Annotated in this window: 59 protein-coding genes and 1 pseudogene (1 of these 60 running past the window's edge); 38 read left to right on the forward strand and 22 right to left on the reverse strand. The window is 37.4% G+C overall.

Translation table 11 applies throughout. From position 1 onward, the window contains the following. The first annotated feature begins 188 nt into the window (after nt 1-188). The 4 genes from BLS02_RS16705 to BLS02_RS16720 are packed head-to-tail and all read left to right on the forward strand — an operon-like array spanning nt 189 to nt 3,581. A complete protein-coding gene (locus BLS02_RS16705; protein ID WP_092494171.1) occupies nt 189-1,349 on the forward strand; it encodes a M20 family metallopeptidase in 1,161 nt (386 codons plus the stop codon). 52 nt (nt 1,350-1,401) lie between these two features. Continuing rightward, nucleotides 1,402-2,178 carry a transporter substrate-binding domain-containing protein gene (locus tag BLS02_RS16710; protein ID WP_092494172.1) on the forward strand — a complete coding sequence of 259 codons (777 nt, stop codon included), beginning with the start codon at nt 1,402-1,404 and terminating at the stop codon, nt 2,176-2,178. Between the two features lie 31 nt (nt 2,179-2,209). After that, nucleotides 2,210-2,869, forward strand: a complete 660-nt coding sequence (locus tag BLS02_RS16715) for an amino acid ABC transporter permease (RefSeq protein ID WP_092494173.1) — start codon at nt 2,210-2,212, stop codon at nt 2,867-2,869. Continuing rightward, nucleotides 2,862-3,581, forward strand: coding sequence for an amino acid ABC transporter ATP-binding protein (locus BLS02_RS16720; protein WP_092494174.1), 720 nt, complete (start codon nt 2,862-2,864; stop codon nt 3,579-3,581). The genes BLS02_RS16715 and BLS02_RS16720 overlap by 8 nt, the downstream gene beginning before the upstream one ends. A 40-nt stretch (nt 3,582-3,621) precedes the next feature. Here the strand turns inward: BLS02_RS16720 and BLS02_RS16725 are convergent, their stop codons facing one another. Then, nucleotides 3,622-4,101: a glutathione peroxidase gene (locus tag BLS02_RS16725; RefSeq protein WP_092494250.1), complete on the reverse strand. Its 480-nt coding sequence runs from the start codon at nt 4,099-4,101 to the stop codon at nt 3,622-3,624. Between the two features lie 331 nt (nt 4,102-4,432). Between BLS02_RS16725 and BLS02_RS16730 the strand changes: the two genes are divergently transcribed. Next, nucleotides 4,433-5,431: a TAXI family TRAP transporter solute-binding subunit gene (locus BLS02_RS16730; RefSeq protein ID WP_092494175.1), complete on the forward strand. Its 999-nt coding sequence runs from the start codon at nt 4,433-4,435 to the stop codon at nt 5,429-5,431. A 73-nt stretch (nt 5,432-5,504) separates the two neighbouring features. After that, nucleotides 5,505-7,454 (forward strand): TRAP transporter permease, encoded by a 1,950-nt coding sequence (locus BLS02_RS16735; protein WP_092494176.1) that lies wholly within the window; start codon nt 5,505-5,507, stop codon nt 7,452-7,454. Between the two features lie 81 nt (nt 7,455-7,535). Here the strand turns inward: BLS02_RS16735 and trhO are convergent, their stop codons facing one another. Beyond that, nucleotides 7,536-8,507 (reverse strand): oxygen-dependent tRNA uridine(34) hydroxylase TrhO, encoded by a 972-nt coding sequence (trhO, locus tag BLS02_RS16740; RefSeq protein WP_092494177.1) that lies wholly within the window; start codon nt 8,505-8,507, stop codon nt 7,536-7,538. A 306-nt stretch (nt 8,508-8,813) separates the two neighbouring features. Between trhO and BLS02_RS16745 the strand changes: the two genes are divergently transcribed. The 6 genes from BLS02_RS16745 (at nt 8,814) to BLS02_RS18835 (ending at nt 11,530) form a co-directional block, all read left to right on the forward strand. After that, complete coding sequence (locus tag BLS02_RS16745; protein WP_090867773.1) at nt 8,814-9,011, forward strand: cold shock domain-containing protein; 198 nt, start codon at nt 8,814-8,816, stop codon at nt 9,009-9,011. An 84-nt stretch (nt 9,012-9,095) separates the two neighbouring features. Continuing rightward, nucleotides 9,096-9,785 (forward strand): class I SAM-dependent methyltransferase, encoded by a 690-nt coding sequence (locus BLS02_RS16750; protein WP_092494178.1) that lies wholly within the window; start codon nt 9,096-9,098, stop codon nt 9,783-9,785. Between the two features lies 1 nt (nt 9,786). After that, nucleotides 9,787-10,089 carry a hypothetical protein gene (locus BLS02_RS16755; protein ID WP_092494179.1) on the forward strand — a complete coding sequence of 101 codons (303 nt, stop codon included), beginning with the start codon at nt 9,787-9,789 and terminating at the stop codon, nt 10,087-10,089. After that, nucleotides 10,089-10,535 (forward strand): GNAT family N-acetyltransferase, encoded by a 447-nt coding sequence (locus BLS02_RS16760; RefSeq protein WP_092494180.1) that lies wholly within the window; start codon nt 10,089-10,091, stop codon nt 10,533-10,535. The genes BLS02_RS16755 and BLS02_RS16760 overlap by 1 nt, the downstream gene beginning before the upstream one ends. A 77-nt stretch (nt 10,536-10,612) precedes the next feature. Beyond that, the gene (locus BLS02_RS16765; protein WP_092494181.1) at nt 10,613-11,275 is read left to right on the forward strand and encodes a TraR/DksA C4-type zinc finger protein; all 663 of its coding nucleotides are present in this window, start codon (nt 10,613-10,615) and stop codon (nt 11,273-11,275) included. Between the two features lie 129 nt (nt 11,276-11,404). Continuing rightward, entirely contained in the window at nt 11,405-11,530 is a 126-nt protein-coding gene (locus BLS02_RS18835; RefSeq protein ID WP_139180812.1) for a zinc ribbon domain-containing protein, read from the forward strand. On the opposite strand, the gene BLS02_RS16770 is transcribed toward BLS02_RS18835, so the two are convergent. Both BLS02_RS16770 and BLS02_RS16775 read right to left on the reverse strand, forming a co-directional pair. Further along, entirely contained in the window at nt 11,527-12,288 is a 762-nt protein-coding gene (locus BLS02_RS16770; protein WP_092494182.1) for a zinc ribbon domain-containing protein, read from the reverse strand. The genes BLS02_RS18835 and BLS02_RS16770 overlap by 4 nt on opposite strands. A gap of 245 nt (nt 12,289-12,533) precedes the next feature. Beyond that, on the reverse strand, nt 12,534-13,826 hold the full coding sequence (locus BLS02_RS16775; RefSeq protein WP_092494183.1) for a S1C family serine protease: 1,293 nt from the start codon (nt 13,824-13,826) through the stop codon (nt 12,534-12,536). Nucleotides 13,827-13,996: 170 nt separating this feature from the next. On the opposite strand from BLS02_RS16775, the gene BLS02_RS16780 reads away from it, so the two are divergent. The 7 genes from BLS02_RS16780 to treR all read left to right on the forward strand — a co-directional run bounded on the left by BLS02_RS16780 (nt 13,997) and on the right by treR (nt 23,671). Then, complete coding sequence (locus tag BLS02_RS16780; RefSeq protein WP_092494184.1) at nt 13,997-14,689, forward strand: response regulator transcription factor; 693 nt, start codon at nt 13,997-13,999, stop codon at nt 14,687-14,689. After that, nucleotides 14,686-16,002: a sensor histidine kinase gene (locus BLS02_RS16785; protein WP_092494185.1), complete on the forward strand. Its 1,317-nt coding sequence runs from the start codon at nt 14,686-14,688 to the stop codon at nt 16,000-16,002. Before BLS02_RS16780 ends, BLS02_RS16785 begins: the two co-directional genes overlap by 4 nt. Before the next feature lie 60 nt (nt 16,003-16,062). Beyond that, the gene (gene typA, locus BLS02_RS16790) at nt 16,063-17,889 is read left to right on the forward strand and encodes a translational GTPase TypA (protein ID WP_092494186.1); all 1,827 of its coding nucleotides are present in this window, start codon (nt 16,063-16,065) and stop codon (nt 17,887-17,889) included. Between the two features lie 183 nt (nt 17,890-18,072). Next, on the forward strand, nt 18,073-19,152 hold the full coding sequence (locus BLS02_RS16795) for a PQQ-dependent sugar dehydrogenase (RefSeq protein WP_254788801.1): 1,080 nt from the start codon (nt 18,073-18,075) through the stop codon (nt 19,150-19,152). A gap of 191 nt (nt 19,153-19,343) precedes the next feature. After that, nucleotides 19,344-21,251, forward strand: a complete 1,908-nt coding sequence (gene treP, locus BLS02_RS16800) for a PTS system trehalose-specific EIIBC component (protein ID WP_254788802.1) — start codon at nt 19,344-19,346, stop codon at nt 21,249-21,251. A 27-nt stretch (nt 21,252-21,278) separates the two neighbouring features. Then, entirely contained in the window at nt 21,279-22,937 is a 1,659-nt protein-coding gene (treC, locus tag BLS02_RS16805; protein ID WP_092494187.1) for an alpha,alpha-phosphotrehalase, read from the forward strand. A 14-nt stretch (nt 22,938-22,951) separates the two neighbouring features. Further along, complete coding sequence (gene treR / locus BLS02_RS16810; RefSeq protein WP_092494188.1) at nt 22,952-23,671, forward strand: trehalose operon repressor; 720 nt, start codon at nt 22,952-22,954, stop codon at nt 23,669-23,671. Between the two features lie 16 nt (nt 23,672-23,687). Here treR and BLS02_RS16815 read toward each other — a convergent pair. Continuing rightward, a pseudogene (locus tag BLS02_RS16815) lies at nt 23,688-24,625 on the reverse strand (manganese catalase family protein). Between the two features lie 83 nt (nt 24,626-24,708). Between BLS02_RS16815 and BLS02_RS16820 the strand changes: the two are divergent. Continuing rightward, nucleotides 24,709-24,987, forward strand: a complete 279-nt coding sequence (locus BLS02_RS16820) for a YkvA family protein (protein ID WP_092494189.1) — start codon at nt 24,709-24,711, stop codon at nt 24,985-24,987. Between the two features lie 213 nt (nt 24,988-25,200). Here BLS02_RS16820 and BLS02_RS16825 read toward each other — a convergent pair whose 3' ends face one another. From BLS02_RS16825 to BLS02_RS16840, 4 genes are all read right to left on the reverse strand, one after another. After that, on the reverse strand, nt 25,201-25,383 hold the full coding sequence (locus BLS02_RS16825) for a hypothetical protein (RefSeq protein WP_092494190.1): 183 nt from the start codon (nt 25,381-25,383) through the stop codon (nt 25,201-25,203). 123 nt (nt 25,384-25,506) lie between these two features. After that, nucleotides 25,507-26,472 carry an ABC transporter permease gene (locus BLS02_RS16830; protein WP_092494191.1) on the reverse strand — a complete coding sequence of 322 codons (966 nt, stop codon included), beginning with the start codon at nt 26,470-26,472 and terminating at the stop codon, nt 25,507-25,509. Further along, a complete protein-coding gene (locus BLS02_RS16835) occupies nt 26,465-27,385 on the reverse strand; it encodes an ABC transporter ATP-binding protein (protein WP_092494192.1) in 921 nt (306 codons plus the stop codon). Before BLS02_RS16835 ends, BLS02_RS16830 begins: the two co-directional genes overlap by 8 nt. Nucleotides 27,386-27,666: 281 nt before the next feature. After that, entirely contained in the window at nt 27,667-27,825 is a 159-nt protein-coding gene (locus tag BLS02_RS16840) for a YfhE family protein (RefSeq protein ID WP_092494193.1), read from the reverse strand. A gap of 257 nt (nt 27,826-28,082) precedes the next feature. On the opposite strand from BLS02_RS16840, the gene BLS02_RS16845 reads away from it, so the two are divergent. Both BLS02_RS16845 and BLS02_RS16850 read left to right on the forward strand, forming a co-directional pair. Continuing rightward, nucleotides 28,083-29,231: a thiolase family protein gene (locus tag BLS02_RS16845; RefSeq protein WP_092494194.1), complete on the forward strand. Its 1,149-nt coding sequence runs from the start codon at nt 28,083-28,085 to the stop codon at nt 29,229-29,231. 125 nt (nt 29,232-29,356) lie between these two features. Further along, on the forward strand, nt 29,357-30,535 hold the full coding sequence (locus tag BLS02_RS16850) for a CapA family protein (RefSeq protein ID WP_092494195.1): 1,179 nt from the start codon (nt 29,357-29,359) through the stop codon (nt 30,533-30,535). A gap of 21 nt (nt 30,536-30,556) precedes the next feature. Here BLS02_RS16850 and BLS02_RS16855 read toward each other — a convergent pair whose 3' ends face one another. Together BLS02_RS16855 and BLS02_RS16860 are read right to left on the reverse strand one after the other, a co-directional pair. Next, nucleotides 30,557-31,258 (reverse strand): DUF1129 family protein, encoded by a 702-nt coding sequence (locus BLS02_RS16855; RefSeq protein WP_092494196.1) that lies wholly within the window; start codon nt 31,256-31,258, stop codon nt 30,557-30,559. 1 nt (nt 31,259) lies between these two features. Beyond that, a complete protein-coding gene (locus tag BLS02_RS16860) occupies nt 31,260-31,589 on the reverse strand; it encodes a PadR family transcriptional regulator (RefSeq protein WP_092494197.1) in 330 nt (109 codons plus the stop codon). Nucleotides 31,590-31,759: 170 nt separating this feature from the next. Here BLS02_RS16860 and BLS02_RS16865 point away from each other — a divergent pair, with 170 nt between their 5' ends. From BLS02_RS16865 to BLS02_RS16875, 3 genes are all read left to right on the forward strand, one after another. Next, nucleotides 31,760-32,575: a DUF368 domain-containing protein gene (locus tag BLS02_RS16865; protein WP_092494198.1), complete on the forward strand. Its 816-nt coding sequence runs from the start codon at nt 31,760-31,762 to the stop codon at nt 32,573-32,575. A gap of 72 nt (nt 32,576-32,647) precedes the next feature. After that, on the forward strand, nt 32,648-32,968 hold the full coding sequence (locus tag BLS02_RS16870; RefSeq protein ID WP_092494199.1) for a thioredoxin family protein: 321 nt from the start codon (nt 32,648-32,650) through the stop codon (nt 32,966-32,968). A 356-nt stretch (nt 32,969-33,324) separates the two neighbouring features. Next, a complete protein-coding gene (locus BLS02_RS16875) occupies nt 33,325-33,921 on the forward strand; it encodes a class I SAM-dependent methyltransferase (RefSeq protein ID WP_092494200.1) in 597 nt (198 codons plus the stop codon). 23 nt (nt 33,922-33,944) lie between these two features. Here BLS02_RS16875 and BLS02_RS16880 read toward each other — a convergent pair whose 3' ends face one another. The 3 genes from BLS02_RS16880 to BLS02_RS16890 form a co-directional block, all read right to left on the reverse strand. Continuing rightward, nucleotides 33,945-36,026, reverse strand: coding sequence for a heavy metal translocating P-type ATPase (locus BLS02_RS16880; RefSeq protein ID WP_092494201.1), 2,082 nt, complete (start codon nt 36,024-36,026; stop codon nt 33,945-33,947). Next, nucleotides 36,016-36,384, reverse strand: a complete 369-nt coding sequence (locus BLS02_RS16885; RefSeq protein WP_092494202.1) for an ArsR/SmtB family transcription factor — start codon at nt 36,382-36,384, stop codon at nt 36,016-36,018. The genes BLS02_RS16880 and BLS02_RS16885 overlap by 11 nt, the downstream gene beginning before the upstream one ends. Before the next feature lie 76 nt (nt 36,385-36,460). Continuing rightward, the gene (locus BLS02_RS16890; protein WP_092494203.1) at nt 36,461-37,072 is read right to left on the reverse strand and encodes a VOC family protein; all 612 of its coding nucleotides are present in this window, start codon (nt 37,070-37,072) and stop codon (nt 36,461-36,463) included. Nucleotides 37,073-37,163: 91 nt separating this feature from the next. Here BLS02_RS16890 and BLS02_RS16895 point away from each other — a divergent pair, with 91 nt between their 5' ends. The 4 genes from BLS02_RS16895 (at nt 37,164) to BLS02_RS16910 (ending at nt 40,795) form a co-directional block, all read left to right on the forward strand. Continuing rightward, nucleotides 37,164-37,727 carry a GNAT family N-acetyltransferase gene (locus BLS02_RS16895; RefSeq protein WP_092494204.1) on the forward strand — a complete coding sequence of 188 codons (564 nt, stop codon included), beginning with the start codon at nt 37,164-37,166 and terminating at the stop codon, nt 37,725-37,727. 125 nt (nt 37,728-37,852) lie between these two features. Further along, nucleotides 37,853-38,545: a response regulator transcription factor gene (locus BLS02_RS16900; RefSeq protein WP_092494205.1), complete on the forward strand. Its 693-nt coding sequence runs from the start codon at nt 37,853-37,855 to the stop codon at nt 38,543-38,545. Further along, complete coding sequence (locus BLS02_RS16905) at nt 38,542-39,894, forward strand: HAMP domain-containing sensor histidine kinase (RefSeq protein ID WP_092494206.1); 1,353 nt, start codon at nt 38,542-38,544, stop codon at nt 39,892-39,894. The genes BLS02_RS16900 and BLS02_RS16905 overlap by 4 nt, the downstream gene beginning before the upstream one ends. Before the next feature lie 91 nt (nt 39,895-39,985). Beyond that, complete coding sequence (locus BLS02_RS16910; protein ID WP_092494207.1) at nt 39,986-40,795, forward strand: PepSY domain-containing protein; 810 nt, start codon at nt 39,986-39,988, stop codon at nt 40,793-40,795. A 48-nt stretch (nt 40,796-40,843) separates the two neighbouring features. Here BLS02_RS16910 and BLS02_RS16915 read toward each other — a convergent pair whose 3' ends face one another. The 5 genes from BLS02_RS16915 to BLS02_RS16935 form a co-directional block, all read right to left on the reverse strand. Continuing rightward, complete coding sequence (locus BLS02_RS16915; protein ID WP_092494208.1) at nt 40,844-42,415, reverse strand: bifunctional metallophosphatase/5'-nucleotidase; 1,572 nt, start codon at nt 42,413-42,415, stop codon at nt 40,844-40,846. A gap of 302 nt (nt 42,416-42,717) precedes the next feature. Continuing rightward, nucleotides 42,718-43,518 carry a phosphonate ABC transporter, permease protein PhnE gene (phnE, locus tag BLS02_RS16920; RefSeq protein WP_092494209.1) on the reverse strand — a complete coding sequence of 267 codons (801 nt, stop codon included), beginning with the start codon at nt 43,516-43,518 and terminating at the stop codon, nt 42,718-42,720. Next, on the reverse strand, nt 43,518-44,300 hold the full coding sequence (phnE, locus tag BLS02_RS16925) for a phosphonate ABC transporter, permease protein PhnE (protein ID WP_092494252.1): 783 nt from the start codon (nt 44,298-44,300) through the stop codon (nt 43,518-43,520). The genes phnE (BLS02_RS16920) and phnE (BLS02_RS16925) overlap by 1 nt, the downstream gene beginning before the upstream one ends. Before the next feature lie 29 nt (nt 44,301-44,329). Continuing rightward, complete coding sequence (gene phnC / locus BLS02_RS16930; protein ID WP_092494210.1) at nt 44,330-45,106, reverse strand: phosphonate ABC transporter ATP-binding protein; 777 nt, start codon at nt 45,104-45,106, stop codon at nt 44,330-44,332. A gap of 96 nt (nt 45,107-45,202) precedes the next feature. Further along, nucleotides 45,203-46,129, reverse strand: a complete 927-nt coding sequence (locus BLS02_RS16935; RefSeq protein WP_092494211.1) for a phosphate/phosphite/phosphonate ABC transporter substrate-binding protein — start codon at nt 46,127-46,129, stop codon at nt 45,203-45,205. Between the two features lie 225 nt (nt 46,130-46,354). Here BLS02_RS16935 and BLS02_RS16940 point away from each other — a divergent pair, with 225 nt between their 5' ends. From BLS02_RS16940 to BLS02_RS16965, 6 genes are all read left to right on the forward strand, one after another. Beyond that, nucleotides 46,355-47,245 carry a YegS/Rv2252/BmrU family lipid kinase gene (locus BLS02_RS16940; RefSeq protein ID WP_092494212.1) on the forward strand — a complete coding sequence of 297 codons (891 nt, stop codon included), beginning with the start codon at nt 46,355-46,357 and terminating at the stop codon, nt 47,243-47,245. An 83-nt stretch (nt 47,246-47,328) separates the two neighbouring features. Then, nucleotides 47,329-47,919, forward strand: coding sequence for a DedA family protein (locus BLS02_RS16945; protein ID WP_092494213.1), 591 nt, complete (start codon nt 47,329-47,331; stop codon nt 47,917-47,919). A 339-nt stretch (nt 47,920-48,258) separates the two neighbouring features. Beyond that, nucleotides 48,259-48,888 (forward strand): SDR family oxidoreductase, encoded by a 630-nt coding sequence (locus BLS02_RS16950; RefSeq protein ID WP_092494214.1) that lies wholly within the window; start codon nt 48,259-48,261, stop codon nt 48,886-48,888. 182 nt (nt 48,889-49,070) lie between these two features. After that, complete coding sequence (locus BLS02_RS16955) at nt 49,071-49,376, forward strand: glutaredoxin family protein (RefSeq protein ID WP_092494215.1); 306 nt, start codon at nt 49,071-49,073, stop codon at nt 49,374-49,376. A gap of 82 nt (nt 49,377-49,458) precedes the next feature. After that, a complete protein-coding gene (locus tag BLS02_RS16960; RefSeq protein WP_092494216.1) occupies nt 49,459-49,821 on the forward strand; it encodes a YppG family protein in 363 nt (120 codons plus the stop codon). 168 nt (nt 49,822-49,989) lie between these two features. Continuing rightward, nucleotides 49,990-50,706: an alpha/beta hydrolase gene (locus BLS02_RS16965; protein WP_092494217.1), complete on the forward strand. Its 717-nt coding sequence runs from the start codon at nt 49,990-49,992 to the stop codon at nt 50,704-50,706. A 60-nt stretch (nt 50,707-50,766) separates the two neighbouring features. Here the strand turns inward: BLS02_RS16965 and BLS02_RS16970 are convergent, their stop codons facing one another. Both BLS02_RS16970 and BLS02_RS16975 read right to left on the reverse strand, forming a co-directional pair. Then, nucleotides 50,767-51,630, reverse strand: a complete 864-nt coding sequence (locus BLS02_RS16970; RefSeq protein WP_092494218.1) for a DegV family protein — start codon at nt 51,628-51,630, stop codon at nt 50,767-50,769. 70 nt (nt 51,631-51,700) lie between these two features. Beyond that, complete coding sequence (locus tag BLS02_RS16975; RefSeq protein ID WP_092494219.1) at nt 51,701-52,606, reverse strand: DMT family transporter; 906 nt, start codon at nt 52,604-52,606, stop codon at nt 51,701-51,703. Between the two features lie 400 nt (nt 52,607-53,006). On the opposite strand from BLS02_RS16975, the gene BLS02_RS16980 reads away from it, so the two are divergent. From BLS02_RS16980 to BLS02_RS16990, 3 genes are all read left to right on the forward strand, one after another. Beyond that, nucleotides 53,007-54,473 carry a degradosome RNA helicase CshA gene (locus BLS02_RS16980; protein ID WP_092494220.1) on the forward strand — a complete coding sequence of 489 codons (1,467 nt, stop codon included), beginning with the start codon at nt 53,007-53,009 and terminating at the stop codon, nt 54,471-54,473. A gap of 90 nt (nt 54,474-54,563) precedes the next feature. Then, nucleotides 54,564-55,043, forward strand: a complete 480-nt coding sequence (locus BLS02_RS16985) for a PH domain-containing protein (protein ID WP_092494221.1) — start codon at nt 54,564-54,566, stop codon at nt 55,041-55,043. Further along, complete coding sequence (locus BLS02_RS16990; protein WP_254788803.1) at nt 55,033-56,460, forward strand: PH domain-containing protein; 1,428 nt, start codon at nt 55,033-55,035, stop codon at nt 56,458-56,460. The genes BLS02_RS16985 and BLS02_RS16990 overlap by 11 nt, the downstream gene beginning before the upstream one ends. Before the next feature lie 575 nt (nt 56,461-57,035). On the opposite strand, the gene BLS02_RS16995 is transcribed toward BLS02_RS16990, so the two are convergent. Beyond that, on the reverse strand, nt 57,036-57,671 hold the 3' portion of the coding sequence (locus tag BLS02_RS16995; protein ID WP_092494222.1) for a rhomboid family intramembrane serine protease. It continues 126 nt past the right edge of the window; only the last 636 of its 762 coding nucleotides appear in the window; the start codon falls outside the window, past its right edge; it ends in the stop codon at nt 57,036-57,038.

Here is a 57,671-nt window from a genome sequence, read left to right on the forward strand (position 1 = left end):
AGAACTTCAACCAGATATCGAGAACTTCAACCAGATATCGAGAACTTCAACCAGATATCGAGAACTTCAACCAGATATCGAGAACTTCAACCAGACAAGAAAACTTTTAAAAAGTAGTTGCATTTTTTGTGTGAACTATGTTATAAATATACATAATAACTAATAAATATACAAAAAGGTGAATAAATATGAAGCATTTACTTAGTGAGGAAATAAACAAGGTTGAAGAGCAATTATGGAGTATGAGTGACCATCTTTATTCTAATCCAGAGTTGGGTAACGAGGAATTTAAATCTATGAAGCTGCTTACAGATTTTCTTGAAGAGAATGGATTTGAATTGGAGACTGGCATTGTGAATCGGCCGACAGCTTTTAAAGCTGTATTTAAGAGCCAGAAACCGGGTCCAACTATTGCATATTTAGCCGAATATGATGCACTGCCTGGTATTGGTCATGGGTGTGGACACAATATGATTGGAACAATGGGAGTCGGTGCTGGTGTAATACTTAGTAAACTGGTAAATCAAATCGGGGGATCTATAGTAGTTTTAGGCACACCGGCAGAGGAAACAAACGGAGCGAAAGTACCAATGAGTGAGGAAGGTACATTTGCCGACATAGATGCAGCAATGATTTTACACCCTGCTGATCAGTCATATGAGAGTGGTGAGTCACTTGCAATGGACGCTATCCAATTTGACTATTCAGGCAAGTCTTCACATGCTGCAGCTTCACCGGAAAAGGGAATTAATGCGTTGGATGCTGTGATTCAGCTATTTAATGGTATCAATGCACTTCGTGAACACCTTCTTTCTGATATACGGATTCATGGCATCATATCTGAGGGCGGTCAAGCGGCAAATGTAGTACCTGATAAGGCTGTAGCGCAGTTTTATATTCGTGCAAAAGAGCGATCAACGTTAAATGGTGTGGTGGATAAAGTTAAGAATATAGCACGTGGTGCAGAACTTATGACTGGAGCGACGCTAACTATTTCAAATTATGAATTAAGTTATGATGAAATGATTACGAATAATGCACTTTCCAAAGCTTTTAATAAAAATCTCCAACTAGTAGACTCTCAGAATTTGAACCCAGCGAAACAAGGATACGGTTCAATTGATATGGGAAATGTGAGTCAGGTTGTTCCAGCAATTCACCCATACATTGGTTTACATGAACCTGAACTAATAGCACATACGAAGGAATTCGCGGACAAAACCATTACCAAAACAGGTCACCAAATTATTTCGAACGGGGCATTATCATTAGCGCAGACTGGCTACGATGTTTTAACAGATAAAGAATTATTAAAAGAAATTCAAACTGACTTTTTGCAAAGTAAGTAGTGTTTATGCACGAAATATATAAGGATTAAATTATAAATTAAGGGGAGATATCATGAAATATTCATTCGGTAAATTTATTGCTCTATTATTAATTATTAGTATGCTCGCGGCTTGTGGAACTAGTGAAGGGAACGCAGATGCTTCATCAGGTAATTCAGAAGGTAAGGAAGTATTAAAAATGGCTACATCAGCTGATTTTCCACCATTTGAATCTCGTGATAAAGAGGGGAACTTTGAAGGCTTTGACATTGATTTAGCACACTTGATTGCAGACAAACTAGGATATGAACTGGAAATAGAAGATATGAAATTTGATGGATTGATTGGTGCTTTACAGTCTAGTCGTGTCGATATGGTTATGGCAGGGATGAGTACGACTGAGAAGCGTAAAAAAAATGTCGATTTTTCCACGGAGTACAACCATTCAGGTGAGATGTTTATCAGTCAAAAAGATTCAGAGATTAAAGGATTAGAAGACTTGGAAGGAAAAACAGTCGGTGTTCAGCTTGGAACCATCCAGGAAGAGGGTGCAGAAAAGCTTAGTAAGGAATACGGATTTGCTGTTAAAAAAGTGGATAATTCAAGCATCCTAATTCAGGAATTAAAATCAAATCGGGTTGATGTTGCCTATATGGATAAGACAGTCGCAGTGGGTTATATAGAGGAACAAGGATTTTCAGGATTTGATGACCCTACAACAAGCTCACCAGGCATGGGAATTGCTTTTCCAAAAGATAGTGATTTAGTTGATGATGTAAATAAGGTGCTTAAAGAAATTGAAAAGAACGGAAAACTACAGGGATTAAAGGATAAATGGCTATCAGAGTAAAAATAACAGCTAGAAAGATGAGGTGGCAGGCATGAATTTGGACTTCTCCCAAATTGTGCCTTATATTCCTTTTATACTTGAAGGAATATGGGTTACATTAAAATTTGTAAGTATGTCTATTATTGTTGGCTTTATTTTAGGTATACTTTTAGCATTATGTAAAATTACAAAAGTACCTTTCCTAAAAAAATTTGCTGATGTGTATACATCAATTTTCCGTGGTACACCACTTATCTTGCAATTGATGATTATTTATTTTGCAGTACCGCAGTTAACTGGTTACGATATACCAGAATTCTTGACGGCGGTATTGGCATTTGGGCTAAATTCAGCTGCCTATGTATCTGAAATTATTCGTGCAGGTATTATGGCGGTAGACAAGGGACAAACTGAAGCGGCAGAAGCACTTGGTGTCCCATATAAACCGATGATGTTAAACATCATATTACCGCAAGCAATTAAAAATATATTACCAGCTCTAATGAATGAATTTATAACTCTTACGAAGGAATCTGCTATTGTGTCTACAATTGGTTATTTGGATTTGATGCGGCGAGCACAGATTGTTGGTGCAGATATATATCGTAACTTTGAGCCATTATTACTGGCAGGTTTTATATACTGGGTAATGGTGTACTTAATGACACAAATAGGAAAAGTAGTAGAAAGGAAGCTGAGATACAGTGATTAGGGTTGAAGGAGTGACGAAAACGTTTGACAGTAATACAGTACTGGAAGATATATCAACTACGATTAATCAGGGAGAAGTAGTTGCTGTAATTGGTCCATCCGGATCTGGAAAATCAACCTTTCTTCGGTGTTTAAACTTATTGGAAAAACCATCATCGGGCTCAATTTGGCTTAATAATAGTGAGATAACCAACCTTACTAATAAACTGGAAGTCCGTGAGCAGGTCGGTATGGTTTTCCAGCACTTTCACTTGTTTCCTCATAAGACAGTATTGGATAATGTTTCTTATGCACCACAGAAAGTAAAAAAGTTGAAGACTAATGAAGCGGAAGAAACAGCAACCCAGTTAATTAACAAGGTAGGACTGGGTGACAAACTTGATGCCTATCCGAACAGGTTATCTGGTGGCCAAAAACAGCGCGTAGCAATTGCTAGAGCTTTAGCGATGGAACCTGCTGTCATGTTGTTTGATGAGCCGACCTCTGCACTTGATCCTGAAATGGTCAAAGAAGTGCTTGATGTAATGAAAGATTTAGCGCAAACGGGGATGACAATGGTTGTGGTCACACATGAAATGAATTTTGCACGGGAAGTAGCTGATCTTGTTTTATTTTTAGATGAAGGAAAATTAATGGAAGAAGGTCCACCAACTACTTTTTTCAATTCACCAACAACTGATAGGGCAAAAGGGTTCCTGGATAAAATATTATAAAATATTACCCGATGAGACTGCCACTCATCGGGTAATATTTTTAAGCGTGAATTGCATTTTCTATATCTTTCTTAAAGCTTCCAGGCTTTGTCTGGGGAGCAAATCGATCAATTACTTCTCCTTGTTTATTGACTAGGAACTTAGTGAAGTTCCACTTTATCTGTTTGGTTAGCATACCTTTTACTTGTCGTGTTAAATAAACAAATAAAGGATGGCAATTTTCGCCCTTAACGTCTACTTTACTAAACATTTGAAAGGTTACACCGTAATTGCGCTCGCAGAAATTGGCAATCTCTTCATTTGAACCTGGATCCTGATTATTAAATTGGTTACATGGAAATCCGAGCACTTCAAAACCTTTATCCTTATTAGCTTCATATAACTTTTGGAGTCCATCGAGTTGGGGGGTAAAACCGCATTCACTTGCAGTGTTCACTATTAGAAGAACTTTTCCTTTATAATCTGCCAGTGATTTTTCCTCGCCTGACATCATCTTTGCAGAAAAATCATATACACTGATGCAAATCAGCCTCCTTTTTAGTAGAATATTTTTCCTTTCTTTATGCATAAGTGCAGTTTAGGGTTTGCCATTATGGGTTTTGCGATAAATCAACATTATAATAAAAGGATAGCAATAAATATGCATAATTGTCAAAAAACTTGTGTATTTATTATTAGACAACATACGAAACCATTTTGTAACTTGAACTATACTTAAATAAAAGGTAAAATAATATGGCAAAGCGTTTTCATTTACTTCTCTAGTAGAGAAGGTCGTTTATTCTGGTTTGAAACATATTGGTTTTGCTAATATGGTTTAAATAAAAAATAATTTAAAAGGGGGAGTTACTTTGAGAAAAAGAACTCTATTCTCGTTAATTTTAATTCTTGCCATAAGCATGGTAATAAGTGCGTGTGGCGACAGTGGTGAAGGTTCAGGCGGAGGAGACTCTGATGGAACTATGACCAACCTAACCATGGGAACTGGCAGTGTTGGTGGTGTTTACTATCCACTTGGCGGTGAAATGGCAAATCTATTTAAGGACAATATTGATGTAGATGGCTTCGATGTTAGTTCAGTGGAATCAGGTGCTTCAGTTGAAAATATCGCAAAGATACAATCAGGTGATTTTCAACTAGGTATAGCACAAAATACCACAATGATTAACGCCAACAATCAAACAGGAGAGTTTGAAGGGAAGACTACTGATAAAGTAGGTGTAATCGCTTCTTTATATCCAGAGGGGTTACAAGTAGTAACACTTGATTCAACAGGAATCGAATCAATAGAAGAATTAAAAGGTAAAAAAGTTGCAATCGGGCCTCCAGGCGGAGCAACTCGTGAAGCAGCAGAGATGGTCTTAAGTGCATACGGCATTGAAGAAGGCGATTACGAAGCTTATGAAGAAGGATTTGGAGATGCCAAAAGTAAATTACAAAATGGTACAATCGACGCATCCTTTGCAGTTGTAGGTGTTCCATCATCAACAACGGACGAGCTTGCTAACGCTACAAAAGAAGTTAAATTCCTTGATATTGAGGGAGACGCTTTGCAAGAAGTAGTAGATAACAGTCAATATGAAGCATATACAGTTGAAGCAGGAACATATGAATGGCAGGAAGAACCAGTTCAAACAGTAACTGCTATGGCGTTACTACTAGGTTCTACAGAACAGGTAAGTGAAGACCTTGCTTACCAAATAACAAAAACATTATTTGAAGAAACAGATGCTATGACTATCGAACAGGCAAAATTAATAACAGAAGATAGCGCACTAACTGGTGCTAGTGATTTACCACTTCACCCAGGTGCAGAAAAGTACTTTAAAGAAGTCGGTATTACGGAGTAATAGAAAAAACCGGACAATTTAGTCCGGTTTTTTCTCCTCAATACATAGACAGGAAGAAATGGAGGGGGAAGCGATGGCTGATCAGAATACAGAAGAAATCGACAAGCATGAACTGATGGCTAAATACGACAAAGAAAGTGCTTTCCGTACTAATCTCGGACCTTGGGGATGGATTACCCTTATAATTGGTGCTGCTTTAACCATTTTCCAGCTTTACACTGCATTTTATGGTTCCAAGGTCTCCTTAATTCAAGGGGCAATACATCTTGGTGCAGGCTTGAGTCTGGTATATCTGTTATACCCAATAAAACCATCTATGACTAAGCGTAGAGGGGTTCCATGGTATGATGCCCTATTAGCTATAGCTGCACTTCTATCAAATTACTATATTATTTACAATTATGATCATCTGATTAATGAAGCGATTATATTTGGTTTCACAGCGCTGGATCAAATTGTAGCAACAGCTGGAATAATTTTATTGCTTGAAGCAACTAGACGTGTTGTTGGACTACCTATAGTTATAATTGCAATACTTGCCTTGCTTTATGGTTTATTTGGTCAGTACATTCCAATTATCGGACACGCTGGTTATGATTGGCCGTCTCTTGCAACTGAAATGTTCTTTAGTTCAAGCTCCATTTTTGGTATCCCTATACAAATTTCATCCACATACATTTATTTATTCCTCTTCTTTGGAGTAATCTTGGTAAAAACAAACATCGGCCAATTTTTTAATGATATTGCGTTGCGTTTAACAGGTAAATACACTGGTGGAACTGCAAAAGCTGCTGTTGCAGCAAGTGGACTTCAAGGTATGGTAAGTGGTAGTTCGGTAGCTAATACGGTTGGATCAGGCTCATTTACCATTCCTATGATGAAAAATGCAGGTTTTAAACCGCACTTTGCTGCTGCGACAGAGGCAGCGGCTTCTACTGGTGGACAAATTATGCCACCGATCATGGGTGCTGCTGCATTTATAATGGCATCTTATACTGGGGTTCCGTATAATGAAATAATTTTAATTGCTATTATTCCGGCAGTACTTTATTTCTCTGGTTTATTCATGGGTACACACTTTGAGGCTAGAAAGCAGGGCATATTAGGTCTTGCTAAGGAACAATTACCTAATACGAAAAATCTTATTAAGAGGCTAGATTTATTTGCACCACTAGTCATAATTGTTGGATTCTTGCTTGCTGGATATACACCAACTTTCGCGGCTTTATTTGCAATATTTGTTGCATTTATCATTAGTTTCTTTAGAAAAGATACTAGAATGTCGTTTAAAGGTATTGTTAATTTGCTAGAAGAAGGTGCCAGGACAGCTTTGCCAGTAATTGCAGCTTGTGCTACTGCGGGTATTATTGCTGGGACTGTAACAACAACAGGATTAGGTCCAAAAATTGCTGGTGGAATAATCGATCTTGCACAAGGCCAATTCTTCCTTGTAATGGTATTTACCATGGTAGCATGTATTATTCTAGGCATGGGACTGCCGACCACTGCAAACTATGTAGTAACAGCAACAATGGCAGCACCTGCACTACTGGCATTTGATGTACCGGTAATTGCTGTTCATATGTTTGTATTTTACTTTGGAATCGTGGCTGATATTACACCGCCTGTTTGTTTAGCTGCATATGCAGGGGCAGGTATAGCAAAAGCGAATCCAATGAAAGCTGGTGTAACTGCTGTTAAGTTAGCGATTGCAGCATTTATTATTCCATATATGTTTGTTTCGCAGCCGATCCTGTTATTGCAAGCAGATGCGAATGTAACAAATGTATCGATAGCTGTTATTACAGCAATGCTTGGAATGGCTGCAATTAGTTCAAGTTTGATAGGTTATTATGTAAACACATTAAATCGGATTGAACGAATTGTTTTAATAATTGGAGGATTACTTCTTGTATATCCAGATATCAAATTTTCATTAGTAGGTTTAGTGGTATTTGGAGTAATTACAACAATTCAATTCCTTCAAAGTAAATCAGATAAAAAGAAACAGCAAACATCTTAGTAAATTTAACATTAAAAAAAGGTAGGTGAGATTATCTCGCCTACCTTTTCATTATTAAGAAAACTAATTACACTTTTGTGCTTAAACTTCTTGCTTTATATCCTCTTCAAGTGCTGCGAGTCGTTCCTGGACTTCTTCTTCAGATAAATCATGTTCTTTTACGTACATGTTTCGAGGGCTTATACGGCATTCGTGCGTACAGCCACGCATATATTTATGCTCACTTTCTTCTGAGCAAAGAATTTGTTTATTGCATTCAGGATTAGCACAGTTAACATAACGTTCACATGGCTGACCATCAAAGTAATCCACGCCGACTACAACGTGGTCTTTTTTATTAATAGGCACGGAAATTCGTTCGTCAAAAACGTAACATTGACCATCCCAAAGCTCTCCTTGTACATTAGGGTCTTTTCCATATGATACGATTCCGCCATGCAGCTGCGCAACGTCTTCAAATCCTTCTTTAACTAACCAGCCAGAGAATTTTTCACAACGAATTCCGCCAGTGCAATAGGTCAATATACGTTTCCCTTCAATGAGGTGTTTATTGTTTTCCACCCACTCAGGTAATTCACGGAATGCTTCAATGTCTGGGCGGATAGCTCCACGGAAATGCCCAAGATCATATTCGTAATCGTTACGTGCATCCAGGACGACAGTGTTCTCATCCTGCATAGCTTCAAAGAATTCCTCTGGTTCGAAATATTTGCCTGTCGTTTGTTTAGGATTAATGTCATCCTCCAAACGAAGTGATACTATTTCACTTCGTGGGCGTACATGCATTTTTTTGAATGCATGTCCTTCATGTTCATCAATTTTGAATGTCATATCAGCAAAACGCGGATCGTTGTGCATTGCTTCCATGTATTTCTCTGTTTGTTCTATCGTTCCAGATACTGTTCCATTGATGCCTTCATCAGCAACCAGAATACGTCCTCTTAAGTCAAGGTCCTTACAGAATTGCAGATGCTCCATAGCATACTCTTCAGGATCTTCAATTTGGACATACTTGTAGTACAGTAATACCTGGTATTCCTTACTGTTTATCATTTTTAATTACCACCTGTCATTCATATTTGCAAGATATAAATGTTTGGTAGTCGGTATTTTTTTATATTCTTGCAAGATAATATTTTACCAATTTATTTAGACATTTTCAACTATGGCTTTTGCAGAAAAATCTTGCAGAAAATAATTTATCAAATTACTTGCTTTTTATTTCTGAAAAGGGTAAAGTAATAAGTGCAATAGGAAATTGAAGTTTGTAATACTTTACGATCTCTTTATCAAAGTGGTGTAAAAGTATTTATGATTCAATTACTTTGCACGATATTTGTATATAGGGAGGTCATTTTAATGACTGGTAAAGTAAAATGGTTTAACGCTGAAAAAGGATTCGGTTTCATCGAACGCGAAGACGGAGACGATGTATTCGTACATTTCTCAGCAATCAATGCAGAAGGTTTCAAAACTCTTGAAGAAGGTCAAGACGTTGAGTTTGAAATCGTTGAAGGCAACCGCGGACCACAAGCAGCTAACGTAACACGTCTATAATAGATGATACAAAAAGGTTTATCTCTTCGTGAGGTAAACCTTTTTTTAGTTTAAACTGAAAATATTCTTAATTGGAGGGATTTCGTGGCATATTCATTTAATTGGCAAAAAGAAGCTGAAGTTCAGTGGGATAACCGTGCAGCTTTTTGGAATGAACGTAGTACAAATATGTGGGATAATGGCAGCAGAAAAGATATCGTTCCTTTTATAAAGAAGCATTTGAATGAAGGGAGCACTATTATTGATATTGGATGTGGAGATGGGTATGGATCCTACAAATTACATAAGTTAGGATATAATGTAGTAGGAATGGATCTTTCAACTGAAATGATTGCAAGGGCAAAGCAACGATTAAATAAAGAAGAAATAAAATTTATGCAAGGAGATGCTGGGGAACTGTCGTTTAACGCCAATAGTTGTGAGGGTATTATGGCAATTAATGTTCTGGAATGGACGGAATTCCCTGAGAAAGCTGTACGTGAGTTTCATCGAGTCCTTAAAAAAGATGGTTTACTGTGCGTTGGAATTCTTGGGCCGACAGCAGGGCCAAGAACAAATAGTTACCCTCGACTTCAAGGTGAAAAAGCGATTTGTAATACGATGATGCCTTGGGAATTCCAAAAACTTGCATCTGAAAATAATTTACAATATGTCGATGGATTTGGTGTTTTTAAAGAAGAAGTAAAAGAGCACCACTATAAGGATTTAACCCTGGAACTTAAACAGGCTTTAACATTTCTATGGGTATTTATGCTGCGAAAAGTAGGTGAATAAAATGGATGAAAAAGAAGTTGAGCAACAGGTAATTGAAAACTACCAGCAAGATGAGAAAATGATGATTCTTATATATGCGCAATGGTGTATTAACAACGATCTTGATCCAAAATCATTGTATGAAAAAGCGTATCCTTCACAAACGAAAAATGATGCACTTAGAGAAGCATTAGAATTAACTGTCCCTAAGAAGGAATCTGAAGAAATACCAAGCCAAACGGTACTTAATGTGCTTCAGCTGTTTGGTAATGACGACTTGGCTTTTATCGTACAGGAAGAAATTGATAAGGAAGTGAAAAGATAGTGGAATGGTCAATAAAGTCATTCGATGAACTAACGAATGATGAATTATACGGATTGTTGAAATTAAGGGTGGATATTTTTGTAGTTGAACAAAACTGTCCATATCCTGAACTAGATAATTATGATCAACTTGCATTACACTTTTTTTTGAAAATAAATGGTGAGTTTGCCGCAAACGTCCGTATACTTCCAAGTAATTCCAAGTATTTGGAAGTTTCAATAGGCCGTGTATCAGTTGCAGAAAAATTTCGTCGTCAAGGATATGCCCGTCAAATTATGCAAAATGCAATAGATTATGTATTAAACGAGTGGAATGAAAAAAGGATTAAAGTCCAAGGGCAGGAATACTTAAAAGATTTTTACTCAGGGCTAGGTTTTGAACAGGTTACAGAGTCGTATTTGGAGGATGGAATTCCCCATATTGACATGATTTGGGAGGCAAAATAAGGTATCAACCTTTATATTTTTTCACATAGTATAGTTAGCGAGCCAATTTTAATCACATGAAATGGAGGCTGACTGCTGTGATAAATAACAATCAACTTTATCAATGTAAAGCAGCTTTATTGGAACGACAATCAGAATTAATCAATCATGTTCAAGACCACTTTGGCACTGATCTCGAATTAATAAAAGAATCGATGAGTGAGTTGTCAAATTATGATAATCATCCCGGAGACCAAGGAACAGAAATGTTTGAACGGGGAAAAGATATAGCACTGAATGAACATGCTGAAAAAGAACTCGAAGATATCAATGCCGCCCTTCATGCTATTGCGGATGGAACATACGGTATTTGCAGTAAATGTGGTGAGGATATTTCGTTTGAACGTCTACAAGCAATTCCTACTGCAGATCGATGTCTGGATCATGCGGAACACGGTAATTTTATGGGTGATCGTCCTGTTGAGGAACAAGTTTTTAGTCCTAACATTAATCCTAATGAGGTTACGGAAGAAGAACAGACTGGCTACGATGCAGAAGATGCTTGGCAGGAAGTAAGCAGGTATGGAACAACTGAATCGCCATCCGATTTTTATGGTGAAAAGGATAGCTATAATGAAATGTACCCAAACAGTGATGAAAATGTGGGCAATGTCGAGGATGAGGAGAGTTATCTTGCAGCTGACCGGGACGGTGATTTTATAGGAGTGACACCTAATCATCAGAAATATGAAGAAGAATAGTCGTGCACAGCTTAAGTTTTTCCTGTGTACGAATTTTTTTGTAGTAAGATAGTAAAAATACTTTCTTACTACGTGAAGGAAATTTATGAATGAAAAACTGAGTTTTCTAATTACAATGGTAAATCATGTATTAAATGTGGCGGTACCAATGCCGATCAGAAAGTAGTACCTATGACTGAGACAGGCCTCTCTAAAATGTTAGATGGTTTTACAACAAAAAAAGCTCCTCGTTTTGAGGAGCTTTTCTACTTTTAAAAACCGTTATTAAACATCATGTTCATAAAGTTTCCGAGCATTGAATTCATGAATGATTGTATGAAAAATCCAAACACTAATAAAATAATAATGTGTAACCCAATCAATACATAAATTCGATCAAATCCATTAGGTGTCTGTTCTACTAAAATAAATGTAGGTGCAATAAGCAGTGTGCTAAGAATACTTAAAAGTAAAAGCATTCCAGCTATTGATGAAAGGCCAATTAGCCAAAATAGTATTCCCGCAGTATATAAAAGTAAAAACGGGACTAAATATGCACCATATTTGGCGATAACATCTGGAAACGTAACTGCTTGAACGGAGAGCTTTGTACCAGCGAATGTTAATCCAGCAATCAGTACGTACAAAATGTTGAAAATTATAAATGGCAAAATAAAACTATCCCAAAATGTTATTTGCATAAAGAACCCCATTTGAATGGTACTAAGAATCAAATGGTAGCTTAAAGCGATTAATAATGAAAATAATACAAATGTAATTATTCCTGAACTCATATCAGATCCATTAGCTTTTTTTGCTTCACTTGGGTTTTTAACTAGTGTTACAAAAAAATGGCCGAAATTAGATCCGGTAGTCTTCAATTTCTCAACTGTTTCGTTTGGATTTTGATTAGTTGATGGAGTAGTGCTGACAGCAGCGACTGATTCATATTGATTATCCTTGACTAATTGAGCACCGCAATTAGTACAAAACTTTCCTTCCGCTGTTTGTTGACCGCATGAAGGGCATTGCATAGAATCACTTCCTTTATAATTAATTACTGGTTAATAGTGCAATATACTCTTCTATTTCACATTATATAATAAATTTAACATAAATAGGTAATATATTCTTTTAATAACAAGGCTGTTTAATAAAAGTTTATTGTTATTGGCATTATTCTCCAAGACTTACTGGGGAATGCCTTGATTGCACTTATGCAGTTAGAAATAAAAAAACTTGCAGTGTTTTTCACTGCAAGTTTAAAAAAAGGGGGTAATTATTGTTCACGCTTGACTAACTCTAATGCTATTTTCTGAGGTTCACCATCCCGGTAGATCTCTAGCTCAACTGACTCACCAATTTTTGTTTCATTATACAAATATTTTCGCAGGTCCAAAATGGATGTTATTTTATTACCATTAATTTTGGTGATAACGTCAAACTGTTGCAGTTCTGCTTGGCTTGCTGGTGAACCTTGCTGGACTTTGGCGACTACCATACCGCCTTCAACATTTTCCGGGAGTTGAATTTGATCACGATATTGCGGTGGCACTTGGCCCATTGATGCAGTACTTATTCCAATGAATGGACGTGCTACCTCGCCATCTTTTTCAAGTTGTTTCATAATTGGCTGTGCTTCATCAATTGGTATGGAAAAACCAATACCTTCTACTGATGTCTTTGCTATTTTCATAGAGTTAATTCCAATTACTTCACCTTTAGAATTGATGAGAGCACCACCACTGTTACCTGGGTTAATTGCTGCATCAGTTTGAATAACTTCAGTAATCCAGTCTGGCTGTCCATCACCATTTGTATCAATACTTACTGACCGATCAAGGCCGCTAATTATACCTTTTGTGACTGAGTTGGCGAAATTCATTCCTAGTGGATTTCCGATAGCTACTACAGTGTCACCAACTTTTAAATTCTTTGAAGAACCAAGGTCAGCTACTGTGTTTACTTTTTTACCATCAATTTGAAGTACAGCTAAGTCTGTAAATGAATCTGTTCCCAAGACTTTTGCTGAAATACGAGTATCTTTATTTAAAACAATCTCTACTTCTTCTGCACCTTTAACAACATGCTGATTTGTTACGACATACGCTTTTCCGTCTTTTTCTTTATAAATTATACCAGAACCAGCACCTGCTTGTTGGCTTTGGGTCCATACACTTTGCTGCTGTTTATTGATAACTCCTACTACTGCCTTGGATGCCTCATCCATGTTGGAAGCAATATTTGAGCTGTCTGATGACACCGTTTCCGCTATTTCAGGTGCTGTTTGCTCATTGCTTTCTGAAGAAGCAGAATTACTATTTTCCTGCTGATTTAATGGAATAATGTTTGTTGTGAATAATAAAGCAACTATTACTGCTGAAATCACACCACCAGCAATTCCGCTCATAAGTGTTTTGACACCTGATTTTTGTTTAGGTTTGTCCTGCTTTGGTTTAGCATTTTGTCTTGCTGTTTCTGCAATACCAGGATTTGCTTCTGTCTTTTGTTCTTGTTTATCTAAAGTGTTTTCTTCCAACTCTTTATTATTATCATTATCGTTGCGATCCATAAAAACATCACCCTTTTCATGTATAGTACAATTCTTATTATAGGTTTTATATTTGGTATGAATTTGGTATAAATATGGAAAAAGTGTGTAATTTGCTTATTAGTGTTCACAAATACTAACTTATGTAAAAATATAAATAAGAATAATATGACGTTTAAGGGGGCGATTACATGAATAGTCACATTGGTGTAGTAGAAGATGATACGAATATTCAAAACATCGTTTCTGCTTATTTAAAAAAAGAAGGCTTCCATGTAACGGTTATGGAATCTGCAGAGAAAGCCTGGGAACTTTGGGAGACACAACCTCCAGACATGTGGATACTGGATATAATGCTCCCTGGCATGGATGGGTATGAATTTTGTAAAAATATCAGAAACGAAAGTAATGTACCAATCATCATCATTTCTGCAAAAGACGATGAGATTGATAAAATCCTTGGACTGGAGTTGGGTGGGGACGACTACTTAACCAAACCATTTAGTCCGCGAGAGTTACTTGCACGTGTGAAAAGGGTTTTTAAACGCACCCAGCCACAAGTGAAAATGAGTGAAGTCGGACATGACAGATTAAAGGTCGACAATCTGTTAATTCATGAGAGTGACCGCAGAATTTTTTGGAGTGGTGAGGAACAGGATGTAACTACTAAAGAATTTGATATGCTATTATTATTTGCTGAAAATGTAAATCGTGCTTTTTCACGTGAAGAGTTGCTAGTAAAGATTTGGGGAGAAGATTATTTTGGCAGTGATCGAGCTGTTGATGATCTGGTTAAACGGATACGTAAAAAGCTGAGTGATATTCCATTAGAAACTGTATGGGGATATGGGTATCGTCTGCGCAGTGAAGAGGATCAGACATGAAACTTCAATCACAGCTCAATCTGGCTTTTACAACTTTACTCCTCGTAATGCTTACGGTTACAGGACTTGTCATCTACTCTTTACTTATGGATATGCTAATTGAGGATGAGCAGGCTGAATTAAAACAAAATGGTGAATTGCTGGTTCAAGTCCTAAATGAAAATGGCAGAGGGAACAGTTTACAGGGATTCAGTGATTTTCTTGATGAGCAGGATTTGGATCTTTTCCTATATAATCGTCATCAGAATCGTGTACTGGATTCAACAATGCCTCCGAGGTATGTAAATGGATTTTCAGCAAATAATAATTTTGCAGACGATCAAAAGGAAATATGGGAAATTGGAAATAATAAATTCGTCACTTCACGTATATTATTTAACCCAGAAAGTACTGGATTGGAATTAATTCTATTAACTCCGATAAATGATTTACAGGCAGTACAACAGGACTTTTTTCAACGGCTGATGATTGTCTTTATAATTGGTGCAATTGCAGCTGTATTCCTTAGTTATTTCCTAACGAATAAATTGGTAACGCCTTTAAGCAGATTAAAAGGTCAACTAAAGAAAATAGAAAATCGTAAATTTGATGAACTTGAATCAATCAAAGCAACCGGTGAAATAAAAGAAGTGGAGCAAAGTGTTTACGAAATGGCATCTGAACTTCAACGTTACGTAAATTCTCAGCAAGCCTTTTTCCAGAATGCGAGCCATGAATTAAAGACACCTCTAATGACAATACAAGGTTATGCAGAGGGAATACGCGATAAGGTCTTTGATGAGCAGGAACAGGAAAAAGGGCTGGATATGATGGTCACGGAAGTTAAACGGCTCAAAATGATTATAAATGAAATGATCCTTTTGGCGAAACTTGATAGTGAACAAACCGCTTATCAACCGGAAAATGTTAGTACTTCGACACTAATTAATCAAGTGATGGACCGAACGTTACCGATGGTTAATGAAAAAAATATAACAATTAATCAAGAGGTGGATGAGGGCAGTTCACTGTTCGTTGATCAGGAAAAGGTTCTACGTGCATTATTAAACATAACCTTCAATGCGATTCGCCATGCAAAGACGCGTGTTGATATAACTGTTGAAAAATCTACAATTGTTATTGAAGATGATGGCGAGGGAATATCAAAGGATTTACTTCCACATATTTTCCACCGGTTTGTAAAAGGTAATAATGGGGAAACTGGTTTAGGACTAGCAATTGCACGTGCTATTATTGAACAATCAGGCGGGAAAATCATGGTACACGAATCCAAGCTTGGCGGTGCTAAATTTATTCTTTCTTTTACTAATTAGATTTTTGTGTTACAATTGGATAGTTTGATTCACCCCGTAATAATAGAGGAGCGTACTTTTATGCAATTAAGAGAAGATATTCGTAATATCGCAATTATCGCCCATGTTGACCATGGCAAAACAACACTTGTTGATCAGATGCTGAGATACTCAGGAACATTCCGTGAGAATGAACAAGTGAATGAACGTGCCATGGACTCCAACGATATTGAACGAGAACGTGGAATTACCATTTTGGCAAAGAACACAGCGATTAAATATAATGACACAGCTATTAATATTTTAGATACGCCTGGCCACGCAGATTTTGGTGGGGAAGTAGAACGTATTATGAAAATGGTAGATGGCGTTATATTAGTTGTTGATGCGTATGAAGGTACAATGCCGCAAACGCGGTTTGTATTGAAGAAAGCGTTGGAACAAAAATTGACGCCTATTGTCGTTTTAAATAAAATAGACCGACCTAACGCAAGACCACAAGAGGTTGTTGATGAGGTATTGGATCTATTTATTGAATTAGGAGCAGATGATAACCAATTGGAATTCCCAGTTGTTTATGCTTCAGCAATAAACGGAACGTCAGGGGAAGAGCCTGATGACCAGCAGGAAACAATGGATCCGGTTTTCAAAATGATAATGGGGCATATTCCTGCACCTGCTGATACCCAAGAAGAGCCGTTGCAGTTTCAGATTACACTACTCGATTATAATGACTATGTCGGAAGAATCGGTGTAGGGCGTGTTGTTCGAGGTAAAATAAGTGTCGGACAGCAGGTTGTTGTAATGAAAAAAGACGGCACGCAAAAAAACTTCCGTATCAGTAAACTGTTTGGCTTCACAGGCTTAAAGAGAGTTGAAATTGAGGAAGCCAAAGGTGGCGATATCGTCGCAATAGCTGGTTTGGATGATATAAATGTTGGTGAAACAATCTGTGCACATGATCATCCAGAAGCATTACCATGGTTGCGTATTGATGAGCCAACACTGCAAATGACATTTGTTGTTAATAATAGCCCATTTGCTGGTCGTGAAGGTAAATATATCACATCTCGGAGAATTGAAGAACGCCTGATGAAGCAATTGGAAACGGATGTCAGCTTACGTGTTGAACCAACCGATTCGCCGGATGCATGGACCGTTTCAGGCCGTGGTGAACTGCACCTTTCAATTCTGATTGAAAACATGCGTCGCGAAGGCTTTGAATTACAGCTTTCTAAGCCACAAGTAATCATTAAAGAGATTGATGGAGTAAAGTGTGAGCCATTTGAACGCGTCCAAGTAGATGTTCCTGAAGATTACACAGGGTCTGTCATGGAATCGCTTGGTGCACGTAAAGGCGAAATGCTTGATATGGTTAACCAGGGTAACGGCCAAGTTCGTTTGGAATTTAAAGTGCCATCACGTGGATTAATCGGGTATTCAACCGAGTTTATGTCACAGACACGCGGTTATGGTATCATAAATCACACATTTGACGCTTATGAGCCTTTCGCTAAAGGACAGGTTGGCGGCCGCCGTGAAGGTGTACTTGTTGGAATGGAACAAGGTAAAGCATCGACTTATGGCATCATGCAGCTTGAGGATCGTGGAGTGATTTTCGTAGAACCTGGTACAGAAATCTATGCTGGAATGATTGTTGGCGAGCATAATCGTGAAAATGATTTAACTGTTAATATTACAAAAGAAAAGCATTTGACGAACGTTCGTTCAGCAACCAAAGACCAGACATCTACGATCAGAAAGACTAGAGAGATGTCATTAGAAGAAGCAATCGAATATTTGAATGATGATGAGTATTGTGAGGTAACACCAGAATCAATTCGTCTTCGTAAAAAAATATTGAACAACAGTGAACGCCAAAAAGCATCAAAAAAAGCAAAAATTTAATATTGAATTTGTACGGCAGGGGCATATCATAGTGCTTCTGCCGTTTTTGCTTTATTAACAGACAGACGGCTTATCATTGGAAGCTAGAAATGAGCAGATGGTGCTCTGAATCCACACTTAAATATTGAAACAAGTCCTCTTAAAAGGTAAACTGAACGAAATAATCAATTGTGAGGTGATTCCTTGACCCGATATTTAATCATAATTTTCACATTCATGTTTATAGCCAGCGCTTGTTCTCAAGATGAAGAAAGACAGCAACAATCAGATGAGGCAATTGTTGATATTCCAAATACAGAAGGGGATCTTCAAGTTATTGCTGAAAATCTTCAGGAGCCTTGGGAGATTGCCAAACTAAATGACGCATTTTACGTAAGCGAGCGAATCGGATCAATTGTTACAATTAAAAAAGGTGAACAGACACGTAAACAGGTACAATTTTCAAAGGACCTATCTAACCAGGCAGAAGCGGGATTATTAGGCATTGCGGTTCCTGGAAATTTTAGTGAAACTAATAAAGCTTTTGCCTATTATTCCTATCAGGAAGATAATCAGTACTATCAAAGGGTAGTTACAATTAAAGAGTCAGACGAACAATGGGAAGAAACATCTGTGTTAATAGATAGGATTCCTGGAGGGCAGTTCCACCAGGGCGGTCGTATTGAAATTGGGCCAGATAATAAACTGTATATAACAACCGGTGATGCGACACAACCCGAATTGGCACAGGACCTAGATAGTTTAGCTGGGAAAATTTTAAGGATGAACCTTGACGGGTCTATTCCAGCTGATAACCCGTTTGAAGATTCCTATGTATTTACGTTTGGACATCGTAATCCACAGGGTATGGCGTGGAATGAAGCAGATGAAATGTTCGCAACGGAACATGGCTCAAGTGCACATGATGAAATTAACAGAATAATTAAAGGGAGTAATTATGGCTGGCCGGAGATTCAGGGTGATGAAACAGCTGCTAATATGGAGAGTCCGATTATTCATTCTGGTGAAAATACCTGGGCACCTTCTGGAATGACGTATCATAATGGTTTTTTCTACTTTGCTTCATTAAGAGGTGAGGGGCTACGCCGGTTTGACCCAGCAAACAAGACCCAGAAGCTAATAGTTTCGAATGTAGGGCGAGTTCGTGACGCTCTCGCTTCTAACGAAGGAATCTATTTCCTGACAAATAATACGGATGGTCGTGGAGATCCGGCAGCAAATGACGACAGGTTGCTATTCTTACCATATAACGATTTAGACTAGAATGAACTACCTTGCACACACTATGCAAGGTAGTTTTTATATAGATATTCGGCAAGTCATCAGATTTCAGAAGAAAATATCTTCTTTATTAATGAAAGCCCTTGCAAAACATGTATATACAAGTTAAACTTAAATGAGTTACTTGTATATACATGTTTAAAAGAGTTTCTAAAAATTAGGGAGGTATTCCTGTGGTAAATAATAAAGAAGTGATCTATGCGCCAATTAGTGGTCAGATAAAAAAACTTGAAGATGTTCCAGATCCAACCTTTTCTGAAAAAATGATGGGTGATGGTCTGGCAATTGACCCTAGTGATGGTAAAGTAGTAGCACCATTGGATGGGGAAGTTGTTCAGATTTTTCCTACAAAGCATGCTGTAGGAATTCGAGGAAACTCTGGTGTAGAGGTATTAATTCATATTGGTCTTGATACGGTTTCTTTAGATGGTAAGGGGTTTGAAGCACATGTGAAACAAGGCGATCAAGTGAAAATCGGGGATCCTCTAATTACATTTGACGTAGACTTTATCCGAGAAAAAGCAACTGATGTAATTACGCCGGTAATTATCACAAATGGCAGTGAACTGGAATTTTTCGAAAAAATAAATGATTCAACAGTTGTCGGTGGCCAATCAAGATTATTTAATGTGCAGACAAAGAATGCCACTGAGGAAAAAGTACCAGCAACAGGAACGGATCAATACAGCCAAGAAGCGAGTGAAATTGTTGAAGCACTAGGTGGCGAGGGAAACATTAACGTTGCCACCCATTGTGTGACACGTCTTCGTTTTGCGTTATCGGATGAAGATCAAGTTAATAAAGATACTCTGGAAAACATGGATATCGTAAAAGGATCATTTTCAGCTAACGGTCAGTTTCAAGTGGTAATCGGCCAAGGAACTGTTGACAAGGTATATGCTGCAATGGTTAATCAAACGAATATTGGTGAAGCCTCTAAGGAAGACGTTAAAGCAGCTACCGCGCAAAAACAAAATCTACTGCAGCGGGCTATCAAGGTATTAGCTGATGTTTTCATTCCCATTTTACCTGCAATCGTAACTGCTGGTCTACTGATGGGTATCAATAATATACTTGTAAATCCGGTTTTTGCTGATCAACCGATTGTCGAAATGTACCCGCAATGGGCTGGATTAGCCGATATGATTAATATAATAGCAAATACGGCATTTACCTTCTTACCAGCATTAATTGGTTGGTCAGCTGTCAAACGGTTTGGCGGTAATGAATTGCTCGGTGTTGTTCTCGGACTGATAATGGTTCACCCGGCACTTCTCAATGCATGGGCTTACGGTGATGCTTTGGAAGCAGGCGAAATTCCAAAGTGGAACCTGTTCGGGTTTGAAGTGGATAAAATCGGTTATCAAGGCCAAGTCCTCCCTGTGTTATTTGCATCATGGGTTCTTGCGAAAATTGAAATCTTTATGAAAAAACGTGTTATTGATTCATTACAATTACTTGTGGTAGCACCTGTTGCACTGCTGGTTACTGGATTCCTAACATTTATTATTATAGGCCCAATCACTTTTGCTATCGGAAACGGAATTACTGATGGACTTGTAGCATTATTTGATCAGTTTGCATTGATTGGTGGTCTTGTTTATGGAGCAATATATGCACCAATGGTTATTACAGGTATGCACCACACCTTCCTGGCTATTGATCTGCAACTGATCGGCAGCACTGGCTCCACTTTTCTGTGGCCGATTCTGGCATTATCTAATATTGCTCAGGGTGCTGCAGCCTTCGCGATGATGCTCGTTGCAAGAGAGGAAAAACTAAAAGGACTTGCAGGTACTTCAGGTCTATCTGCCTGGCTTGGAATCACTGAACCGGCGATGTTTGGAGTGAATTTGCGTTTTAAGTATCCGTTTATTGCTGCGGTATTTGGATCGTCAATAGCTGGAGCATTCATCACGATGCAGCATGTAACTGCAGAATCTATCGGGATAGGCGGCGTTCCAGGATTCCTATCTATTGCGAATGGAATGCTTTCATTCTTTATCGGAATGGCGATTGTTATCGTTGTGCCATTTATAATTACGTATTTAATTGCAAAAAGAAAGCTTAATACACATTAATACAACTAGAATTACGGGGTGTTAGCAATGAATGAAGCATGGTGGCAGAAAGCTGTTGTTTACCAAATATATCCTAAGAGTTTCCATGACACAACAGGCAATGGTGTAGGCGATATACAAGGGATTATCAAGAAGCTTGATTATATAAAAAAAATAGGTGTCGACGTTATTTGGCTGACACCTGTTTATCATTCACCGCAAAAAGATAATGGCTATGATATTAGTGATTATTATTCCATTGAACCAATGTACGGAACGATGGAGGACTTTGAAGAATTACTGGCTGAAACGCATAAACGAGATATGAAACTTATAATGGATCTCGTTATCAATCATACATCAACTGAACACGAATGGTTCAAAAAGGCATCGGAATCTAAAGATAATAAGTTTCGTGATTTCTACATTTGGAAGGGTGCCACGAATGGTGATGTGCCAAATAATTGGCAATCGAAATTCGGTGGCTCTGCTTGGCAATTTGATCAAAAAACAAACCAATATTACTTGCATTTATTTGATCAAACACAAGCAGATCTGAACTGGGAAAATGACCAACTCAGAGAAGAATTATATGAAATGATGCGATTCTGGACTAATAAAGGAATTGATGGATTTCGCCTGGATGTAATCAATCTTATTTCGAAGGATCAGCATTTTCCAAATGATTATTCTGGAGATGGGAGAAAATTCTATACTGATGGACCTCGGATTCATGAATACTTACACGAGATGAATCAAGCTGTTTTTTCGCCACATCGTATGATGACTGTTGGTGAGATGTCATCTACAACACTGGATAATTGTGTGCTTTATACACGCCCTGAACGGAATGAACTTGATATGACGTTCCAATTTCATCATTTAAAGGTAGATTACCGTGGTGGTGAAAAGTGGACGAAAGCGCCATTTGATTTCCAGAAATTAAAGAGGATTTTATCTGAGTGGCAAGTCGGCATGCATGAAGGGGGTGGCTGGAATGCATTGTTCTGGTGCAACCATGACCAGCCACGTGTTGTTTCGCGCTTCGGTAATGACGGAAAATACCATAACGAATCAGCAAAAATGCTTGCAACAACTTTACACATGATGAAAGGAACTCCCTATATTTTTCAGGGGGAAGAGATTGGGATGACTAACCCTAACTTTACGCAAATTGATGACTATCGTGATGTGGAATCACTAAATGCTTATGAATCGTTGCTCCGTTCTGGGAAACCTGAGGATGAAGTGTTGGCTATCCTTCAGCAAAAGTCACGTGATAACGCCAGGACACCAATGCAATGGTCAGCAGGCAATCATGCTGGGTTCTCTTCCACCACTCCGTGGATACCAATTGCAGACAATTATGAACAAATAAATGCGGAAAAGGCCTTAAGCAATCCGAATTCAATCTTTTCACACTATCAGGAGTTGGTAGATTTAAGGAAAAAGTATGATATCATAACATATGGTGACTACCAATTATTACTTAAAGATAATGATAGTGTATTTGCGTATAAACGTAATTGGAACAATGAAACCTTACTTGTTGTAAGTAATTTCTATGGAAAAGAAGTAACAGCACATATTGATTTAGCGAATTATGAGAATATAAAAATGTTACTCTCGAATTATCCGGACACTGATCAAACGTTTGATCAATTTAAATTAAGACCATATGAGTCAGTTGTGTATTATTTGAAATAATGGGGTAGAGCGCGATGCAAAAGTATTTAACGATATATCATGAACTCGTGAAAAAAATTCAGTCAAATCAATGGCCAGAGTCAACAAAGTTACCATCTGAAAACGAACTCACAGAGATATACTCTACCTCACGGGAAACAATCCGAAAGGCACTGAACCAATTGGCACAAGATGGGTATATTCAAAAGATTCGCGGGAAAGGTTCTGTGGTAATTGATACCAATAAGTTTGACTTTCCAGTCTCAGGTATTGTTAGTTTCAAAGAACTGGCAACAAATTTGCAATTACCAGCCAATACGATAGTTAATGAACTAGCAATCGTTGAAGCGGACCAGGAATTACAATCAAAATTAAATATAAATCTTCGTGATTCAGTATGGAAGGTAGTTAGAGCAAGAAAGATTTCAGGTGAAAAAGTAATATTAGATAAAGATTATTTTAATAAGGATTATGTTCCTGAATTAACAAGGGAAATATGTGAGGATTCAATTTATGATTACCTGGAGAATCAGCTTGAATTGAAAATAAGCTTTGCCCGAAAGGAAATTGTTGTTGAAGAGCCTTCTGAAGAAGACCGAGCTCTACTGGATCTTGAAGGCTATTCTAATGTTGTCGTAATTAAAAGCATGGTATACCTTGAGGATACAAGTTTATTTCAATATACAGAATCACGGCACCGTCCGGATAAATTTCGATTTGTTGATTTTGCCAGACGTGAAAATAATAAAAGCTAACTCCTTTACACAGGAGTTAGCTTTTATCAAATGTTGAACTATTGGTATTTGGTGGCAGGTTCCCGGTTGGAGGTGTACCGTGAATATAGGCTGGTGATGGTTTAAGAAATGGAACCTGACCCTTAGCCTCTGGGTTCGCTACATATTCAAAGTTACCCTGTCCATTATAGGAAGGTCCGATTGCCCCATCTCCCCTGTGCACTTTCTTCTCCCTTGGAAAAATTCATGAATGAATAGGAAACCTGTTGTTTCTTGTTTTCCTGTGGGAATGTGCTAGGAACAATTGCCTTTTGAATTTGTTCCAGTTCTTCAATAGCAGCCATCCACTGCTGATTTTGGTGCATTGTGTCTCGTGCAATCAGGAATGAAAGCATGTCTCTGACCCCTGGATCAGTTGTTGATTCATATAAAACGCACAACTTGTAATCTTCCTTGTGATTCAGCATTTAAATTTGCCCGAAAACCAGCCAATAAATTACCGCTTGAAATCGTATAGCGGGAATTCTTAGAAAACTTGGCTTATCGCCAAGCCTTAATGGCGAAAGTCTTAGTTGCACTTATGCAGTAAGAAAGTAACTGCCAAGGATAACCGGTACTGTCTGTTGGCGTAGCGCCTAACCCTGAAACTATAATATGCTGACGATTCATTCCCTCTAGTGCTGCTTCTACTACCGGATTCTTTGCTGCTTCATCCTGTTCCTTCGCTGGGGCTCCGTCAAGTAATTGAGCGATCATTGTTGTTAACACATGGGCAATTTCCTCTGTACCTATATCAAGTATCATATCCTTGTATTTTTGGTCGCCACGACAGTTCCACCCCTGGAAAAGATATTGCATCATAACTGTCATTTCGCCGTACTGTCCACCTAATCCCTCTTGCAGTTTCTTTGCGTATACAGGATCTGGCTTTGAAGGTTTCGCATTGTATTGCAATTCCTTAATATGATGAAACACATCGATTCCTCTTTTTTATGATAAGCTACTTTTATAGTTTGTTTAATAGTACTGTAACTATACGGAGAAAGCAGGTGCATTGAATGAGGATATACTTAAAACGAATTCGGTTTTTATTTAAATTTCACAAATCTATTCCATTTTTAAAAGACTTCTTTATATCCAAAGAGATTAAACCCATTACTAAATTGATATATGCGCTTTTAATTATTAGCTATATCGCTATTCCATTTGATATTATCCCGGACTTTTTGTTTATATTTGGGATTGTTGATGATATAACGATTGCTATTTTCCTTTTGGAGCGAATGGTTAACTCTGCTCCTCAATCACTAAAAGAAAAACATGAATTATTTGATTAAATTAAGGTTGTTATAGTGCTATCACAACGTTTCGGAAATAAACTTCGCGAACCTGGTCAGAGAACAATACTAAATACAACAAATGGGTTAGCCTTAGCTTGTGTAACAGTGTATATCAACTAAGACCCATTGCTTGGAAAAGGAAACAATCTTTTGAATAGCAGCCAAAACTAAAAAGCCGGAATGCAATTTTCTAGTTTGCATTCCGACTTTTTATGATTGCTTTTCGTCTTTTTTGTCATTTGGAATATACTTTGTATAGTATGCTGCAAATATTAAACTGATGAACGATAAGCCCCAGGCAGCTATTCCACTCCACTGCAGGTTCATTCGCAGACCTATAATTAGTATGATAGCACTCAGGATGAGAAAAAAGGTTGATAAATAACGTTTCACTGAAAACACCCCAATTATTAAAGGTAACTGATAATTACGATATGAAACTTTTTAATCTCTCGTTAATAATAATATGCCTTTCATACTAGTTATAACATAACTCCTGCAAACTTTTGAAGGATTCTATTGTCCAGCCACATCCCTTTTTGTGAAAAATACCCAGGATAGAACAAGGAAAATTAAGTAATATACAACCAAGACTGTTATAGAGAATCCTAGGCTCATTCCATCAAGCCAAGGTGTGCCATTTGTATACTGACTCAAATCTGTATTCGCAAACATGATGTATTTTGCCCAACTATAGTCTGCGAAAAAGGTTACAATCGCATTACCAGCAAGCATGAGAAAAATAGCTATCCCGATTGCCAGTGAGCTTTGACGGAAAATTGCTGAAATCATGAACGCAAATGTTGCCATCATTAATAGTGTTACAAGCTGGAATCCATACCCTTCAATAATTTGCTGAATGACAGATACGTAAGAATAGCTTTCACTTTGGTTAAGAACGATATGCGGGTCCATTCCGTTTATCCCGAAAAATAGGATGCCAACTACCCAAGAAAACACTAAAACATATAGTAGTGTAAATAATGCGAACAACAGGACCGACACATATTTTGATAATAATATCTTCGTACGTGTGATCGGCCGGATGAGCAGCAGTTTAATGGTACCCCATTTAAATTCATTTGCAATTATTCCTGCTGCAACGATTATGGTAAATAAGCTCACTAGTGATAGCAAAAATTCATTTTCCATTACAAATTGCCAAGCATCATAGCTGCTAGGTTGGATATCATTATCAAGATAGTAGTTATTTTCTTCAATCTGACGTGCGTTAAAGCCTTGCATCATCTCTTCTTCTTCTATTTGTTTCTTTAAATCTTCATTTTCCTGCTGGAGTGTTTGTTTCCAATTACTATCCTGATATTTTTCATTGGTGCCCGGGGCATTGGCACCTTGTGCAAAGTTACCAAGAAAAGCTAACCCAAGAATAATGAGAGATACAAGAATGTACATTACCCATGTTGACTTGCGTATGTATAACTTGTACTGTTCGTTAACTAAAAGCTTAAAAAAATTACTCAATTGTATTCTCTCCAATCAAATCAAAGAATTTATCTTCTAGTGTTGATTTCGTAATAGATACCTGGTAGACAAGGACGTCATTATTTATCAGTGTTTTAATGATTGATGGTATTGTATCACGCTCACTCTGGATGGTTATTGTGCCGTTTTCTGAAGTTGCATCAATATCATGATTTGATTTTAGGATTTTGATTGCATGTTCAATTGGTGTTACTTCCATTTGTACTGGACTTGCGCTATCCTGATCAGTTGCTGCGTTAACGTCCTGTGTCGCTACAAGTTCGCCATTTTTGATAAGTCCTATGCGATCACACATTAGCTCGATCTCCGATAATAAATGACTTGAAATAATCACAGCAACGTTTTCTTCGCTGGCTAATGCTCTTATATACTTACGAATTTCGCGAATACCGGCAGGATCTAACCCATTGGTAGGCTCGTCCAGAATTAGTACTGAGGGTTTATGTAAGAGTGCTTGCGCGATCCCCAACCGCTGTCGCATTCCCAATGAGTATTTTTTTACTTTTTCATTAATTGCTTTCTCTAATCCTACTAGCCTAATTACTTCATGAATGCGTTCTTTCGTAACCCCAGGAATCATGCGGGAAAAATGCATCAGATTCTGCCATCCGCTCATGAATGGGTACATTTCAGGGTTTTCGACAATAGCACCAACTTCGCTGATTGCTTCCTTGTAATCGGTTTTGATGCTATTTCCCAGTATATGAACATCACCATCTGTAATTTGCATCAATCCAACCATCATGCGTATTGTTGTTGTCTTGCCGGCACCATTTGGGCCAATAAATCCAAATACTTCTCCTCTATCAATAGAAAAAGAAAGTCCCTTAATAATTTCTTTTTTGCCTAGCGTTTTCTTTAAATCTATTAATTCTATGGCTGCATTTGACATGTAAAAATCCTTCCTTTCCTAATGCTATACATAAGTACGAACAAATTAATAAAATGTTTCATTAAACCACAATTTTTAGATTAGAAAACTTGGCATTCGTTAAAGGGATTCTTATGAAAGCGTATTTTGCTTTCTTAGAACCCCTTATACTCTGGAGTGCAAGCCTTAATGGCGATTGCCTTAGTTGCACTTATGCAGTAAGAAAGGATTTATACTTTCTTAACTGCCAAAAAAGGTACCCCATACGAGATAGTACGTACAGAGTACCTAGGGAAATAGGGTTATTTGATTAAATCGGGATTTTCTCCTTTTGCCTCTCTAACTCGAGACTGCCGATATCCGGCGGCAATGTCTGCTTTCTTAAATTCTTTTGAATAATGAACTTCCAGAGCATCTGGTAATTGCTTGTTCTTTGTTGGCTGATATTGAGCTTTTCTCATAGTAGACTTCCTTTCTAGTGATAGATTATCAGTCTATATATTTTATTCCCATTGAATATAGATTTAAACATGGAATTATAAATATAGTGTAGTTCTATATATAATTGTTTCTCAGTCATGAAAAGTGTCATTTAAAAAATATATTTTGGTGACACCTTTTCGTTGTGAGCTTCGATTATATTAGTACAAACTACCTTTTATTTTCAAAAAAATCAGATATAATGGAAATAGTCATTTTTAATAAAAGGGGTGTAGTTATGCGAGATGTTGTTATTGTGGACGGTTGCCGTACAGCAATAGGCAGAAGAAAAGGTATGTATGCAAATTACCGATCAGATGAACTGGCCGCAGTCGTACTGGAAGATTTGGTTGAACGTTCGAATATCAATAAAGGTGATGTGGAAGATGTCATCTTAGGTTGCGTAACACAAGTCAATGAGCAAGGCGGAAATATTGCTAGGACTGCAGCTTTAATTGCTGGTTTTCCATCACATGTACCAGGTGTAACAATTGATCGGCAGTGTGGTTCAAGTCAGCAAGCTGTTCACTTTGGCGCGCAGGCAATCGCGGCTGGAGATATGGATATTATGATTGCAGGTGGTGTTGAGAGCATGACACGCGCACCAATGTTTTCCAATATGCAGGGTACAAAGCCAAGTGAAAAATTGATAGCACAATATGAAATTGTTAATCAGGGAATCTCGGCGGAAAAGATTGCCGATAAATGGAAGTTTACAAGAGAAGAGTTAGATCAATTTTCACTGCAAAGTCACAAGCGTGCATTAGCAGCAATTAAAAAGGGTAATTTTGAACAGGAAATTGTACCGGTAGAAACAGAAAATGAGAATGGACAGCTGGAACTTTTGAAAACCGATGAGGGACCAAGAGCTAATACTACTAAGGAAGCACTAGCAGAGCTGAAGACAGTCTTTAAGGAAGACGGTAAAATAACAGCTGGAAATGCAAGTCAAATGAGCGATGGGGCAAGTGCTGTACTATTAATGTCCAGCGAAAAGGCAGAGGAACTTGGTTTGAAACCAAAAGCAAGAATTACAGCCCGAACTGTTGTTGGATCTGATCCTACTCTTATGCTGACAGGACCAATCGAAGCAACAAGAAGAGCGCTGAGAAAGGCTAACCTTTCAATTGAACAGATAGATCGGTATGAAGTTAATGAGGCATTTGCTCCAGTACCGTTAGCTTGGCTGAACGATATTGGTGGAGATCCTGATAAGCTGAACGTGAATGGTGGTGCAATTGCACTTGGTCATCCGCTTGGAGCGACAGGAACGAAGCTGCTTGTTTCGTTAGTTAATGAATTGGAACGTACAGAAGGTAGATACGGTTTGTTGGCAATTTGTGAAGGTATGGGGATGGCGAATGCGACAATAATTGAACGACTTTAAAGTCTCAGATATCATATGAAAGAGCTGTAAAAGGAACGGATAAATATGGGATTAATTTAGAGTAGATTCGTTAAATATAGAAAGTGTGTTATATTAGGGTAAAAGATGCTAAGGAGCAACAGTCTATGAAACGGGGTAAATTAGTGTGGTTTCTGTTGGGGCTATTGCTATGTGTTTTAATTGCAGCTTGTTCTGATAAAGAACCTGAAGAAACTGCCGAACCAGAAAATGAAGAAACCACAGAACCCAAGAAACCAGTAGTACCAAAAGAGACAAAAGAACCAGAGGAAGTCCATAAAGAAATTACAATTTCTGCAATTGGTGATATGCTGATCCATAACACTGTATATGAAGATGCGCAAACGGATAGTGGCTATAACTTTATGTCAATGCTTGAGCGTGTTAAACCATTCTTAAATGACACAACCATTACGTTCGCCAATCAAGAAACAATGATTGGTGGTAAGTTATTAGGATTGTCTTCATACCCAACATTTAACAGCCCTTATGCTGTAGGTGATGTATTGAAAAAATCAGGTGTTGATGTCGTTTCTTTAGCAAACAATCACACATTGGATGGCGGGGAAGAAGCAATTCAAAGTGCCATAGAGCATTGGGAAAGCATTGATATGATGTACACTGGTGCATACAAGAGTGAAGCTGACAGTAACAAGATCCGGGTATATGAAACAGATGAAGGAATTTCTGTTGCTTTTTTAGCGTATACATATGGAACAAATGGACTTCAAGTGCCAGAAGGAAAAAATTTTTTAGTCAATTTAATTGATAAAGAAATAATGGCGAGTAGTATTCAGAAAGCGAAAAAACAAGCAGATGCTGTGGTATTGAGCATGCATTTTGGTAATCAATATGAACGATTACCAAGTGAAGGACAAAAAGAGCTCGTCCAATTTGCTGCTGATAATGGCGTGAACGTTGTTTTGGGCCATCATCCACATGTCCTGCAGCCTATCGATTGGGTAGAAGGTGCAAACGGAAATAAAACGTTAGTCGCGTACTCGTTAGGTAATTTTTTATCAGGTCAGGATGAATTTTATCGACGAATTGGCGGGATTTTTAAATTTACTATTCATAAAACAATTAAAGGTGAAAAAGAAACAGTTGAGGTGAAATCACCTCAGTTGATGCCGACCTTTGTAAAGTATAGCAACTGGGCGAATTATCAGGTTGCCCCGATGTACCAGTTAACAAATGATGAACTTGCAAATACTGAAAAACACTATCAGGAAATCAAAGACCATATGTCTCAGTGGGTTCCAGAGCTTGAGTTTATTGAGGAATAGCAATAACCTTACTGCTATTCCTTATCTCAGTTGGATGGAACGCTTTTTTCGTTCAATTAAGAAAGATACAAGATAAAGAAAAACGCCTAGACCAGCAAAGTATATCGTCGGAATAATAACCGTAGTTCCAAAGTCAGGCATCAAATATATAACAAGGACAAATAGTCCAATTGAAAAGGTGCTAAATGCCCAAACCTGTAAGAATTCTACCCATTTTTTTTGCTTCTTGTCATCTTTAAATACAGTATTTTTTAACCACTTAAAAATTATTATAATGAATAAAAAAGCGATTAGTACATCGATAATGAGAATTGCAATACCAGATCCTATCGAAAAGGTTGTATTGGCAGAACCGAGATCAAAAAAATAATTAAGCCCGAATTCAATTATTCCGTGTGTAAGGCTAATAATTGCCAGAAACTGCAGTATAATTGAACTTATAAATAAAATTTGACGCTTACGATTTTCAACAGGAATTTCCCCTATAATTTCTTTACAATATGTCTTTGGATCCTTGCCAAAAACTTCTTCAGCAGTTCGTCCTTCTTCCTGGGCCTGCAGAATGTGCTCTAGCAATTCAAGTAAAACCTCTTCTGTTTGCTGTTCAGATTTATTTGTGTTTAAACGTATGTACACGAGCATATCTTCATAATACTTTAAATTTTCCTCGTTTAATTGCTCCCGTTTTTCATTGTTTAACTCAATAATAGCCTTTGCATTCATATTAGATTTCTCCTTTCTCTATAATTTTATCTACTGGCCGTTTGATATTTTCCCAATGATGAACAAACTGTTTTAATGCTTCATGGCCCTCTGTGGTTAAGGAATAATATTTACGCTTAGGGCCTGATTCAGATTTCTTCATTTCTCCCTGAACTAATTTTTCCTTTTGCAGGCGCAGCAAAATCGGATAGATCGAACCCTCACTAACATCGGATAAACCAAATTCCTGTAGCCTTATCGAGAGTTCATAGCCATATGTTGGCTGCCGGCTAATAATAGAAAGGATGCAGCCTTCTAAAATACCTTTTAATAACTGACTTCTTAACGTCATATTTAAACCTACCTTGTAATGCAAGATACTTTTTTAAAAAATGCTACCTTGTATTACAAAGTAGCAATGAGAATAGTATATAAAATTTTTGTGTGAATTGCAAACATAATTTGATATGATAACGGTATGCTTGTAGAAATTGGAACTGTTACAAAGGGAGATCGTTACATATGGAATGGAAAAATATTTATCGAGGTATAATTATGGGGGCAAGTGATGTGGTTCCAGGTGTAAGTGGGGGAACCATTGCTGTTCTACTTGGAATTTATGACCAGTTAATAGCTGCTATAAATGGATTCATCAGTAAAGATTGGAAAAAACAATTAGGCTTTTTGATACCACTTGGTATTGGAATTGTGACAGCCGTTTTATTATTAAGCCATCTGCTTGAGTGGTTATTTGAACATTACCCGGCACCAACGCAATTTCTTTTTTTGGGGCTAATTTTGGGAGTACTTCCATATTTATTTCAAAAAGCAGATGCGAAAAATAAATTTAAACCGAAACATCTGGTTTTACTTATTATCGGTGCTATTGTTGTTGGTTCGATGATTTTTCTGAACGCTGGAGAGAGTGGGGTAATTGAAAGTAAAACAATGTCAACATATGTGTTATTATTTTTCTCTGGCTTTATTGCAAGCAGTGCCATGGTACTTCCAGGCATAAGTGGTTCATTTATGTTACTAATTATTGGTGTGTATCAGACAGTAATGACAGGGATAAGCAGCTTCCAGCTCGATGTTATTGCTGTAACCGGTGTAGGAATCGTAATCGGTATTGTGGTAATGAGTAAGGTTGTTAACTTCTTCTTAAATAATTACTATACAGGAACATTTGCTATTATCATTGGTATGGTTATTGGTTCGATTTTTGTGGTCTTTCCAGGATGGCCAGCAAGTAATGCACTCATTCTTTTAAGTGTAGGCACATTTGCATTAGGTCTTGCAATAGCTTACCTTCTTGGAAGAGTTGAATATAAGTCCTAAACAGATTATAAGACATGCTATCAAAAAGTAGGTACAATAGAGATAGAAAATACCAATAAGGGGTGCTTATGAATGAAACATATAGATACAGAAGAAAAATTCAATGAAGTAATTCAATCGGATAAACCAGTTATCATAAAGTTTTTCGCTGATTGGTGTCCAGACTGCAAACGGATGGATATGTTTATTGGTGACGTTATGGAAGAATTCAATAATCATGAATGGTATCAAGTCAATAGTGATGAAGTTGAGGGAATTGCGCAAAAATACGAAGTTATGGGAATTCCGAGCATGTTAATCTTCCAAAATGGCGAAAAATTAGCCCATCAGCATAGTGCTGACACGAAATCGCCCGAATCCGTAAGTTCATTTCTGCATCAGCAATTAGTATAAATTTAAAAATAGCCGCTCTCTATCGAGGGTGGTTATTTTTTTGGCAGATTTCATCGCTATGACACTGCTGCGGAAATACACTTCGCGCACCTTAGGGCAACGTTTCAGCTGTTGCTTTTCCCGCAGGAGTCTACGTATATTTCCTGCGCTGGATTTTGCTCGCTGTATTTTAAACAATTCCAGCTGCGTCATCAGAGAGCCACACTAAATACTACAGATCAAATCGGTTACCTTAGCCTGTGTCGCCCTCCAATATCAACTACTTGTTAAGATTCATTAGAAGCAACAATCTTTTAAAAAACAGCGTTATCTTTTGACCATATGTGGGAATAGGAATTCCAAAGGAGACGATGATAATGGAACAATTATTTTCACAGTTTGCTATGCCACGTGGACGTGTTGGTCAGTTAGTCGGATGGTTTATGTCGAAGGAAAACAGAGAGATTAATAAATGGACAATTGATTTTCTGTCCATAAAAAATGATGACCATATACTAGAAATCGGTTTTGGTTCAGGTAAGGCTATTAAGTATATACTGGAGCAGAAAAATTCTGTGACGATTACTGGGATTGACCCGTCTGAAGCTATGGTTCATCAAGCATTACGTAAGTCAAACAAACGTTTGGTCAATGGCCAGATTCGACTAATTGAAGGGTACGTCGAGGAAATTTCAGCACTACCTCAAAAGGTTGACAAAGTATTAGTCATAAACAATATTACATTTTGGCGTGAACCATTAAATACATTAACAAAAATTCGCAGACAAATGAATGAAGGGGGTAAAATCGCCATAACAATTAGACCACACGAGAAAGGTGCAACAGATGAAACAAGTGAGATAATTGGAGGTCAGTTAACGGCATTGCTGGATCAATCGGGTTTTACTTCTATCGAGACTTTTATCAAACCAACAAAGCCAAATGATACTGTGTGTTCATTAGGAATAAAATAAGATGATCATTCGCTATGGAATGATCATCTTATTTTTAGTAAGCGCAATGCATTTAGTGTTACAAGCAGGGTTGCCCCCATATCAGCAAAAATTGCAATCCAAAGTGTAAGCCATCCAGGGATGACGAGTAGTAAAGCGAGAACCTTGATGCCGATAGCAAAGGAAACATTTTGTTTAATAATTGATAATGTTCTCCGGCTTAATTTCACTGTGAATGGGAGTTTTTCCAGGTCATCGCCCATTAAGGCTATATCGGCTGTTTCCAGTGCACTATCTGTTCCAGCAGAACCCATTGCTACTCCTACAGTTGATGCAGCAAGTGCTGGTGTATCATTAATTCCATCACCAATCATCGCAATATCCCCGTGTTTATCCTGATGTTTTTTTATAAAATCTAATTTATCTTTGGGTAATAAACCTGCTTTTACATCGGTGATTTCAAGGTCTTCTTTTAATGCAACAGCTGTTTGAGCATGATCACCGGTCAGCATGTACGTATGGTTGATTCCTAGTTTGTGTAATTGTTTAATAATTTGTTTACTTTCTTTCCTTGGTTCATCGCGAAGTGCAATCGCTACTAGTATTTCATCATTTGTTCCACATAACATTACGGTTTTTCCAGATTCCTGGAAGTTATTCACTTCTTCATTTGGTAATTGATCGAACAGATTTGGTGACCCTGCATAAATCATTTCACCATTGATTTCTCCTTGTATTCCTTTACCTTTAATCGTTGTGAAATGCTCTACGTCAACTTTTGAAGTGTTAATTTTTTCGTCACTGATATAGTCCACAATTGCCTTTGCTAATGGATGGTTCGATTTGGTTTCCAATGCATTCAGGTAGTTTATTGCTTTTTCACGATTATCAGTGAAATAGTAAACATCGGTCACTTTTGGGGTACCGTTTGTTAAAGTACCTGTTTTATCAAAGGCAATTGATTTAATTCTTCCCATTTGTTCAAGGTAGATTCCACCTTTAATAAGAACTCCATTTCGTGCAGCGTTTCCGATTGCTGTAACGATTGCGACCGGAGTGGAGATAACCAATGCACACGGGCAGCCTACAACTAATACAGCAAGACCTTGATAGACCCACACGCTCCAGGCACCACCAAAAAGAGGAGGGATAACTGCTACCAGAATGGCAATCGCAATAATTACAGGCGTATAATATGCGGCGAACCGATCAACAAATGCTTGTGACGGGGCCCGTTCACCTTGTGCTTCTTCTACCAGATGAACAATCTTTGCAATTGTTGTATCTTCTGCTTTTTTCGTGACTTCAATTTCCAGATAACCATCTTGATTAATAGTACCAGCAAATACCTCGTCATTTGCGGATTTTTCAACTGGAATTGATTCACCGGTTATTGATGCCTGATTAATTGCAGAAAATCCGTCAATGACTCTTCCATCCATGGCTATTCGTTCTCCAGGTTTAACAAGCATAAGATCGCCAATTACGATATCTTCAATCGCTATTATTTGGTCAGTCCCATTTCGTCTGATCAGTGCTTTTTTAGGGGAAATCTTCATCAGTGAACGAATAGAGGCACGTGCTTTATCCATCGAATACGATTCAAGTGCCTCACTGATAGCAAATAAAATAACTACGATTGCTGCTTCTCGCCATTCACCAATCAGGATTGCACCAATCACAGCAATAGTCATAAGTGTCTTCATATCAAAACGAAGTCTTGTCAGGTTTATTAGTCCAGCTTTAAAAAGCGTTATCCCCCCGACGAGTGCTGCTAACCCAAAGAGGATGGTTGTCAGGTAATGTGAACTTCCAAAAGTGAATGTTGCTGCAAAACCCAGCACGACTAACAAGGCTGAAAATATAATTCTATCGTAACGGACCCAGAATGGCTCCTTAGCTTGATTGGCATTATCATTCTCCGTTACAACCTTTATGTTGTCGAACGATCCTGCTTTTTCAATGTCTGATATAGAAGCCTTGCCATCTATGTCAACTTTCAATGTGGCAAAATTAACCTCTGCATTGTCGACACCCTTAATTCGTTTGACATTATTTTCGAATGTCTTGGCACAATTAGCGCATGACACCCCTTCTACTCGATATGTTTGTTGGCTAGACGGCATGATACGAATCCTCCTTCATGTGGCTGAAGGCTTGTGAGATTAATTGTTTGATATGACTGTCATATAACGAATAATAAACAAGCTTTCCATCTTTTCGGAAAGACGCGATGCCAGCCTTGTGGAGCTGACGTACGTGGTGTGATGTTGTTGCAGTTGTTGCACCAATAATATTGGCAATATCACAGACACATAATTCTTCTTCAATTAACAATGCATACGCTATTTGTAACCTGTTTTTTTCTGCAAGCAGCTTGTAGATCGTCGTTACCTTTTCGAATGGCTGCTGCTTCATTTGCTGTTTTACACGGTCAACTTTGTCTTCATGTATACAAGTCACTTCACATATATCTTTTGGCATTTACTACACCTCATTCAAATAAGTATTTGATTATAGTATAGTCAAATAGATGTTTGAATGTCAATGGGCAATATCATTAATTAATGGAAAACGCTAGTTTATCTGAAACACTTAATCTGGCATTAGCCAGTTGCAGGTCTGTTTGGTAAATACCCTTAAACTTCTCAATATTATTAATAGCAGCAGAAATGGTGTGAATCTGCTGTTCATTTATTAATCGGTCATCCTCTGGAACATTCTTAACATTACCCCACTCAATTAAAAAGGGGAGCTGTTCTGTTACATCTTCAGGAAAAAGCATCCGCCATTCTAATATTGATCCACTTGGTTTTTTTCTGCTTCCAGGGATGGGGCCGGTAAATGGAATAGTAGACTTATGAAAGTGATCAATATATTTATCCATTTTATCTGTTCGTAACGCATACTGGATAGGACCTTCCATATTATCATCGAGTGCATCAACAACTTGTTGAATAAGAGGATTCTCTGATTGGATCGCAATTTTTTTATCAAAAATACCAATCCATTCGATATAACTGTCATTGCTGAAATAAGCCAAATAATTATATGTTCCCCAATTGGAGTGTTTACCCCCTTGTATAACAGTTACATTATGCTCTTTTCCAAATTTATCCGCTGCTTGTGCAGGGTTGTCGGATACAATAACAATGTGGTCAATTGCTAACATTCTGTCGCCTCCCTAAAATAATTTGTTATCGCAATCTTAATGCTAAAGGGCTATAATGAAAAGAAATTTATATGGGGAAGGGGAATACAGGATGCAGAAACCGATACTCAAGGATTTTCCAAATGAATTCTATACCAAGCGGCTTTATATACGCCTGCCTAAACCAGGGGATGGCGAGTCAGTCTATTTTGCTATTGATGCAAGCAAGGATGATCTGAAAAAATGGCTCCCATTTGCACAAAAGAACCAAAGTATGGAGGATGTGGAAACAAACGTAAGGGAGTCATATATCAAATTTCTGAAAAGAGAAGATATGAGAATGCATATTTTCAGCCGGGAAACGGGAGATCTTATTGGCTGCACAGGACTGCACAGAATCGATTGGGAGGTACCAAAGTTTGAAATAGGCTATTGGATTGATTCACGCAAAAGCGGACATGGTTATATTACAGAAGCTGTCCAAGGAATAACAGATTACGCTTTTAAAGAGCTTGGAGCTAATAGGATCGAAATCCGGTGTGATGTGGAAAATAGAAGAAGTAAAGCAATACCTGAACGACTTGGATTTAAAATGGAAGGTATTTTGCAGAATGATGATGTTGCAGTTGATGGGGATGGGCTCAGGGACACCTGTATCTTTGCAAAAATAAAGTAACTAACTGGCTGGTTTGCTGAATTTCACAATTTAAAAATGAAGATCTGTGTGAATATCGGTTTAACATCAATACTTTTCATATATGGTATAGTACATAAAAAGGCACATAAAAAGTGGGTGTATGTATGGGAAATCCAAACATATTAATTGTTGAAGATGAACAGAAGCTGAGCAGAGTTTTGCAGCTTGAGCTTAATTATGAAAATTATACGACTGAGGTTGCCAATAACGGGAAACAAGCACTTGAATTATTGGAAAGTAAAAAATGGGACTTGGTTCTGCTCGACATCATGCTACCGGAATTAAGTGGGATGGAAGTTTTAAGACGGTTCAGACGTAATGACACCAATACACCAATTATCCTGCTGACTGCCAGAGACCAGGTTCACGATAAAGTAAGTGGACTTGACCTTGGAGCAAATGATTATGTAACAAAACCGTTTCAGATTGAAGAATTGCTTGCTCGTATTCGAGTACATTTACGTAAGCCAACAGCTGCAGTGAATAACGGTGATTATTTGACTGTCGGTGACTTGCAAGTAGATATAAACACACGTGAAGTTAAGCGGGAATCACAGCAAATTGAACTTACACCCAGAGAATTTGATTTGCTTATTTACCTGATGAAAAACAAAAATATTGTGCTCACAAGAGACCAATTGATCGAGCATGTATGGGGATATGACTATTTTGGGGATACAAACGTTGTTGACGTTTATATTAGATATTTGCGCCAAAAAATCGACAAAGGATTTGAGAACACCTATATTAATACGGTCCGTGGTGTTGGATATACGATAAAGGAACATGTTCAATGAAACTATCCGCGAAGATTCGCCTGTTTTCAAGTCTATTTATGCTAGTACTAATATTGCTTGTTAACACATCAATTTACTATTTGTTTAAAAATATATCGATTAATAGTGAATTAGATGAAATGACCAGCCAAACGAACGAGATTGTAAAGACGCTTAACTCAAATCCGGAGATTGCCAGAAGTGAGTTATTAAGAGCCTATTTGCCAACAGATGGCATGATTCGTGTGATTGAAGAAAATGATGATCGTCTTTTGCTTACGTTAACCAAAAAAGATAGCTTTACCGAATTGCCTGCATCGTTTGTTAAAACCGAGTCAAATTCAATTATTCATTTAGAGAATCAAGCCAATTTTGTAACCATTTCTAAACCAATTATATGGGAAAATGGTGAAATTGTAACACTGCAGGTATATAAACAGCTAGTTGCACATACCGAAACAATGCAAACCTTATTTTACGTATTAATTGTAGCGTCAGCCATTATGCTTATTCCAACTATAATAGCTGGAGTATTTTTAAGCAGGTTCATTTTAAATCCGATCAAGGCATTAACTGCTGCGATGAAAGAAAATATAACCAATACAAAATGGAAAAAATTATATGTGGAATACAGATCACGTGATGAACTTTATGAAATGGAAAATACGTTTAACACGATGATCGAGTATTTAAAGGATAATTTCGAAAAACAGGAGACATTTGTATCAGATGCTTCACATGAGTTGAAAACACCGATATCAATAGTAAAGAGTTATGCAGAGCTATTGGAAAGACGTGGACAGGGTAACCCGGAGCTTTTCAATGAGTCAATCCAGGCTATTGAATCCGAAGCAGATCGTATGCAAAAGCTGGTAGAACAAATGCTGTTGCTTGCAAGAAATCAGGAAAAAGACGCGCATGAACAAATAAACATAGTTGATATTTGTATGGAAACAGTTGCCAAATTTACAGGTGCATATGAGCGCGAAATTATTTTAGAAACAGCAAAAGATGTGCTTTATATGAATGGAAGTCAAGACCAATTACAGCAGGTTATTTATATATTAATTGATAACGCCTTAAAATATAGCGATGGGACAGTAAAGTTAACTATTCGGGAAAAGAACACCCATGTTATGGTTAATGTCCAGGACTCAGGTCAAGGGATTCCAAACGAAGAGCAGGAAAAAATATTTGACCGGTTTTACCGAATGGAAAAATCAAGAAACAGGGATTTAGGTGGTACTGGACTTGGACTATCCATTGCAAAAACAATTGTTGCAGCTCATGATGGAAGTTTAAGGGTGACGAGTGAAGCAGGAAAAGGCTCCACCTTTATGATGGAATTTCCAATTGTTAAGGAAGGTTAATGTTATTCTCATCAAATTCTAATCTTTTGCACAGTGTCCTTTCACTTGAAGGGGATATGATGTAATTAAGAACAAAGAGGAGGAGAATAAATTGAAGAAGAAAATTGGTATTGCGTTAGCAGTTTTTATTGGTGCAACTGCGATGGGACTGGGTATTTATCATTCAGATGCAGCACAGGCTGAACCCAAATTATCAACAGAGGAAATTGAACAATTGGTAAAGGACCAGTATCCAGGAGAAATTACGGAGATGGAACTTGAAAAAAGCCGAAATCGGGCTGTGTATGAAATAGAAATTCATGATGGCCAAAAGGAATATGAAATTAAAATGGACGGAAATACCGGTGAAGTATTGAAACTAGAAGAAACAATGATTGCGAGTGATGTAAAGCAATCAAATGAAGTAAATATTGATGACAATAAAGATGATAATAAGAGTACTAACAATAGCAATGTTGATGATAAAAAGGTTGAAAAAGATGATAACCGCGACGATGATACCAAAGAATTAGCCATCAAGGAAAAAGACGATTCCACGAAAGATGATAAGAATCAGCAAACCAAAACTGATGACGATAAATCTAAGGTTGGGAAAGTTGTTATTGACATTGATAAGGCAAAGGAAATCGCACTTAGTGCATTTTCAGGAACTATTGTAAGCATCGAGTTGGATGAGGATGATGGACGCCTGTTATATGAAATGGAAATGGATACAAATAAAAGAGAAGCAGAAATTGAAATAGATGCCTATACCGGAGAAGTTCTGGTATTGGATATCGAAAGTAAAGATAGCGATGATGCTGCCAACGACTCTAACGATAACTACGATGATAGTGACGATAGCGCCGATAATGATAACGACGCTGACGCTGATGATGACGACACTGATGACGACGACTAATTGCAAACTTGAAAGCTACCAGATCAGTAGTTAATCTGGTAGCTTTATTTATGTTTTGACGGTGAAATTATTTGTTATTTTTGCATGTACAGTTTCGTACTTTTCAAAATAGGAGCGAATTAATTCAACAGCATCTTTCTGAATTTCTTTTACAATTGGTTTCCCTTTAAACATATCATAATCACCACCACCGTTAGCACGATAATTGTTTAATACGACATGGTATTTCCCATTTCTATCTAAATTCTTACCATGATACTTAACGTTTTCAACCCTGTTCCCCATAGGCTGTTGTACATTTATTGTGTACTCTATTCCTTCCCACATATCATAGTTGTAATGCTGTGGTTTCGGATCAATATAGGTAGGGTTAACTGCTATTTTTCCATTTTTTAAAATAAAGTATTGGGCACTTTTTTCAAGCGCATCTATTATATCCTGTCCCGATAATTCAAGTACCACTAGGGTATTTGGATACATATAGTTTGAAACAATATCACGCATAGTAACGGTGGAATCAAATCCTTTGGAGTCATTATTTAACAGAGAGGTAACAGAAATATCTATGCCACTTGCCTCCATTTGTACTTGCTGGATAAATTCTATAAATGGATGCTTCCCAACTCTTGCCTCTAACGGATCATTTATTGTCATATCGCCATCAACGTATCCAATTGGCTGGTCGAGCCATTGTTGAGTGGAAGACTCGAGATCCTTCATATAAGAAAGAACATCTTCATCTGACTGTACGCCTTCTAATGTGTTAACTGATGCATGCTTATCAATTAATTTCCAGCCATTATCAGAATGCTTCATTGTGATATCAATTTCACCATACATTTTACCGTTGTTACCGGGTTGAACGACTAGAACGTCATTTATTGTGCCAGTTAAGTTACGGTGCTGATGCCCTGTTAATAATATGTCAATTCCTTCTATTTGTTCACACATCGCATAGCCCTGGTTTTCGCCGGTGGGTGCTTCTGTTTCTTCACCAGTCTCAATATCACGTTCAAATCCCCCATGGTACGAGGCAACCAGAACATCAGGTTCTTCAATTTCATTAATATGTTTAACCCATTTTTGAAGTGTAAAAAGCGCATCAGCAAATTGTATACCTTTAGTATGATCTGGCGATTCCCAGTTAGGGATATAGTGAGTCGTTACACCTACTATTGCTATCGTAATGCCATTGTTCAACGTCTTGATAATGTAGGGTGGTCCAAAATAGGGTTCGCCATTAATATCGATACTGTTTGCTGAAATCCAAGGGAAATCAGACTCTTTAACAGCATCAGTTAAGATTTTCTTCCCAAAATTAAATTCATGATTACCAATCACACTCGCTTCGATTCCTATCTGATTCATGACGCCAATCATAGGGTTTTCTTTATCAGCATGTTCTTTTACATAATGGGTCATTAACGGTGTTCCCTGAATTAAATCTCCATTATCTAATACAATTACATGCTTATTTTCCTGTCTTACTTTTTGAACAGCTGTAGCGTATTTAGCTAGCCCTAAATCTGCATGTTCATTTGTCCCATATAAAACGGGTAATACATTTCCATGAACATCACTCGTATATACTAGTTTGATAGTTGCTGTGTTGTTATGCACTACGTTACATCCTTTCTAAGAAACCTGTTATAACAGATAATTGCGCTTTATTTTAGACTGTTTTCTATAAGTTTGTTTTTTGATTAGAAAACCTGGCATTCACCAAGCCCTTCTGGTAAAAGTCATAGTTGCCAAAAATCTATAAACAGCGAACAACTCTATCGTATATTCCTTTCATACTTGATAAGATGAGTGCTATGACACAGCTTCGGTTACGAAACGAGCCTTAATAAAATATTAGTATTATAATGAAAGAAACGAAACCAGAGCAAGCTCTTGGATTTCGTTTCTATTATAACTTATTATACAATTTTCCGTCTGATTCTTGCAGAAATAGAGTCAATTACTGTCACCACAATTATGATGGCAAGCAAGATTAATCCCATTTCATTCCAGTTACGGTTGTTTGCTGCAAAGATAATCATAGTACCAATACCACCTGCGCCAACGATACCCAGAATGGATGATGCACGAATATCGATTTCGAAACGGTAGATGGCGTACGATAAGAATTCAGGAATAATCTGTGGCATAACACCATAGAATAGCATTTGAACTTTATTAGCACCATTGGCTTCCATTGCTTCGACAACTCTCATATCAATTGATTCAACTACCTCAGAATAGAGTTTTCCAAGCATTCCTGTTGAGCCAATTGCAATTGCAAGCACACCAGCAAATGCATTTGGTCCTACTGCAACAACAAAAAGAATGGCCAAAATAATATCTGGAAAGGCGCGAATAGCGGATAGAATCCATTTTCCAGATGCTGTTAATAATCTGCTTCTTGACATATTTTGAGCTGCTAAGAATCCTAATGGAATCGCTAGAATAGCAGCCATGAAAGAACCGGCAAACGCTATAGTGATCGTCTCAAACATTTTCCCAGCTACTTCTCCGGTTGCTTCCCAATCTGGGTGGAATAATTTAGGAATGACACGATGGAAATTATTTATCGCCCGTTCAGCTGCGCGTCCCCAATCCACGTCAATACCTAAAAAGGTCCAAACGTAAACGGCAACTATTGCGAGAAAAATCATTATCCGTTTTGTTTTTTTGAAAAGAGAACGTTTCGGTTTCGGAGGGAGAGAGTATGTTGCCATTATATCAATGCCTCCCTTAGCTTGTTGCTTATATATTCAATAATAAGTACTACGATAAATATTAATATGATAATTGCCATAACGTTCGGATAGTTATAAAATCCCAGCTGCTGATCCAGTACAAGACCAATACCACCTGCACCAACTAACCCAAGTACAACAGAAGCACGAATGTTTATTTCAAATACATACAGTACAAAGGATGCAAACTGTGGCAGGACCTGTGGCACAAGGCCATAGTAGATTACCTGAAACACATTCCCCCCAGAAGCACGCATTGCCTCAAGTGGATTCATATCAACAGATTCAATTGTTTCACTAATCAATTTTGCCAGAATCCCCAGTGAGAATATAATAAGTGCGATAATACCTGGAAACAGTCCGATACCAAATAATCCAACGAAGACAACAGCTAAAACTAAGTCGGGAATTGTTCGGAGGATATTCAGAAAAGTTCTTGTCGTAATATATATTGGTTTAAAGGTTGCAATGTTTTGCGCTGACAATAATGCAAGTGGGACCGTCAATATAGCTGCGACAGTTGTCGCGATAATAGCCATTTGAATTGTTTGTGCCATTGGGTCCCAAACTGCAGGGATAACACTTAAATTAGGAGGGAAAAATTTATTAATAACCACTCCCATGTTTCCTAATGCATCTGCAAATCCACCAACCATTTGACGCTGTGTCCATACCATGCTAAATAGGTAAAAGCCAATTACGATGAAAAATATAAGTGTAACTTGGGCTTTTGTCTTTGCGGGATAAAGAGGTGGCGTCATTTGAGAGGATGTGGAATTAGTTTGATTATTCACGATTCCTGCGCCCCCCCACGTAAGTCATCCTCACGTATGGTACGGCCATAAATTTCTTCAAATGTTTTTTCGGATACCTCTGATACTGGTCCATCAAACACAACCTCACCAGCACGCATACCAATAATTCGATCAGCATACTCCATAGCCATATCAATAAAGTGCAGATTTACGATCGTTGTTATGTTATCTTCTTTATTTATCTTTTTTAAATAAGTCATTACCTGATGTGATGTTGGCGGGTCAAGTGATGCCACGGGTTCATCAGCAAGTATATAGTTAGGCTTTTGTGTTAAAACACGGGCAATACTGACACGCTGCTGCTGTCCGCCACTAAGTTCGTCGGCACGACTATGAATTTTATCATCAATATTTACACGTTGCAGGCTTTCGTAGGCTAGTCCGATATCTTCTTTCTTGTAAAGATTAAGAATGGAGCGTAGTGTACCCGTATGACCTAAACGGCCGGCAATAACATTCTTCAATACATTAGAGCGATTTACCAGGTTATAACTTTGGAATATCATACCAATCTTTGTGCGAAGCTTACGAAGGTCGGAGCCACGATACTTAAGTATATCTTCGTTATCAATTAAAAGGGAACCGGAAGTGGGTGTGACCAGACGATTCACACTACGAATGAAAGTAGACTTTCCCGCACCGGAAAGACCTACAATAACTACAAATTCACCATCATTTATTGTTACATTTATATTTTTTAAGCCTTCTGTTCCATTTGGATAGACTAGGCTTACATCTTTAAATTCAATCATAATATGTATTTCCCCCGTTACATTTGTTTGAGAAAATGGCTAAGATAAACGTTAGAAAAAGGAGGAGATAATTACCTCCCCCTTTTTAAGTTGATATTACAGTTCTATGTTATCTTTGAATTTCTTGTAGGTATCTTTAACTACTTTATATTCCTCATCAGATGCTTCAATAATGGCATCCCAATTGTATACTTCATTCATAATCTTGATCATTTCCTCATTTTCATTAAATGATAAGAATACATCTTTGATCTCTTGTACCAATTCGTCATCTAATTCTTTAGTCACTGAGATTGTGTCATTAGGAATATCTTGTGTATAACCAATAACTTTTAATTTTTCCATTACATCAGGATATTCTCCTTCAAGTTCTGTACGCACATCATCGAACGTTGTTGCAACATCAGCATCTCCTTCATAAACTGCTAGAGCAGCTGTGTCATGTCCACCTGCAGCAGTAGTTCCTGAGAAGAATTCTGTTTCCAATTGTGGTGCAGAGTCATAGTCAAATTCCATCATTAATTGATTTGCTGGGAATAAATAGCCAGAAGTGGATCCTTTATCTGGGTAAGCCCAAATCTTCCCTTCTAAATCCGCTAGTTCTTCAATGTCTGAATCAGCTTTTACCACGTATTGTGCTTTGTATGTACCTGACCCGTAACGCTCTGACTTCAGGATTACTTCAGCCCCATATTGCTCGTTAGCTAAAACATAGCCAAATGCTGGGATAAATCCAATGTGTACTTGGTTAGCTCCCATTGCTTCAACTAATGCATTGTAGCTAGTCATTACTTTACCCTCAACCTCTTTACCCAGTTCTTCTCCTAACTGGTCTGCTAATGGTTTAATCGTATCAGCAATCGTATCAGAATCCTGTGACGGCACGAACCCCATTACAATTGTTTCTGGAGTAATACTTTCTTCACCTTCACCACTGCTGCCATCTGCATCTTCTGAACTACCGCACGCTGCCAATACTAGGACTATACCCAACACAAGCAATAGACTAAAAAGTTTTTTCATTTTGACCCTCCTGTGTATTGTGAAAATTATAATTCCTTCCTCTTTATTAAATAACATTTAGACAAAAATTACTAGACTAAATTGAAAATTTTACACTAGATTAATAAACTATTAGCAAATTGGTGTAACATATTTCGTGAAATGTGTTATCTTACATCAAATGTTTCTATAATGAATTTTTAGGAAATAAATAAAGAAAGTGACACGAAATAAGGGGAGGATAAATTGGGTTATGAGAGAGGTTTGTTTTTATATAATGGTAATGCAGGAAGTGATAATATGGAACAAAAACTTTCCCAAACGCTACCTGTTATTTCGAAGGCTATAAAGAAATTAACTATAATTCAGACGGAATCGATTGAAGAAGCGAAGGATTCCTGTAAAGACTTTGTTGATCAAGTTGATATTATAATTATTCTTGGTGGAGATGGCACGTTATACGAATGTATCAATAGTCTTGCTCCTTTAAAAAGAAGACCAATAATCGCTGTCTTACCAGGGGGGACCTGTAATGATTTCAGCAGAATACTTAGTATTCCTCAAAATTTATATCAGGCAGCAGAGGCAATTATCTCTGGTGAAGCGGTCAAAATAGACATTGGTAAAACATCGGATAAATACTTTCTGAATTTTTGGGGTGTTGGACTGGTTTCAGAAACATCGCTAAATATAGATGAAGAACAAAAGAAAAATTTTGGAGTATTAAGCTATTTCATGAGTACGCTCAAGACAGTTAATCAGGCTGAACCTTTTACTTATAAAATAGTTGCCGATGACAAAGTTTATGAAGGGGAATCGGTTATGATCCTTGTGTTAAATGGGAAATTCATTGGTACAAGGGAATTTCCGATACCTACAATAAATATCAATGACGGTAAATTTGATGTGTTAGTTATCAAAAATTCAACATTGGCCACTCTACGGGAGCTATTATCAATGAATCGACCTACTACAAACACAGAGGAATTAACAGAACTCACCTATTTTCAAGCATCAACTTTAGCGATTAGCACGAATCAGCAGAAAGCTGTTGATATGGATGGTGAAATAGATGGAGTTACACCAGCTAATATTGAAATTTTGCCACGTCATATTCAAATGATAGGAAAACTGTAAGAAAATTACTGTAATACTTTATGGTTTCGGCAATTTTTAGGTATAGGAATAATCAATGTGTTTAAAAAGGAGAACCTACTTAAATGTTACAATACATTACAGATATGATTAATGAATTAGGACTTTGGGGTCTGTTCATAAGTTTGGCTGTTGAGGCTTCATCAGTTCCTTTTCCTGGTGGCTTGGTCACGCTGACGTTTGGTTATATTCTTAATTTGACTTTTCTTGAAGTACTATTATATGGCTTTTTTGGAGGTGCAGTTTATTCATTATTCAGCTTAATCCCTTATGGTGTAGGTTACAAACTGGAAGATAAATTAAAACAAAAAATGAATAAGAAAAAGGTAGAAAAGGCACAAAGATGGTTTAAGAAGTTTGGTGTATGGACAATAGCATTCGCGAGACCACTTGGTATAGGTAATTATATCTCATATATAGCTGGTATTAGTAAAGTAGGTGTATGGAAATTTCAAAGCTTGACGTTATTAGGAATTCTTCCGTGGACGATTGGAATGCTATGGCTTGGAAGTGTGGGTAATCTGAAATCGGTAAAAAAATTTATGGAGGATTTCCAACTATATATACTTTTGCTTTTAATTATAACTGGGGCAGTTTATTGGCTTTATCGAAGACATAAAAAACGAGCATCATATTATCAGTCAGAACCAACCTGATTTTATAAAAAATCGTAAAATAGTGATATATATCATAGCATAGCTGGTTGAAACGCGATATGCTCAAAGTGGGATAACGGGATGTCCTCTACTCTTTTATATAGTGCATGCTTGTCGGCAAGCATGTAAACTAATATTGAGACTTAGTCCTCAATATGAAGTGAAACACCTATCTTTATAAAGATAGGTGTTTTGTTTTTCTATTTAAAGGTAATATTAAAGTTATGGAGTATATAAGTTAGGCTTTTTTCATAAGTTTTGCTGCTGTTTAATCATACTTCGACACAACTATGGTAGCCCGTCTTTTAGAAAACTGCCAAAAGTAATAGGAGGAAAACAATGCGTGTTTTAGTAATTGGAGCAAACGGTGGTATTGGTAAGCAGGTGGTTGAGAAGTTATTGGAATCCGACCATGAACCTGTTGCAATGGTAAGAAATACAGACCAAATTCCCCAATTTGAAGAATTAGGTGCGCTGACAGTTTTAGCGGACTTGGAAGAAGATTTTGAGAAGGCATTTCATAATATAGATGCAGTTATATTTGCTGCTGGATCAGGGCCACACACTGGCGCTGATAAAACAATTGTTATTGATCAGGAAGGTGCAATTGAATCTGCTGATTTAGCGAAGAAATATGGAATAAAAAGATTTATACAGTTAAGTTCATTTGGAGCAGATCGACCTAAGCAAACAGGTCAAATGAAGCATTATCTTTATGCTAAGCACCGCGCAGATGAATATCTTAAAAAAGCAGGCTTAAATTATACGATAGTTAGACCAGGAAGATTAACAGATGACCCTGGTACAGGTAAAGTAAATCTGCAAGAAAAATTATCAGATATAGGAAATATACCTCGTGAGGATGTTGCAGCAGTTCTTGTCTATTTGCTAACTGTTCCAAGAGCAGAAAATAAAATCTTTGAGCTTGTCGAAGGAAACACAGAGTTGTCGGAAGTGCTAGCTTATTAATTTTTAATATCTAATCAATAGTAATCTTTAAAAATCTTCTGCATTGTGGCTATAACACAGTGCAGAATGTTTTTTTGTAATAAATTTGTAATGTTTGTGTTTAATTTGTTATATTCACGGGTAAATACTGATATAAAATAAAACGTAAGAACGAAGTTTCCAAGTTCAAGGAGGAGCTTAACATGAACGATAAGGAAGTAATTGTATATATCAGTAATGATTGTTTGAATTGTGAAAAGCTGTTAAGTCAATTGAAACAATGGAAAATTAAATATACAACGAGAAATGTAACGGAGAACCAAGAATACATTAAACAACTTCACGAACGTGATGTATTTGGTACTCCGACGACTTTGGTAGATGACCAAGTGATTTGTGGATTTCAAATCAATAAAATAAAGTATTTATTAGGTATGTCTAATAATCATCAGCCTTATTTCAGTTCATTTTATGATTGTTACAGTAGTCAAAGTAGTTATAGTAATTGAATAATGGGATTAGCGTTTTTACACACTTTTTGCATGTTTGCATATTGTAGTAACACAAGAACATGTGAAAGAGGTGTGTACCATGTTTGAGAGACCTTATAATTATATGCCATCTTATCATGGCAATCCTTATATTTTTCATCAAAATACCCAGCAGCAAAATCATGCGTCGCAGATGTACCAGAATTACAACAAAAACTTTCAAACCCCTTTTGAGATATATTCAAAACCCAAACAACCAATGGGTTGGCATCCATATGCTCAGTCTATAGGTGGTTCTTTTAATGCGCCACCTAAAAATAATCTTCTCTATTATTTTCAGGATAATAATGGTGAAATGGACCTTGATAAAATGTTATCAACAGCTGGTCAGATAGCAAATACGTTTCAACAAGTGTCACCAGTTGTGAAACAAGTAGGTTCAATGATGAAACAATTTCGATAGCATAGAAAGCTGATGAAGCAATGTTTGTATTTCATCAGCTTATTTCTGCTTTGTAAAATTACAACAATGATGGTAAAACATTAAAAAGTTATTTCGTTTTATTGTGCCATAATAAGTAGAGGGTTCGGGTAAAAAGAAGTACATTGACTGAACATGAGGAGAATTATTATGATTGGGTGTCTGATAATACACGGGTATACCGGTGGTCCGTATGAAGTTGAGCCGTTAGCCGCTTATCTCAAGGAGCATACCAATTGGCATATTGAAGTTCCAACCTTACCAGGTCATGGGAGGAAATTAGCATTGGATAATGTTTCTCACAAAAAGTGGATAAACGCAGCAGAAGATTCTTTAAAACAATTAAGTGTGAAGTTTGATGAAATATATATTATCGGATTCTCGATGGGTGGGATGATTGCTGCTTATCTAGCTGCAAAGTATAAAGTCGATAAATTGGTACTATTGGCTCCGGCTGGAAAGTATCTATCATTTAAACAGATAACCATGGATATCAAAGATGTTGCTGTAGATGGATTCAATGGAAAACTCAATCAAAATAAATTATATCTGCATTACAAAAGGAAGCTGGGAGCTGTTCCTTTTAAAGCTAATATCGAATTTCTAAAGTTGCTAAAGTTTACAAGACGCTATTTGAAAAAGGTTGAATCGCCTGTATTGATTGCCCAGGGACAGCAGGACGGGATGGTTCCCTATAAAACCGTTTACTATTTGGATAAGGAAATTACATCGAAGGAAAAAGAAGTTGTGTTTTTTGAACGATCAAGACATCTTATTTGTTTAGGCAATGACAAAGATGCACTTAATATAATGATTTATGAATTTTTGTCAAAAGAAAAATCCAAAGATAATAGGGAAAAGACTTAAAATAATTAAGCCTTCTCCCTAATATTGTCCTTTATACAATTAAAAAGGCCTTTGTTACTGTTATTGCTTGTCCTTGAAAAATGAAATAACCAGTCCGCCTTCACCTGCATATGTGGAAATCAACGGGCCCATTTCAGTTAAATAGGCGTCTTTGAACGGATATTTCTGTCTGATTTCCGCAAGAACTTTACTTGCTCGCTCCTCGGAATTGTAGTGGGTCATCGAAATGACCTTATCTTCAAAGTCCTTCGTATACTCACCAATTTGTTCAATAAAACGTCTGATTGATTTTTTATCACCACGAACCTTTTCAACTACTTCTATGTTTCCTTCATCATCGCTAGCCTTCATTAATAGCTTTATATTAAGTGTTTTAGCAATGGTGCCTTTTACTTTATCTAAACGTCCGCCACGTACTAAATTTTCCAAAGTTTTTAAAACAAATAATGTAGTTGTTTGTTCAATAAGACTGTTTAGATGGTCAACAAGCTGCTCATACGAATAGCTTTCTTCCATTTTTACTTTTGCTTCATGGAGTAATAATGCTATGCCACATGAAGCTGTTTTTGTATTTATTACTTCGATCCTGCGATCTGGATCCTCTTCAAGAAGCATATTTTTAGCAAGTACTGCATTTTCATACGTAACACTTAGTCCTTTTGTAAGACTTAACATGATAATAGGAGTGCTCGGGTCTACTTGCTTGTATGCTTCATAAAAGTCATTAGGACTTGGAGCAGATGAACGAGGTAGTTCTTCTGCCTCTTTCATTTTTTTATTAAAGGTTTCTAAATCAATCGTTACACCTGTCTTGTATTGTTCATCTTTAAAATGTAAATAAAGAGGTACTACAATAATATCCAATGCTTCATGTAAACGCTTTGGTATGTCTGCTCCTCCATCTGTCATTAACTGAATATTCATGACATCACCCAATTCATTAATTATTGATTTAATTATACCAGTTTTAAACACTAGTTGGTATGTACATTTGTCATTTCTTTTGAGATATTGTGACTTTTGATTTTCGGGCAGTACTCATTATGAATAAAAATAGCCCGAATAATACGATCGTTCCTCCAAGCCATTGTGACCATGTTACTTTTTCACCTAGAATAAAGTAGGCGAGTATTGAAGCCCCTATTGGTTCAAACACGATTCCCATTGAAATGGTGGAAGTACTAAGCCATTTCAAAGCCCAATTAAATAATGTGTGTCCGAAGAATGTTGGGATAATCGCCAAGGCAATAAAAACTAACCAGTGATTAGTGGGATATCCAAAGAAAGGATTTTGGACAACAATATTATATAAAATTAATGTCGCTGAACTTATTCCGTACACAACAAATGTATAAGTCATTAATGATAGGCGCTTTCTTACTTGTTGCCCCATTAAAAAATAGGCTGTAACAGTTATCGCTCCAAGTAAAGCAAGAATATCACCGAATAGTGCCACACCACTTATCTGAAAATCACCCCAGCTTATAATTACACTGCCTAATAGGGCAATTATCATACTGATTACTGCACCAGGCGAGAATCGTTCCTTGAAAAAGAAGTAAGTTCCCAAAAATGCAAAAATAGGCTGTAATGTTACCAATACGACTGAACTTGCCACTGACGTATAGTTTAATGATTCAAACCAGAGAATAAAATGAAAAGCCAAAAAAATACCTGCAAGGGCTGAGAGAATCCAATCCTTCTTTTGGATAAGGCTAAATTCATTTCGATGTTTGAAAAGTACATATGGTGCCATAATAATAACTGCCAACAATAAACGATAATTTGCAATTATTGCAGCAGGAGCTTGATTAGCCAGTTTCACTAATATTGCTGATGTTGATACAGCTATAACACCAATTACAACCGCTATATATGGATTGAACGGAGGTAGACGCATGAAAGTCCTCCTTTGATATTGTGCAGATATATATATTTAGATTTTATTTTACCATGCAATAGATGAAAAATCATATAAGAAGTAGTGGATATCATCATAATATATGTGTTATGATGAAAGAACTGTTATTTTCTGTATGAGATTTCATGAATGAGGCTTTTTTCCATAAGCGGAGTAGCCTCCTTTTTACACTTTCAGAGCGTATGAAAATTGATTGGAAGTCTAAAAATAAACTGAGGGTTTCGCCCAAACAGGTTTTTCTAAAAATTATACATTAGAAAACTTGGCTTTATCCAAGTTTTAATGGCGAAAGCCTTAGTGGCAGTTATGCAGATTATAAGTAATTATACTTTCTAATCTGCCAAATAAATATGCAACAAAAAAGGAGTAGAGTAACAAGGTGACAACATTTAATGAATTAAGTATATCACAGCCCATTATGACAGCACTGGAAAAAATGGGGTTTGAGGAAGCGACGCCGATTCAAGCAGAAACAATACCACTTGCTATGCAAGGAAACGATGTAATTGGACAAGCACAAACTGGTACAGGCAAAACTGCAGCATTTGGTATTCCAATGATTGAGAAAATTGATCCTAGTCAAAAGATAATCCAAGGACTAGTAGTGGCGCCTACGAGAGAGCTGGCAAACCAGGTTGCAGAAGAAATTAATCGATTAGGCAAAAACAAAGGTGTGCGTACAATGCCGGTGTATGGTGGTCAGCACATGGAACGACAAATTAGAGCGTTGAAAGATGGTCCACATATTGTCGTTGCAACACCAGGAAGACTTCTTGATCATATGCGCAGAAAAACAATACGTACGAATAATGTAAAAATCGCAGTATTGGATGAAGCTGATGAAATGCTGAACATGGGATTCATCGATGATATTCGCGATATCCTAAAAAATATTCCAGATGGAAGACAAACATTGCTTTTTTCAGCAACAATGCCTAAGGAAATTCGTGATATTGCAACAAACTTGATGAACAGTCCAAAAGAAGTAAAAGTAAAAAGCAAGGAAATGACAGTAACAAATATTGAACAGTTTTTTATTGAGGTACCGGAAAAATATAAATTTGATACGTTAACAAACCATTTGGATATAAATGCACCTGCACTAGCAATTGTATTCAGCCGTACGAAAAAGCGAGTTGATGAAATAGCAGAAGGACTACAAGCAAGGGGCTTCCGTGCTGAAGGTATTCATGGAGATTTAACACAAGGGAAACGAACGTCCGTTCTAAATAAATTCAAGAATAGCCGTGTGGAAGTATTAGTTGCAACTGATGTTGCTGCACGTGGACTTGATATTTCCGGAGTAACCCATGTATACAATTTCGATATTCCGCAAGATCCTGAGAGCTATGTACACCGAATTGGCCGTACAGGAAGAGCGGGTCGCACAGGAGAAGCAATATCTTTTATAACACCAAGAGAGATTGCACATCTGCAATCAATTGAAAAAATGACTAAAAGTAAAATGAAGCGTATTATGCCTCCAACCAATCAGGAAGCAGAGCGTGGTCAGCAACAAGTTACTGTGGACAAGCTATTGCAAACCATTGAACAAAAGGATTTAAAATCTTACCATGAAACAGCAAATGAATTATTGCAGAATCATGATTCAATAACAGTAATTGCTGCAGCACTTAAGATGTTGACAAAAGAGCGTCGTGATACACCAGTACGAATATCGTCAGCACAGCCAATCAGTGTGAAAAAAGCACCAAGAGGTAAAGACAACAACCGCAGAACCAATAATAAAAAGTTTTACGGTAAACGTAACCAAGGTGGCCGTAATCAAGGCGGACGCAATCGCAAAGGAAATTTCCAGAAGCGCAGAAATAATAATAACAGCTAAGTAGAAGCTCCTTGCGTAAAGGAGCTTTTTTATTGCGTATTATTTTCTTGGATATATTAACAATACTAATGGAAGTTGAGGTATAACTATATGAGGCAGCCACCAGTTAATACAATTGCAACCGATGCAATAAAAGCATGGAAAATAACTGCATGGATTTATGTTGGGATTCTTTGGCTAGCGACCGTTGGACTAATAGTTTTAACGTATATATTTGAGTTGTCATATTGGCTTACATTTACGGCAGTAGTTGTAAGCGGGCTAAGTACATACTTATTTGTTTTCCTATTCCCAAAGCTGCGCTGGAAAAGATGGCGTTACGAAGTGTTTGATCAGGAAATTTATATTCAGCATGGGATATTGATTGTATCACGGACGCTAGTGCCAATGATACGTGTACAGCATGTCGATACGCAGCAAGGACCAATATTAAAAAAATATCAACTAGCAAGTGTGACTATTTCAACAGCAGCAACAACACATGAAATCCCTGCGTTGTTAGATGAAGATGCTTCTGAATTGAGAGATCGAATTTCAGCACTTGCAAGGGTGGATGAAGATGATGTTTAATCAGAAACGACTGCATCCGGCAGCTATATTTTTCAATTTTATTAGGGTGTTGCGTGAATCGATTTTTGCAATTGTTCTAGGTTTTATTACATTTAAAGATGACTCACTTTTTTACTTTGTTTTAATAACATCAGGCATTCTAATTCTAATGATATCGTTTAGCATCTTATCGTGGTATCGCTATACATACCGAATCGAGGATGAAGAGCTTCGTATTGAATATGGAATATTGATTCGGAAAAAGCGGTATATCTCTAAAAACCGAATCCAGTCAATTGACCTGACTTCAGGAGTTATTCATCGAATATTCAAACTTACAAGGGTTCAAATTGAAACGGCGGGAAGCGGAAATGGTGCAGAGGCTTCACTTAAGGCAGTTAAACGAACAGAAGGGGAAGCGCTGCGTCAGGAATTGAAAACAGCCAGCACAAAGTATGCAGATGAAAATGAAGAATTTATAGAGCAAACAAATCCATCATTAAAAATTACGTTTAAACGATTGTTTTTAGCTGGCTCCACGTCTGGAAGCATAGGTGTTCTCTTTGCTCTTATGGCGTTTGGATTCTCGGAACTGGAACAATTCATACCTGATCATTATTACGATAGTACGGTAGAATGGGCAATCGGGTTAAGTGTTATTTTTATAGTAGTGCTTGTTATTATTTTTTTAATCCTTCTTTGGTTATTTGGTATTGCTGGTACGATGATAAAATATGGTAATTTCACAATTACTAAAAATGATAACGAATTATTTATCACTCGTGGACTACTGGAGAAAAAGCAGGTGACTATTCCATTAAAAAGAATACAGGCAGTAGGTATTCAGGAAAGCATTATCAGACAGCCACTCGGTTATGTAACGATTTTTGCAGAAATAGCTGGCGGGTCAATGGACAAAGGTGAGGATTTTTCATCTATATTATTTCCAATCATGAAGACTGATGAAGTTGGTGATTTTTTCAATACGTTTTTGCCGGAATATGCTGCAGAGAATCAGGACATGATACCACTTCCCAAGCGTGCTCGTAAATTTTATCTGCTGCGTTCTTCTTTGCCGGTAATCATAATTGGAGCGGGAATTGGATATTTTTTCACACAATTTGTTTGGGTACCCATTCTTCTGCTGATAGGCAGCCTATATCTGGGTGTTTTACGACATAAAGATGGCGGATTTTATCAAGATGGCCAACGTTTAACTATTCGATACCGGACTCTAAGTAAAAACACAGTAACTATGTACCATAAACGTTTACAAGCTTTTGAGAAAAGTCAATATCTGGTGCAGGTTAACCAGAAATTAGCCACGATGAAACTATCAATAATTGGAAAGTTGGGCGTAGGCACACATTTTAAAATCAAAGACTTGGATGAATCACGCACACACCAAATAGCTGATTGGTATTCTTATCGTAAATAAAAAAGGCAGTTTTCTAAAAATAGTTTGTTGCTATTGATATCATCTGTAACGTTATGTTGCAAATAATATAAGTGCTATGACACCGCTGCGGAAATACACTTCGCGCACCTTAGGGCGGATCAAGCCATGCCCGGCGGCATAGAAGCCCCTGTGGAAGCTTTAGCTTGAACAGATGTCCACTTGTACCCGGAGGGTGAAAGCGTCCGCCTGCAGTGGAAATCAAGAAGTCTAGCACATTTACAAATAGTTTGGATTTACTGTTTTATTATTGAATTATGAAATTGATTCAGTCATAAAGAAAAACACACTAGTTATTGGCTAATTAGTGTGTTTTTTATTTTATAGGAAATTATAAAATTTAAGTGCTGTGAATAACTGGACTTCCGAATCAGCGACGTCCAGCTTCGACGTACAGGACGTACTAGTGCCTAGTGGACTTTCCTCCCCGTGTCTACGAAAGAAATAAAGGATGTTCGACTAAAAACACCACATCCTGTGGCAACGTCGAACTACCCGCAGCGCTGAGCACAGTCCATACGGCGCTGAACAGGCGCTTGCACTTTTGTTCTATTTTCCTAAAATATTCTGCCTATCAGGCCAAGTATAATCAAAATTCCAAGAAAGCCCCAAAGAATTTTGGCATATACTTTCTTGGGTATGCGTCTTTTTTTCCAACGGTTTGGGTTAAACTGTATTGAATCATCGTCCCGGTAACGTCTGTTTCGCCATGGAGAGAATGGTTGGGCGTTTGATAACACTAATGGCGCTAATGCAAAGCCACCGATAAACCCGAAAATGTGTGCGTAAATATTTATTCCTGGCTGGATAAATGTCATAACTAACCCAATGATAAAAATAGTCATGATGATTTGTGAGTTTGCCTGGTCGATTAAATGCTTACGGAATGCTACCATATAAATATAGATTCCAAATAATCCATAGACTGCACCGGAGGCTCCAACATACTCATAATATACTGTAGGTGTCAGGAAGTATGTTGCGAGATTTCCTATTAAGCCTGCTCCAATGTATGCGAATATAAATTTGTATTTACCAAGCATTTGTTCCAGCGCTGGTCCAAATAGGACAAGTGCGAATGAATTAAAGACCGCATGCATAAGACCAGCGTGCAGGAAGATTGATGTGAACAAACGCCAGTATTCACCTTGGCTGATATAAAAATTGTTACCTGTACCCCACCTATCTAATTG

The sequence above is a fragment of the Virgibacillus salinus genome (assembly GCF_900102415.1).
GTDB classification, from domain to species: domain Bacteria; phylum Bacillota; class Bacilli; order Bacillales; family Amphibacillaceae; genus Lentibacillus; species Lentibacillus subterraneus.

Bases quoted from the DNA above. Each gene is read 5' to 3' on its own strand.
- BLS02_RS16860 (WP_092494197.1), bottom strand. From the start codon at position 31,589: ATGACGTTAAGAAGTCAGTTATTAAAAGGTATTTTAGAAGGCTGCATC.
- BLS02_RS16845 (WP_092494194.1), top strand. From the start codon at position 28,083: ATGCGAGATGTTGTTATTGTGGACGGTTGCCGTACAGCAATAGGCAGA.
- BLS02_RS16990 (WP_254788803.1), top strand. From the start codon at position 55,033: ATGATGTTTAATCAGAAACGACTGCATCCGGCAGCTATATTTTTCAAT.
- BLS02_RS16935 (WP_092494211.1), bottom strand. From the start codon at position 46,129: ATGAAAAAACTTTTTAGTCTATTGCTTGTGTTGGGTATAGTCCTAGTA.
- BLS02_RS16875 (WP_092494200.1), top strand. From the start codon at position 33,325: ATGGAACAATTATTTTCACAGTTTGCTATGCCACGTGGACGTGTTGGT.
- BLS02_RS16835 (WP_092494192.1), bottom strand. From the start codon at position 27,385: ATGTCAAATGCAGCCATAGAATTAATAGATTTAAAGAAAACGCTAGGC.
- BLS02_RS16745 (WP_090867773.1), top strand. From the start codon at position 8,814: ATGACTGGTAAAGTAAAATGGTTTAACGCTGAAAAAGGATTCGGTTTC.
- typA (WP_092494186.1), top strand. From the start codon at position 16,063: ATGCAATTAAGAGAAGATATTCGTAATATCGCAATTATCGCCCATGTT.
- BLS02_RS16950 (WP_092494214.1), top strand. From the start codon at position 48,259: ATGCGTGTTTTAGTAATTGGAGCAAACGGTGGTATTGGTAAGCAGGTG.
- BLS02_RS16785 (WP_092494185.1), top strand. From the start codon at position 14,686: ATGAAACTTCAATCACAGCTCAATCTGGCTTTTACAACTTTACTCCTC.
- BLS02_RS16960 (WP_092494216.1), top strand. From the start codon at position 49,459: ATGTTTGAGAGACCTTATAATTATATGCCATCTTATCATGGCAATCCT.
- BLS02_RS16775 (WP_092494183.1), bottom strand. From the start codon at position 13,826: ATGGATCGCAACGATAATGATAATAATAAAGAGTTGGAAGAAAACACT.
- BLS02_RS16850 (WP_092494195.1), top strand. From the start codon at position 29,357: ATGAAACGGGGTAAATTAGTGTGGTTTCTGTTGGGGCTATTGCTATGT.
- BLS02_RS16770 (WP_092494182.1), bottom strand. From the start codon at position 12,288: ATGCAATGCCCTTCATGCGGTCAACAAACAGCGGAAGGAAAGTTTTGT.
- BLS02_RS16900 (WP_092494205.1), top strand. From the start codon at position 37,853: ATGGGAAATCCAAACATATTAATTGTTGAAGATGAACAGAAGCTGAGC.
- BLS02_RS16970 (WP_092494218.1), bottom strand. From the start codon at position 51,630: ATGAATATTCAGTTAATGACAGATGGAGGAGCAGACATACCAAAGCGT.
- BLS02_RS16880 (WP_092494201.1), bottom strand. From the start codon at position 36,026: ATGCCGTCTAGCCAACAAACATATCGAGTAGAAGGGGTGTCATGCGCT.
- phnC (WP_092494210.1), bottom strand. From the start codon at position 45,106: ATGATTGAATTTAAAGATGTAAGCCTAGTCTATCCAAATGGAACAGAA.
- BLS02_RS16975 (WP_092494219.1), bottom strand. From the start codon at position 52,606: ATGCGTCTACCTCCGTTCAATCCATATATAGCGGTTGTAATTGGTGTT.
- trhO (WP_092494177.1), bottom strand. From the start codon at position 8,507: ATGATAAACAGTAAGGAATACCAGGTATTACTGTACTACAAGTATGTC.
- BLS02_RS16820 (WP_092494189.1), top strand. From the start codon at position 24,709: ATGAGGATATACTTAAAACGAATTCGGTTTTTATTTAAATTTCACAAA.
- treC (WP_092494187.1), top strand. From the start codon at position 21,279: ATGAATGAAGCATGGTGGCAGAAAGCTGTTGTTTACCAAATATATCCT.
- BLS02_RS16885 (WP_092494202.1), bottom strand. From the start codon at position 36,384: ATGCCAAAAGATATATGTGAAGTGACTTGTATACATGAAGACAAAGTT.
- BLS02_RS16905 (WP_092494206.1), top strand. From the start codon at position 38,542: ATGAAACTATCCGCGAAGATTCGCCTGTTTTCAAGTCTATTTATGCTA.
- BLS02_RS16945 (WP_092494213.1), top strand. From the start codon at position 47,329: ATGTTACAATACATTACAGATATGATTAATGAATTAGGACTTTGGGGT.
- BLS02_RS16710 (WP_092494172.1), top strand. From the start codon at position 1,402: ATGAAATATTCATTCGGTAAATTTATTGCTCTATTATTAATTATTAGT.
- BLS02_RS16840 (WP_092494193.1), bottom strand. From the start codon at position 27,825: ATGAGAAAAGCTCAATATCAGCCAACAAAGAACAAGCAATTACCAGAT.
- BLS02_RS16705 (WP_092494171.1), top strand. From the start codon at position 189: ATGAAGCATTTACTTAGTGAGGAAATAAACAAGGTTGAAGAGCAATTA.
- BLS02_RS16755 (WP_092494179.1), top strand. From the start codon at position 9,787: ATGGATGAAAAAGAAGTTGAGCAACAGGTAATTGAAAACTACCAGCAA.
- BLS02_RS16855 (WP_092494196.1), bottom strand. From the start codon at position 31,258: ATGAATGCAAAGGCTATTATTGAGTTAAACAATGAAAAACGGGAGCAA.
- phnE (WP_092494209.1), bottom strand. From the start codon at position 43,518: ATGGCAACATACTCTCTCCCTCCGAAACCGAAACGTTCTCTTTTCAAA.
- BLS02_RS16895 (WP_092494204.1), top strand. From the start codon at position 37,164: ATGCAGAAACCGATACTCAAGGATTTTCCAAATGAATTCTATACCAAG.
- treR (WP_092494188.1), top strand. From the start codon at position 22,952: ATGCAAAAGTATTTAACGATATATCATGAACTCGTGAAAAAAATTCAG.
- BLS02_RS16870 (WP_092494199.1), top strand. From the start codon at position 32,648: ATGAAACATATAGATACAGAAGAAAAATTCAATGAAGTAATTCAATCG.
- BLS02_RS16735 (WP_092494176.1), top strand. From the start codon at position 5,505: ATGGCTGATCAGAATACAGAAGAAATCGACAAGCATGAACTGATGGCT.
- BLS02_RS16985 (WP_092494221.1), top strand. From the start codon at position 54,564: ATGAGGCAGCCACCAGTTAATACAATTGCAACCGATGCAATAAAAGCA.
- BLS02_RS16780 (WP_092494184.1), top strand. From the start codon at position 13,997: ATGAATAGTCACATTGGTGTAGTAGAAGATGATACGAATATTCAAAAC.
- phnE (WP_092494252.1), bottom strand. From the start codon at position 44,300: ATGACGCCACCTCTTTATCCCGCAAAGACAAAAGCCCAAGTTACACTT.
- BLS02_RS16865 (WP_092494198.1), top strand. From the start codon at position 31,760: ATGGAATGGAAAAATATTTATCGAGGTATAATTATGGGGGCAAGTGAT.
- BLS02_RS16955 (WP_092494215.1), top strand. From the start codon at position 49,071: ATGAACGATAAGGAAGTAATTGTATATATCAGTAATGATTGTTTGAAT.
- BLS02_RS16890 (WP_092494203.1), bottom strand. From the start codon at position 37,072: ATGTTAGCAATTGACCACATTGTTATTGTATCCGACAACCCTGCACAA.
- BLS02_RS16715 (WP_092494173.1), top strand. From the start codon at position 2,210: ATGAATTTGGACTTCTCCCAAATTGTGCCTTATATTCCTTTTATACTT.
- BLS02_RS16965 (WP_092494217.1), top strand. From the start codon at position 49,990: ATGATTGGGTGTCTGATAATACACGGGTATACCGGTGGTCCGTATGAA.